The 54,790-nt window shown below is 63.2% G+C and carries 45 protein-coding genes; 28 read left to right on the top strand and 17 right to left on the bottom strand.

The window, feature by feature from the left end; genetic code table 11:
• Positions 1-280 precede the first annotated feature (280 nt).
• Positions 281-1,243, bottom strand: coding sequence for a type II secretion system minor pseudopilin GspK (gspK, locus tag BHC62_RS18030; protein ID WP_029300592.1), 963 nt, complete (start codon positions 1,241-1,243; stop codon positions 281-283).
• Positions 1,244-1,404: 161 nt separating this feature from the next.
• Here gspK and tatA point away from each other — a divergent pair, with 161 nt between their 5' ends.
• Genes tatA through tatC form a run of 3 tightly spaced genes read left to right on the top strand, consistent with a single transcriptional unit; the run spans position 1,405 to position 2,659 of the window.
• Positions 1,405-1,620, top strand: coding sequence for a twin-arginine translocase TatA/TatE family subunit (gene tatA / locus BHC62_RS18025; RefSeq protein WP_070995708.1), 216 nt, complete (start codon positions 1,405-1,407; stop codon positions 1,618-1,620).
• A complete protein-coding gene (gene tatB, locus BHC62_RS18020) occupies positions 1,620-1,916 on the top strand; it encodes a Sec-independent protein translocase protein TatB (RefSeq protein ID WP_029300588.1) in 297 nt (98 codons plus the stop codon). Before tatA ends, tatB begins: the two co-directional genes overlap by 1 nt.
• Positions 1,913-2,659 (top strand): twin-arginine translocase subunit TatC, encoded by a 747-nt coding sequence (gene tatC, locus BHC62_RS18015; protein ID WP_029300586.1) that lies wholly within the window; start codon positions 1,913-1,915, stop codon positions 2,657-2,659. Before tatB ends, tatC begins: the two co-directional genes overlap by 4 nt.
• A 5-nt stretch (positions 2,660-2,664) precedes the next feature.
• On the opposite strand, the gene BHC62_RS18010 is transcribed toward tatC, so the two are convergent.
• Positions 2,665-3,648 carry a helix-turn-helix transcriptional regulator gene (locus BHC62_RS18010; protein ID WP_070995707.1) on the bottom strand — a complete coding sequence of 328 codons (984 nt, stop codon included), beginning with the start codon at positions 3,646-3,648 and terminating at the stop codon, positions 2,665-2,667.
• A gap of 280 nt (positions 3,649-3,928) precedes the next feature.
• On the opposite strand from BHC62_RS18010, the gene BHC62_RS18005 reads away from it, so the two are divergent.
• Entirely contained in the window at positions 3,929-5,932 is a 2,004-nt protein-coding gene (locus tag BHC62_RS18005) for a TonB-dependent receptor (RefSeq protein ID WP_256324380.1), read from the top strand.
• 210 nt (positions 5,933-6,142) lie between these two features.
• Here BHC62_RS18005 and BHC62_RS18000 read toward each other — a convergent pair whose 3' ends face one another.
• The 3 genes from BHC62_RS18000 to BHC62_RS17990 are packed head-to-tail and all read right to left on the bottom strand — an operon-like array spanning position 6,143 to position 12,303.
• Entirely contained in the window at positions 6,143-8,284 is a 2,142-nt protein-coding gene (locus BHC62_RS18000; protein WP_070995706.1) for a TonB-dependent receptor, read from the bottom strand.
• Positions 8,285-8,317: 33 nt separating this feature from the next.
• The gene (locus BHC62_RS17995; protein WP_070995705.1) at positions 8,318-11,422 is read right to left on the bottom strand and encodes a hypothetical protein; all 3,105 of its coding nucleotides are present in this window, start codon (positions 11,420-11,422) and stop codon (positions 8,318-8,320) included.
• A complete protein-coding gene (locus BHC62_RS17990) occupies positions 11,419-12,303 on the bottom strand; it encodes an ABC transporter ATP-binding protein (protein WP_070995704.1) in 885 nt (294 codons plus the stop codon). Before BHC62_RS17990 ends, BHC62_RS17995 begins: the two co-directional genes overlap by 4 nt.
• 313 nt (positions 12,304-12,616) lie before the next feature.
• Here BHC62_RS17990 and BHC62_RS17985 point away from each other — a divergent pair, with 313 nt between their 5' ends.
• The 11 genes from BHC62_RS17985 to BHC62_RS17935 all read left to right on the top strand — a co-directional run bounded on the left by BHC62_RS17985 (position 12,617) and on the right by BHC62_RS17935 (position 26,215).
• Positions 12,617-14,338 (top strand): ABC transporter ATP-binding protein, encoded by a 1,722-nt coding sequence (locus BHC62_RS17985; RefSeq protein WP_070995703.1) that lies wholly within the window; start codon positions 12,617-12,619, stop codon positions 14,336-14,338.
• Positions 14,335-16,080 (top strand): ABC transporter ATP-binding protein, encoded by a 1,746-nt coding sequence (locus BHC62_RS17980; RefSeq protein WP_070995702.1) that lies wholly within the window; start codon positions 14,335-14,337, stop codon positions 16,078-16,080. Before BHC62_RS17985 ends, BHC62_RS17980 begins: the two co-directional genes overlap by 4 nt.
• 119 nt (positions 16,081-16,199) lie before the next feature.
• Positions 16,200-16,712 carry a MarR family winged helix-turn-helix transcriptional regulator gene (locus tag BHC62_RS17975; RefSeq protein ID WP_070995701.1) on the top strand — a complete coding sequence of 171 codons (513 nt, stop codon included), beginning with the start codon at positions 16,200-16,202 and terminating at the stop codon, positions 16,710-16,712.
• Between the two features lie 50 nt (positions 16,713-16,762).
• Positions 16,763-17,692: a GNAT family N-acetyltransferase gene (locus BHC62_RS17970; RefSeq protein WP_070995700.1), complete on the top strand. Its 930-nt coding sequence runs from the start codon at positions 16,763-16,765 to the stop codon at positions 17,690-17,692.
• 34 nt (positions 17,693-17,726) lie between these two features.
• Positions 17,727-18,593, top strand: coding sequence for a class I SAM-dependent methyltransferase (locus tag BHC62_RS17965; RefSeq protein ID WP_070995699.1), 867 nt, complete (start codon positions 17,727-17,729; stop codon positions 18,591-18,593).
• Positions 18,583-20,220, top strand: coding sequence for an FAD-binding oxidoreductase (locus BHC62_RS17960; RefSeq protein WP_070995698.1), 1,638 nt, complete (start codon positions 18,583-18,585; stop codon positions 20,218-20,220). Before BHC62_RS17965 ends, BHC62_RS17960 begins: the two co-directional genes overlap by 11 nt.
• The gene (locus BHC62_RS17955; protein ID WP_070995697.1) at positions 20,217-20,981 is read left to right on the top strand and encodes a hypothetical protein; all 765 of its coding nucleotides are present in this window, start codon (positions 20,217-20,219) and stop codon (positions 20,979-20,981) included. Before BHC62_RS17960 ends, BHC62_RS17955 begins: the two co-directional genes overlap by 4 nt.
• A gap of 19 nt (positions 20,982-21,000) precedes the next feature.
• Positions 21,001-21,642: a peroxiredoxin-like family protein gene (locus BHC62_RS17950; RefSeq protein WP_070995696.1), complete on the top strand. Its 642-nt coding sequence runs from the start codon at positions 21,001-21,003 to the stop codon at positions 21,640-21,642.
• A 63-nt stretch (positions 21,643-21,705) separates the two neighbouring features.
• Positions 21,706-23,376, top strand: coding sequence for an NAD(P)/FAD-dependent oxidoreductase (locus BHC62_RS17945; RefSeq protein WP_029300563.1), 1,671 nt, complete (start codon positions 21,706-21,708; stop codon positions 23,374-23,376).
• Positions 23,373-24,854 (top strand): amidase, encoded by a 1,482-nt coding sequence (locus tag BHC62_RS17940; RefSeq protein ID WP_143007552.1) that lies wholly within the window; start codon positions 23,373-23,375, stop codon positions 24,852-24,854. The genes BHC62_RS17945 and BHC62_RS17940 overlap by 4 nt, the downstream gene beginning before the upstream one ends.
• Positions 24,855-24,877: 23 nt before the next feature.
• Complete coding sequence (locus BHC62_RS17935) at positions 24,878-26,215, top strand: cation:proton antiporter (RefSeq protein ID WP_070995695.1); 1,338 nt, start codon at positions 24,878-24,880, stop codon at positions 26,213-26,215.
• A gap of 306 nt (positions 26,216-26,521) precedes the next feature.
• Here BHC62_RS17935 and ycaC read toward each other — a convergent pair whose 3' ends face one another.
• A complete protein-coding gene (ycaC, locus tag BHC62_RS17930; RefSeq protein ID WP_029300559.1) occupies positions 26,522-27,148 on the bottom strand; it encodes an isochorismate family cysteine hydrolase YcaC in 627 nt (208 codons plus the stop codon).
• A 63-nt stretch (positions 27,149-27,211) separates the two neighbouring features.
• Positions 27,212-27,901, bottom strand: a complete 690-nt coding sequence (locus tag BHC62_RS17925; protein WP_070995694.1) for an isochorismatase family protein — start codon at positions 27,899-27,901, stop codon at positions 27,212-27,214.
• Positions 27,902-28,206: 305 nt separating this feature from the next.
• Here BHC62_RS17925 and BHC62_RS17920 point away from each other — a divergent pair, with 305 nt between their 5' ends.
• Complete coding sequence (locus BHC62_RS17920) at positions 28,207-29,196, top strand: LysR substrate-binding domain-containing protein (RefSeq protein WP_083335454.1); 990 nt, start codon at positions 28,207-28,209, stop codon at positions 29,194-29,196.
• Positions 29,197-29,253: 57 nt separating this feature from the next.
• On the top strand, positions 29,254-29,775 hold the full coding sequence (locus BHC62_RS17915; protein ID WP_029300556.1) for a ClbS/DfsB family four-helix bundle protein: 522 nt from the start codon (positions 29,254-29,256) through the stop codon (positions 29,773-29,775).
• A gap of 79 nt (positions 29,776-29,854) precedes the next feature.
• On the opposite strand, the gene BHC62_RS17910 is transcribed toward BHC62_RS17915, so the two are convergent.
• Positions 29,855-30,655, bottom strand: coding sequence for an AraC family transcriptional regulator (locus BHC62_RS17910; RefSeq protein WP_224791092.1), 801 nt, complete (start codon positions 30,653-30,655; stop codon positions 29,855-29,857).
• Positions 30,656-31,139: 484 nt separating this feature from the next.
• Here BHC62_RS17910 and BHC62_RS17900 point away from each other — a divergent pair, with 484 nt between their 5' ends.
• Positions 31,140-32,396, top strand: a complete 1,257-nt coding sequence (locus BHC62_RS17900) for an MFS transporter (RefSeq protein WP_029300551.1) — start codon at positions 31,140-31,142, stop codon at positions 32,394-32,396.
• 41 nt (positions 32,397-32,437) lie between these two features.
• Here the strand turns inward: BHC62_RS17900 and BHC62_RS17895 are convergent, their stop codons facing one another.
• From BHC62_RS17895 to BHC62_RS17870, 6 genes are read right to left on the bottom strand one after another with little or no spacing between them, the layout of a single operon-like run.
• The gene (locus BHC62_RS17895; RefSeq protein WP_070995693.1) at positions 32,438-33,781 is read right to left on the bottom strand and encodes an MFS transporter; all 1,344 of its coding nucleotides are present in this window, start codon (positions 33,779-33,781) and stop codon (positions 32,438-32,440) included.
• Positions 33,782-33,797: 16 nt separating this feature from the next.
• Positions 33,798-35,012 (bottom strand): MFS transporter, encoded by a 1,215-nt coding sequence (locus BHC62_RS17890; RefSeq protein ID WP_070995692.1) that lies wholly within the window; start codon positions 35,010-35,012, stop codon positions 33,798-33,800.
• A gap of 60 nt (positions 35,013-35,072) precedes the next feature.
• On the bottom strand, positions 35,073-37,790 hold the full coding sequence (locus BHC62_RS17885; protein WP_070995691.1) for an AMP-binding protein: 2,718 nt from the start codon (positions 37,788-37,790) through the stop codon (positions 35,073-35,075).
• The gene (locus tag BHC62_RS17880; RefSeq protein ID WP_070995690.1) at positions 37,787-39,589 is read right to left on the bottom strand and encodes a CoA transferase; all 1,803 of its coding nucleotides are present in this window, start codon (positions 39,587-39,589) and stop codon (positions 37,787-37,789) included. The genes BHC62_RS17885 and BHC62_RS17880 overlap by 4 nt, the downstream gene beginning before the upstream one ends.
• Positions 39,586-40,623, bottom strand: a complete 1,038-nt coding sequence (locus tag BHC62_RS17875) for a methyltransferase (RefSeq protein WP_029293811.1) — start codon at positions 40,621-40,623, stop codon at positions 39,586-39,588. Before BHC62_RS17875 ends, BHC62_RS17880 begins: the two co-directional genes overlap by 4 nt.
• A gap of 17 nt (positions 40,624-40,640) precedes the next feature.
• Positions 40,641-42,650, bottom strand: a complete 2,010-nt coding sequence (locus BHC62_RS17870; protein ID WP_029293809.1) for a TonB-dependent receptor — start codon at positions 42,648-42,650, stop codon at positions 40,641-40,643.
• Positions 42,651-42,976: 326 nt separating this feature from the next.
• On the opposite strand from BHC62_RS17870, the gene BHC62_RS17865 reads away from it, so the two are divergent.
• The 8 genes from BHC62_RS17865 to kynB all read left to right on the top strand — a co-directional run bounded on the left by BHC62_RS17865 (position 42,977) and on the right by kynB (position 49,873).
• The gene (locus tag BHC62_RS17865; RefSeq protein WP_224791099.1) at positions 42,977-43,795 is read left to right on the top strand and encodes an AraC family transcriptional regulator; all 819 of its coding nucleotides are present in this window, start codon (positions 42,977-42,979) and stop codon (positions 43,793-43,795) included.
• 33 nt (positions 43,796-43,828) lie between these two features.
• Positions 43,829-44,920, top strand: coding sequence for an aminotransferase class I/II-fold pyridoxal phosphate-dependent enzyme (locus BHC62_RS17860; RefSeq protein WP_050492808.1), 1,092 nt, complete (start codon positions 43,829-43,831; stop codon positions 44,918-44,920).
• A 106-nt stretch (positions 44,921-45,026) separates the two neighbouring features.
• Positions 45,027-46,190 (top strand): molybdopterin-synthase adenylyltransferase MoeB, encoded by a 1,164-nt coding sequence (gene moeB, locus BHC62_RS17855; RefSeq protein ID WP_070995689.1) that lies wholly within the window; start codon positions 45,027-45,029, stop codon positions 46,188-46,190.
• Positions 46,191-46,200: 10 nt separating this feature from the next.
• Positions 46,201-46,614: a M67 family metallopeptidase gene (locus BHC62_RS17850; RefSeq protein ID WP_029293800.1), complete on the top strand. Its 414-nt coding sequence runs from the start codon at positions 46,201-46,203 to the stop codon at positions 46,612-46,614.
• Between the two features lie 21 nt (positions 46,615-46,635).
• The gene (locus BHC62_RS17845; RefSeq protein ID WP_029293797.1) at positions 46,636-46,908 is read left to right on the top strand and encodes a MoaD/ThiS family protein; all 273 of its coding nucleotides are present in this window, start codon (positions 46,636-46,638) and stop codon (positions 46,906-46,908) included.
• Between the two features lie 24 nt (positions 46,909-46,932).
• Positions 46,933-47,787: a tryptophan 2,3-dioxygenase gene (locus tag BHC62_RS17840; RefSeq protein ID WP_029293795.1), complete on the top strand. Its 855-nt coding sequence runs from the start codon at positions 46,933-46,935 to the stop codon at positions 47,785-47,787.
• Between the two features lie 23 nt (positions 47,788-47,810).
• Entirely contained in the window at positions 47,811-49,196 is a 1,386-nt protein-coding gene (locus BHC62_RS17835) for an NAD(P)/FAD-dependent oxidoreductase (RefSeq protein ID WP_029293793.1), read from the top strand.
• 20 nt (positions 49,197-49,216) lie between these two features.
• Positions 49,217-49,873 carry an arylformamidase gene (gene kynB, locus BHC62_RS17830; protein WP_070995688.1) on the top strand — a complete coding sequence of 219 codons (657 nt, stop codon included), beginning with the start codon at positions 49,217-49,219 and terminating at the stop codon, positions 49,871-49,873.
• Between the two features lie 52 nt (positions 49,874-49,925).
• Here the strand turns inward: kynB and BHC62_RS17825 are convergent, their stop codons facing one another.
• Both BHC62_RS17825 and BHC62_RS17820 read right to left on the bottom strand, forming a co-directional pair.
• On the bottom strand, positions 49,926-50,444 hold the full coding sequence (locus tag BHC62_RS17825) for an isochorismatase family protein (protein WP_070995687.1): 519 nt from the start codon (positions 50,442-50,444) through the stop codon (positions 49,926-49,928).
• Between the two features lie 162 nt (positions 50,445-50,606).
• On the bottom strand, positions 50,607-52,055 hold the full coding sequence (locus BHC62_RS17820; protein WP_070995686.1) for a PLP-dependent aminotransferase family protein: 1,449 nt from the start codon (positions 52,053-52,055) through the stop codon (positions 50,607-50,609).
• An 85-nt stretch (positions 52,056-52,140) separates the two neighbouring features.
• Between BHC62_RS17820 and BHC62_RS17815 the strand changes: the two genes are divergently transcribed.
• Both BHC62_RS17815 and BHC62_RS17810 read left to right on the top strand, forming a co-directional pair.
• Positions 52,141-52,587: a GNAT family N-acetyltransferase gene (locus tag BHC62_RS17815; RefSeq protein WP_070995685.1), complete on the top strand. Its 447-nt coding sequence runs from the start codon at positions 52,141-52,143 to the stop codon at positions 52,585-52,587.
• On the top strand, positions 52,584-53,255 hold the full coding sequence (locus BHC62_RS17810; RefSeq protein WP_070995684.1) for an FMN-dependent NADH-azoreductase: 672 nt from the start codon (positions 52,584-52,586) through the stop codon (positions 53,253-53,255). The genes BHC62_RS17815 and BHC62_RS17810 overlap by 4 nt, the downstream gene beginning before the upstream one ends.
• On the opposite strand, the gene BHC62_RS17805 is transcribed toward BHC62_RS17810, so the two are convergent.
• Entirely contained in the window at positions 53,194-54,546 is a 1,353-nt protein-coding gene (locus BHC62_RS17805; protein ID WP_070995683.1) for an SLC13 family permease, read from the bottom strand. The two genes, BHC62_RS17810 and BHC62_RS17805, sit on opposite strands and share 62 nt — an antisense overlap.
• Positions 54,547-54,790: the final 244 nt, after the last annotated feature.

Genomic DNA, 54,790 nt, shown 5'->3' with positions numbered 1-54,790 from the left:
CGCGTATACCTGTGGGAGCTGGCTTGCCTGCGATAGCGGTCGATCAGTCAATATATTTATCGGCTGATACACCGCTATCGCAGGCAAGCCAGCTCCCACGGGGGAATGCAGCTCCGCGCTCTGGCTTTGTTGTTGCTGTTGCTCTGCTTTTGATCTTGGGCGCCCCGTTAAACCACGATGGCCGCAGCAACGGATATGTACACAACCCCAAAAACCATCAAAGAGTTCTATGGAATCTAGCCACCGCCATCGCGGGCAAGCCCGCCCACATTGTTTACCGCTACGGCAACGGCTCCCGCGAGCGCAACAGCATGCCCTGCGCCGGCACTCGCGCATGCCACTTCACCACACCCTGGGCTTCGACACGGTACTGACTGCGAAAGCGCTGGCCATCCAGATCAACCTCCAGTTGCAACAGGAAGTGGTCACCGTTGAGCTGCAACCCTTCACTCAGCCGCTCGAACATCGCGTCATCCATCGCCCCCAGGGCCTGACGCAGTTCGCCCGCATCACGATAGCCCCCTGCCGGGCGCGCGCTGATCAGCCGGGTCAGCACCGAACGCGAGACCTCGCCCTCGTACAACGCATCCAGCAGCGGCAGCATCTCCAGATTCAGCGCATTGGCGTTCAGCCGCCAGCCTGCGGTCTCGTCGAGGCTGCACAATTGCGGATAGCGCACAGCCCGGAGCGCGTCGGGCACCGCCAACAGGTTCAGCTCGCTGATATCGCGCATGCGTTGATTGGCCGCCAGGCGTGGGGGGGATTGGCGCAGGTATTCGTTGCTTTCGGCGCCTTGCAGGCGGGTCTGCTGGTCGGCGTCAAGCCAGTCGGCCAGGGTCTGGGCCAGGCGCTCGGCGGCCATGTCGGCTCCCAGCAGATGCACCAGTTGGCGCTGGGCGCGCTCGGCTTCGGGGCCGATCAGCGCGTTGACGTTGAAGCAGGTGTGCAGGTCGCGAATCTGGATGCTCGCCTTGCCACCCTTGAAGTCATAAGCCAACGGTTGCCCGCGCATGGCCTGCCAGAACAACGGGCTGGCGCGCCACAACGGGTCTTGCAGGGCCTGCTCGGTAAAGGCCAGTGCCGCCCGCTCGATCGCCCGCGCCTGTACTCGCTGCTGCACCAGCCGCACGCTATCGACCTGTTGGCGCCCCTGCTCGACCATCCAGGCCATGCCGCCCGCGAGCATGGCCAGGGCCACCAGCACCATCAACAACGCCGCGCCCTGCTGCCGCTTCCTGTCCATTGCCACGCCACCTTTTATGGAGAACCTGGCGACAGTCAACACACCGGATGTTTCAACCAGGTGGCAGGCTCACACAATTCCCGCAAAAACGTCACCGCAGCGTCATAAAGCCTCGGCAAACTGCGCCTTCATATTTCAAATCAATGGCTTGGAGTGTCGATATGGGTGGTATAGGGATTTGGCAACTGGTCATCGTGCTGCTGATCGTGATGATGCTGTTCGGCACTCGGCGCCTCAAGGGCCTGGGCAGTGATGTGGGTGAAGCGATCAAGGGCTTTCGCTCCTCCATGGGCAGCGAACCCGGTGCCCAAGCGGCGCAAAAGACCAGCCTTGAGGCGCAAACCGAACCTCAGCCACCTGCCGACAGTAAGCACTGATGTTCGATATCGGTTTTAGCGAACTGTTGCTGGTGGGCCTGGTGGCGCTGCTGGTACTGGGGCCCGAGCGCCTGCCGATTGCCGCGCGCAATGCCGGGCTGTGGCTGGGCCGGGCCAAGCGGGCGATGAATACGCTCAAGGCCCAGGTCACCCAGGAACTGGACCACGAACACCTGTTGCAGGGCATCGATCAGCAACCCTTGCGGCAACTGGAACAGCAACTGCGCGACGGCATCCGCCTGGACGCTAAACCGCTGCCAGAACCCACCACTGCCCCAGGACAACCTGCCCCATGAGCGACCTGCCCTTGCCTGCCCCGCGCCTGTCGGTGACCGGCCACCTGACCCGGTTGCGCTCGCGCCTGGTGCGCTGCGTCCTAGCGATCCTCCTGGTGTTTTGCGCCCTCTTCCCTTTTGCCCAGCAGCTGTACAGCTTTGTCTCGCAACCGTTGCGCGACTTCCTGCCCAGCGGCGCAACCATGATCGCCACCGGGGTGACCTCACCGTTTCTGGCGCCGCTCAAATTGACCATGATGATCGCCCTGTTCATCAGCATGCCGCTGTTGCTGCACCAGGCCTGGGGCATGATTGCGCCGGCGGTGTACCGCCAGGAACGCCGCACCGCCGCCTGGTTGCTGGCCGCCAGTGTGGTGCTGTTTTACGCGGGCATGGCGTTCGCGTTTTTCCTGGTGTTCCCGATGATGTTCGGTTTCTTTACCAGCGTGACTCCGGACGGCGTGGCGATGATGACCGATATCGCCCTGTACCTGGATTTCATCCTCGCGCTATTGCTGGCGTTCGGCCTGGCATTTGAAATCCCGGTGGCCACCTTCCTGGTGATCTGGGCCGGGATCACGGACGTGCAGACCCTGCAAAAAAGCCGGCCGTATGTGATCGTCGGCTGCTTTGTGGTGGGCATGCTGCTGACCCCGCCGGATGTGTTTTCGCAAACCATGCTGGCGGTGCCGATGTGGATTCTGTTTGAGCTGGGGCTGTTGGCCAGCCGGTCCGTGAACAAGCCGCGTACCGAGGCGCCGTAGGCCGCTTACGACTCAGGGGAAGGCCGCAGCAACGAGGCGCTGCGCCCGCCTTGCTTGAGCAGGGATGGATTGATCCCGAATTGCTTGCGAAATGCCGTGGCAAAGTGGCTGGCGTTGGCATAGCCCAGGTCTGAGGCCACGCGCATCACCGACTCGTCACCTTCCAGCAAGCGACTGCGGGCCTGGGTCATGCGGGCTTGCTGGAACACCCCATACACACTGTTGAGGAACAGCTGGCGGAACCCGCGTGTCAACTTGGGCTGGCTCATTCCGGATTCGCGGGCCAGTTCAGACAGGCTGGGCGCTTTGCCCAGGTCAAGCAGCAAGCGCTCGCGGGCGCGCAGCAGGCGTTGACGATCAAGGGCGCTCAGGCGACAGGCGCAGTCCACGCTGCGCCGCGCTTCCAGAAACAGGCTGACCAGCGTCACGCTCTGGCCATACAGCCACAAGCGGCTGCGAGGCTGGCCAGGCGCGTACGCCAGGGCATTGGATAACTGGTGGGCAGTGGCAGTCATTTCGCCGCTACGGTGGCCGTCAAGAAAGCAATGGTCACAGGCAAGCGCGCTGTACAGGCTCGGATCGATCTCCAGGTCCCACTGGGTCAACAGGTCGGGATGAATCATCACCGTGATGTTGTCGATTTCGCCCTGCTGCTGATAGAGGCCGTCGCGGCAACGCCCGTAACTGATGCTGCCGCAACCCTGGTCAATGACATAGCGGCGCTGGCGCCTGCCATCGCGGAAGCTGCAGGAAGCCTTGCCCTTGAGCAGGTTGGTAAAACTGAAGTGGATGCGCTCGCTATCGTCGTGCAGGGGCATTTCTACCGGGTGCTCGAAGGTGCTTTGCCAGCGCACGATATCCAGCCCGCCCTGCAAGGTCACGCGGGTGACCCGGCACTGGTTGCCGGGCCCGAAATCGCCCCCGTAACCGTCGGCAATAATCCGCGAGACAGGCATGAACGCCCGCGCCTCTTCCTCAGTGGCTGACATCTTGGATCTCCTTGCTGACCGGATACGGCTCGAATCAGACCACATCGGGGTAGAGGCGCGCAATTGATAATCACTAGCATCTGACGCGCTGCAGTTGCTCCCTTAGCCGCCGTCGCCCGCCGCGACGCGCATTGCCCGAAACCTCAGTCAAGGCCCCATCATGTCTGCACCCAGCCCATCGACGACCAGCCGTGGATCACCGTACATTCGTTATACTATAACAACTCTTATCGGTTGCACACTCACTCATTCAGCCTTGGCCGACACGGTCAGCCAAACCGTGCAGTTGCCGGCTTCGACCGTCACCGCGCGCATGGAGCAAGAGGACCCCAAGGAAGTACCGATCAGCCTCAGCGTAATCAGCGGCGAACAGTTGCGCACCCAGCGCCTTGATACCCTGGAGAGCGCCCTGCGCAACACGTCCGGGGTCAGCGTCAACTCCTCCGGCGGGCCCAATGATTTCAATGTGCTGATCCGTGGCGTGGGCTCGCTGTACCAGATGTCAATGGATGACAGCTCGGTGGCGTTCAATATCGATGGTGTGCCGGTTTCATCACGCAGCCTGGGTTTTGAAACCCTGGATGTGGACCGCATCGAAGTCCTCAAGGGGCCCCAGGGCACCTTGTCCGGAGCGATTGGCCAAGCCGGCGCGGTGAATATCACCACACGCCAGCCGACTCGCGAATTGGAAGGTTATGTGCGCGGCGAAGTCGGCCAGCAAGGCCAGTTCCTCACCGAAGGCGCAGTGGGCGGGCCGCTTACCGACAACCTCAGCGGCCGCCTGGCGGTGCGCCGGGCCGGGTACGACAGTTGGATCGACAACGACCAGACCCATCACCCCCAGACCAAACCCCGCAACGAAGCGTACCGGGGCAGCCTGCTGTGGGATATCAACGACGACACCCGCGCGCTGTTCAGCGCCGAGCGCCAGAAGACCACCCGCGCCACCAATTCCCTGGTGCTGCGCCCATACGGCAGCGACCCGAGCCTGGACCTCACTCCCGGCCTGTTCGACGACAACTACAAGACCACCGAACGTTATGCGATCAAGGTCGAACATGACTTCGCCAACAGCCGCCTGACCTCAACCAGCGCCACCTCCACCGCCGACTTCGAAGGGCTGATCGCCTATGACAGCAAGCTGATGGGCGCTCTCTATGGCACCCCCAGCGAGTTCTGGGTGGTGGACAAATCCTTTGAGCGCTCCTGGAGCCAGGACGTGCACCTGAGCTCCCTGCCGGGCGCCGAGGTGTTCTGGGTCACAGGGCTGGCCGCCGCGCGCAACGAGCGCACCTACGACACCCCGCGCAATACCTACGGCACCTCGGGCGCCAAGTTTCGCGACTTCACCACGACCACCTATGCCGGCTACGGCGAAGTCACTTTCCCCTTGACCGAGCAGTTGAAACTGACCACCGGCTATCGTCACTCCTGGGACCGCAAGACCTATGACGGCGAGTATTTCTCTGCAAATGCTTCAGTCAATGACTCACGCAAACTCACGGACAACTACGGCACCGGTCGCGCCGCCCTGAGCTATGCGCTTACCCCACAAACCAACGTGTATGTGCAATTGGCGCGAGGCTATAAATCCGGCGGTTTCAATGATTACGCGTCACAGGTCAGCGACAGCGAACCCTACAAGGCGGCTGTCAGCAAGGCAGCCGAACTGGGCTTCAAAAGTCAAACCGATGACCATCGTGGCAGCCTCAACGGCGCGTTGTTCTTCACTCGCGTACACGACGACCATCTGCTGGGGTACGACGCCGCAACCTTCGCCACCAACGCCTTCAATGCCGACACCCGTAGCCGTGGCGCCGAACTGGAAGGCAGCTGGCGCTTCGACTACGGCTTGACCGTGGCCGCCAGTGCCACCTACCTCGACGCGAAAATCACCAGTGCTGTGAATGGCATCCAGGCCGGTGACGTCGCCGCCGGCAACCGGACCCCGGATGTACCCCGCTGGAGTGGCAACTTCAACGTCGCCTGGGAACACCCATTGGGCGATTTCGCCGGCCTGGGTGACACCACCCTCACCACCAGCCTCAACTACCACCTGGTGGGCGAACGGGCGGCCGATCCGCAGAACCATTTCAACCTGGATAACTACGAGAAACTCGACCTGCGCGCCGGCCTGCAAAGCAAGTTCGGCGAGGTGTATGCCTATGCCGACAATCTGCTGAACCAGACCTACGACACCTATGGTTTCTACAGCGACCCAGTGGCCTACGGCGCACCCGCGCGCCGTCGTACCCTGGGCGTCGGCTACACCTATCAGTTCTGATCAATCCCCTTGTAGGAGCTGGCTTGCCTGCGAAGGCGGCAGGTCAGCCAACATCCTTGACAGCGCCGACGCCATCGCAGCATGAGTATCTACACAACTCTCTCTTCTGGGGATATGTACCCAACCCCAAGAACCATCAAAGAGTTGTGTAGATACTCATGGCCATCGCGGGCAAGCCAGCTCCTACAAGGTTTGTTGGCTAAGCCTCTGTCAGAACGAATAGCTGTAACCCACGCCCGCCGACCGTCCCCTGGCCGGCATCCCGGTCAGTACTTGGTCGGTGGAGTACGAACCGTACAAGTCATAGCGCGCATCCAGCAGGTTGTCGCCCCACAGGTAGACTTCCGAGCCGCCGCTTTCCAGGCCCAGGTGCAGGTCCAGCTTGGCATAGCCCTTGAGGTCATAGTGGTTCTGCGGGTCTGCCGGGCGGTTTTTCTGCAGGCGGTAATTGAGCAATGTATTGAGCCGCGGTGCCGGCAGGCCCAGGAGGTTGGGCAGATCCTTGTGCCAGGCCACGCTGAAGTTGCCACTCCACAACGGCACGTCCGGCACTCGGCTGCCTGCCACCACGTCGCCGCCAGAAACACCCGGCGCATCGGAGGTCACCAGCGCGTTGGTGTAGCTCACGGCACTGCCCAGGGTCAGTTGATCAGTAACGTGCCAGGTGCTCGACAGCTCGGCACCCTTGCTGCGAGTGTCGGCATTCACCGCACTGACGGCCACGGTCTTGAAGTCATACCCCAACAAATGGTCATCGCGTACCCGGGTGAAGAACAACGCGCCCTCCAGGCTCAACGCACCGCCCTCGCTTTCATGCTTGAACCCCACTTCGGCCGCACTCACCTTGGCCGCCTTGTACGGCTCACTGTCCGCGACCGAGGTCGCGTAATCATTGAAGCCGGCAGACTTGTAGCCACGGGAAAGCACCGCATAGAGATTGGTCTGCGGCGTCAACGCATAGGCCAGCGCCACGCGCCCGGTGCTGTAGTTGTCTTGCAGTTGGCGGCTGTCGCTGGCCTGATTGCCTGCACTCGTATATTCACCGCCGTAGGTCTTGCGATCCCAGGTGTGGCGCAGGCCGGTGGTGAGTTTCCAGTCCTCGGCAATCGGGAAGGTGATCTCGCCATACGCCGCGTAGCTGTTGGTACTGAACTCACGTTGCTGAAGCGCGCCGTTGGTGAAGTTGCTCGAGTCGAAATTGCGCTCGGAACGGGACAGATTGACCCCACCCACCCAGAACACTTCGGCCTCTGGCAGAGAGCCCAGGCGCAGGTCCTGGCTCCAGACCCGTTCGTGGGCCGAGTCCTCAATGAGGTATTCAAAGGGTGAGCCGTACAGTGCACGGGTGATGTTGCGGTCATAACCCTTGACGGCCTTGAAGTCGGTGCTGGTGTAGGCCGTGATCGAGGTGATCCGCGCTCGCGCCAGATCGTGGTTGAGCTCAAAGGAATAGCGCTCATTGGTCTTCTGGTTGCCGTCAAATACGCCGGGGGTGTAGTCCAGGCATGGGCTGTTGCCAAAGGGCCGCAACATTTCCAGGCCAGCGTAGTGCTCGGCGCGCTGGCGTTCGGCAACCAGCAGCCCCGTGGTGCCGGCGTCGTTGTCCCACAGCAGGCTGCCACGCAAGGCCAGGTCACGAGGCGTGGTCATCGGGTCGCCATCCTGCTGGTTGTCGACCCAGTTATCGAAGCCACTGCGACGCACCGCAATGCGCCCGGCCAGGGTCTCGGTCAAGGGGCCGCCCACCGCGCCTTCGCTCATGAACTGGCCTTGCTGGCCGACTTCACCCCGCACGTAGCCTTCTACCTCACGGGTGGGTTTGCGGGTGGTGACGTTGATCGCCCCGGCCTCGCTGTTGCGCCCCAGCAAGGTGCCCTGGGGCCCCTTGAGCACTTCGACCTGTTGCACATCGAGGGTGGCCATGGCTGCGTTGCGCACCGACATCGGAACGCCATCGACGTTCAGCACCACCGAGCCGTCATCCATGCTCATCTGGTTCAGCGAGCCCACGCCACGAATCCGCACATTGGCGTCATTCGCTCCACCCCAGGAATTGACATCCACACCCGGGGTGCCGCGCAACGCGTCCTCCAGGGTGCGCAGGCGCCGGGTTTGCAGGGTGTGCTCGTCAAGCACCGAAAGGCCAAAGGGAATATCCCTGGCACTTTCCTGGTTCAACCGCGCACTGACGGTCACCGGCGCCAGCTCCAGGGCCTGCGCGGGGGGCTGGTAGTCGGCCGCAAACGCGCTGCACGCCTGGCTGGACAAGGCCAGCGCCAGGGCTTGGGTGAGGACGTTGGCGCGCCAACCCTGCGGGTGGTGTAACGGTTTGAGTAGCCACTGATCAAGCATGCAAAGCTCCAGGCAGATAAGAGAGGGATAGGTTCATTGCGGCGTGCCCCAACGCTGGCGCGCCTGGGCGATCACCTGATCCGAGGGCGCACCCAGCAGCCCTTGAATCAAGGGGGGCCATCCCTGGCCTGTACGGATTTGTGCAGTCATGTCCAGAAGTTGGGCAGCGCTCTGGCTGGCAGCCCAGTCGAGGCTGGCCAGGGCCGCATAAGGCGCGGCCCAGCCCTGCTGCCGGGCGTTGGCCAGGGTGCCGATCGGCTCGCCGTCACTGCCCAGCAAGCGGGTCAGGTCATCGGCCTTGAGCCCGATCAGTGCGGCACGGGCCTGGGGACCGTCGACTTCGCCGACACACAGCAAACCCAGCGCTCCGGCAACCCCCTGACTCAGCCATACATGACCCGGTTGTTCGCGCAGGTCGCTGGCGCTGAGCAGTCGCTGGCGGGCCAACAGTTCGGCGATGTGGGCGCGTCGTGCCCAGCGCCCGACGCCGGCTGGCGCCACGTCCCAGTCCGGGGTCTGGGCCAGCAGCAGGTGGTCGTTGCTCAGGCGACTGTCCCCCATGCCGCTGGGCCATTGGCTCACCTCGCTGACCGGTGGACTGGCGCCCAGATGCTGCGCGACACAGGCAGACATGGCGGCGAGGTCCTCGCGCACCTCGCGGGCGGTGGTCTGGCGACTGGCATCGGCCAGCACTCGTACACCGTCCAGTTCATGGGTCACGGTCGCCGAGGTCAGGGCATAGGCGAAATCCAGCGGCTGTTCACTGCGACCACTGAGGGACTGCCCCTGGGCGTCGATGGTCCAGTGCCAGGCCCCGGCCGGTGCAACCGCTTGCGCGGCCACCGCCGCCCCCTCGGGCAGCACGGGTGCCACAGCAGGCAAGCCGGCGGCCAGACGCTGTACTGGCGCACGCAAGCCACGTTCCGGGTCCAGGCCCAGGCGCGGCACCACCTGCCGCGCTTGCAGCCATACCGCCCGAGGGCTCAGCCAGATCCCCTCGCCCTCGCTCGACCAACCGCTGGCACTCAGGGTCCAGTGCAAGGTCACCTGGCAACCGCTCGACGCACAGGCACCCAGGGCCAGCCGCAGATGATCATGGGCTTGCTCAACCACCACCGGCTGGCCCATCACCCTGGCGTCCGTCACCTGCAGCCCCACTGGTAACTCGGCATCCAGGTGACCGTTGGCGGCGATCACGCCCTCCAGGGTCCATTGCCCCTGCACGTGGCGTTGGGCACTGTCGATCTGCAACTGCAATTGCCCGCCGGCCACCTGGAAGGCACCCGCGCCACCCAGCCAGCGCTGCTCCCAGGCGGCGCTGTCGGCACGGGCCTGGGCAGCGGTCTGGTAATCGCCCTGTACCACCAATTGGCGGTGCAACACGCTACCGCTGCCGAACATCACCAGCACACCCACTGCCAGCAACACACCGGGCACGCCCCGTAGCCGCGCACCCAAGTCGGCAAGACGCCGCCGCTCCGGTCCATGGGGCACTGCCAGCGCCGCCAGTGCGACCAGCACCAGGCACAGCGCAAGCTTCCAACTGGCCAGCGTGCCGAGATAGGCCAGCCATGGGGCCCAGCCGGTCAACGCCGACAACGCCACGTGGCCCGGGATCGCCATTTCATAGGCCGGGTAACTTACCAGTCCCAGTTCGTGATTGAGCACCAGGAAAAACGTCAGCAACATCGACGTGGCGTATGCCAGGCCGGACCGCCGGATCAGCGCATGCACCAGCACCGTCAGCATCGCCAACTCCAACAATGGCGGGGCGAACACCAACAGCGAGTAGATCAGCGCAAACCCTGGGGCCAGGCTGGCTGGCGCAACCACCGCGCTGATCACCAGGCTGGCGATGCCAGGCACCAAGGCCAGCGCCAGCGTGGCGAGCACCACACACAGCACCTGACCGAAGGTACGCAACCACACGGGCGCCGGCGTGGCGTGCAGCATTGCCCCCAGCCCCTCAACATCATCACGCCGGCAGATCAGGCCCACCAGCGCCGCCACCATAAAGGCAATCACCAGGAACAACGCGCTGGCCAGCAGCGGCAACGTCAAGTCGGCGCGCGGTACCATCGGCCCATGGGCATGCCACACCCCATGCACAAGGCCGCTGAGCACGCCCATCACCACCAGCAGGCCGAGGGCCAGCCACCAGACCTTGCGTGCAAATACCTGGCGGGTCTGCCAACAGGTTTCGCGCCATAGCGCCCGCGACCAGTGGCTGGTCAACACCGGGCCAGGCAAGCACACATCCAGGGCCAGTTGCATCGGTGGCTCTGCCAGTACCGCACCGCTGCGCCGGCCCATCAAGCCCTGGCGCGTCGCGCGGGCCAGGGACCAGGCCAACAGCAGCAGCGGCAGCACACACCACAGGCCCCGGTTGAGCCAGAACCCCGGCGTGAGGTCCAGCAGTGCCTGGGATTTTTGCGCTGCGGTCCAGGTTTCAACCTGGGCCTGGGCGAAAGTAAACAGCGACGGATCGAGGCTGGCCGCCAGCATCGGGTTGATATGCCCACCCTTGAGCACCACCACCGCGAACATCCACAGCAACATCAACACCGTCGCCAGGGCAAACGGCGCGGCCAGGCCCCGGCTGCGCAGCGCCAGCCAGTAATACAGAGCGCCCACACCGGTACTGACCGGCAACAGCAACGCCACCCAGGCAAAGCCCAGCGCCAACCAGGCCGGCGCGCCGATACTCGCCGCCGGCACCCAACCCAGCCAGGCGAGGACCGGACTCAACAAGAAACCGACAATCAGCGAACTGGCCAGCAGCCCACCGACCACCGCGGCGCCGATGAAACGCCCCCATAACAACGCCGGCAACGACACCGGCAGTGCCAGCAACACCTCCTCCAATTGCGCCTTGCGGTCCCGCAGGGCGGGCTGGGCGAACACCCAGGCCCAGGCAAAAAACAGGAAAAACATACAGCCGCAGGCCATCAAGTAGATCAGGCTCGGGGCATTGCGCGGGATGTCGCTGGCGCCCATTTTCTGCACGTAATCGGCATTGGTCAGGGACATCAACAGGTAGCCGGCCAGGCCCAGAAACACCAGCAAGGGAATACCACTGCGCAGCCCGGCGCGCACTTCCACCCAGGCTTCACGCATCATCAGGGCGAAGGTGCTCATGCGTCGACCGCCTCGCCGGCCTGGGCCAGCGCCAGGTAATAAATATCTTCCAGGCGCGGTGCGTGGGGCATGAAGCGTGGGTCGGCCGGCCGTTCACCCTGCACAATCACCCGACTGCCCTCGGGGCTGGCCGCCACGTGCAAGGCCGCCGGCAAGGTTTCGCCGCGCCCAAACGACGCCGTCCACAGGCGCCCCTGCTCCGCGCCCAGCAACGCCTGAGGGCTGCCCTCCACCAGGATCTGCCCGCCAGCCAACACCGCGAGGCGGCTGCACAGGTTCTCGACGTCTTCGACAATATGGGTCGACAACAACACAATCGACTCAGCGGCAACGTCCGCCAACACCCGGTGAAACCGGTTGCGCTCCGCCGGATCAAGGCCCGCCGTCGGCTCATCGACAATCAGCAGGCGCGGCGAACCCACCAGCGCCATGGCGATGCCAAAGCGGCGCAGCATGCCTCCCGAATAAGTGGCCAGCGCACGGTGCGCAGCATCCTGCAGATTGACCTTGGCCAACAGGCCTTCGATTTCTGCGCGGCGTTGGCGACTATCGGTACGGCCCTTGAGCCAGGCGAAGCGGTCCAGCAAGTCGCGTGCGCTGACGCCCGGATATGCCCCCAGTGGTTGCGGCAGGTAGCCAAGGCGGCGACGCAGGTGGTTGGAGTCGGCCAGCACATCCACGCCATCCAGATGGATGCTGCCCGCGTCGGGCTGCTGCAAGGTCGCCAAGGTGCGCATCAGGCTACTTTTGCCGGCGCCATTGGGGCCGAGCAACCCGTACATACCGGGGCCGACGCTCAGGTCCACGCCGCGCAGCGCTTGTACGCCGTTGTTGTAGCGCTTGCGCAGGCCGCGCACCTGCAAACCCGAATCGACTGACATCTGCAACTCCATGGGCAGCGCGCCGATACCGGCTCCCGATCCAGGGACAGCGGGCCTGCCGGGCGGCACTTGTTTGGGAATGATTGCCCTTAAGAGGGACAGCCCGGGACGGTAGCCACGCACGCGGGTGCGCTCTACCCGATTCAAGTCAATTTCCAACCGTATCGTGCAGTCACCAGCGCCTTGGCCCACAGCAGCGCTGCTCAAGCCCGACACCGGCATGCGGATGGGAGGGGCAAACGACTCGATACGGGTAGCGGCCAACATGACAGCGATTAGCATCGTTGCCCGTGTAAACGCCAACGGAAATCCCATGACTAGCGCCCTAGACACCCTGCAACGCCCGGTCAACCACCTGATTCGCCTTGGCGTGGCGCTCGCCGCCGTCGGGGCCTTGGTGAACCTGGTGCCCTATGTTGCCTTGACCGAACTGGCGCGCCTGCTCCTGGCCGGCACTGCCGAACCGCAAGCCCTGTGGCTGTGCGCCGGCTGGGTGGTGATTGCCCTGAGTGTCGGCTGGATGGCCTGCGGCGCCGCCCTGTGGCTGACACACCTGGCCGACCATCGCTTGCAAGCCAGCCTGCGCGAAGCGCTGGTTGGCAAGCTCGCACGCGTGCCGCTGGGCTGGTACACCGAGTCGAGTTCCGGCGCCGTGCGCAAGGTAGTCCAGGACGATCTTGAAGACCTGCATCACCTGATCGCCCACCACGCCGTGGAACGTACCGCCGCCATCGTCACACCCCTGGCAGGGCTGGTGTGGCTGGCCAGCCTGAACTGGCGACTGGCGCTGCTGGCAGTGCTGACCCTGCCGCTCTATAGCCTGGCCTATGCCCTGATGATGCGCGGCTTCGGCAGCAAGATGCAGTTGCTGGACCAGAGCATGACCCGTATCAGCGCAGCCATTGTCGAGTTCGTCCACGGGATTGCCGTAGTCAAGGCATTCGGTCGCGTCGGCCAGGCCCATCGCGGCTATCAACAGGCCGTCAACCAGTTCAGCCAGCAGTACGCCGGCTGGGTGCGGCCCTTGCTGCGCCTGGAGGCCATTTCGTCCATGGCCCTGAGCGTGCCGGTGATTCTGCTGGTGAGCCTGGGGGTGGGCAGCCTATGGTTGAGTCGCGGCTGGATCACCCCACTGCAATTGTTTGCCGAAACGCTGGTGGCGGTGGTCATTCCACAGTCCCTGCTGGTGATCAACCAGAGCCTGGCCGCCCAGCGCACTGCCCAGGCCGCCGCCGGGCGGATCGAAGCCCTGTTGAACGTAGAAGAACTGCCCACGCCGGACCGCTGCCGCGAACCGGTGGGGCACGATGTGAGGTTCGAACAGGTCGAGTTTGGCTACGACGCCGCGCACCCGATCCTCAAGGGCATCGACCTGTATTGCCCGGCCGGTACGATCACCGCTTTAGTGGGCAGCTCCGGTGCCGGTAAATCGACCCTGGCCAAGTTGGTGCCGCGTTTTCATGACGTCAACGCTGGCCGGGTGCTGGTGGGCGGTGTCGATGTGCGGCAGATCGACCCGGGGCAGTTGTACCGGCACATCGGTTTTGTTTTGCAGGATGCGCAACTGGTGCATGGCAGCGTGGCCGATAACCTGCGCCTGGGCTGCCCCGGTGCCAGCGATGAGCAATTGCAGGCGGCCGCCCGCGCGGCGCAGATTGATCAGCGCATCCTGGCCCTGCCCCGGGGTTATCAGTCCGTGATTGGCGAAGACGCGATTCTTTCCGGCGGCGAGGCCCAGCGCCTGTCAATCGCCCGTACGCTGCTGGCGGACACCCCGGTGCTAGTCCTCGACGAAGCCACCTCCCACGCCGACCCGCAATCCGAGGCGCTGATCCAGGATGCGCTATCTGCGCTGGCGCGCGGGCGCACGGTCCTGGTGATTGCCCATCGCCTGGCGAGTATTCGCGATGTGGACCAAATCGTCGTGCTCGATGAGGGTCGCGTTGTGGAATGTGGTCGCCATCAGCAACTGCTGCAGGCCAACGGCGCCTACTCTCGGTTATGGCACGCCAGCGCGCTGGAGGCCTCGTTATGATCCGCAGCCTGTCGACCTTGTTAGGCCCGGCCCACGCCACCCGCCTGTATCGCTACCTCGCCTGGCTGGTGGCCAGTGCCATGCTGCAAGGCTTGGCGGTGGCGTTACTGGTGCCGATCCTCCACGCGCTGTTTGCCGGCGACCTGCCGACGGCCATGACCTGGCTCGCCGGCCTCGCGGCGATGGTGGTGCTGACCTGCATTGCCCACTACCAGCAGGCGATGCAGGGGTTCGCCCTGGCGCTGCTGGTGCTTACCACTTTGCATGAGCGCCTTGGCCAGCACCTGATGCGCCTGCCCCTGGGCTGGTTCGACAGCGAGAAGGTCGGCCAACTGTCGCGTAGCGCCACCAGCGGCACGCTGATGGTCACCGGGTTGTTTGCCCATTATCTGGGTCCGGTGGTGTCCGGCGTGGTGGTACCTGCCACCGTGGCGCTGACCCTGTTTGTGTTTGACTGGCGACTGGGGCTGACGGCGGTGCTGTGCGCGCCGCTGATTTATTTCACCCATCATTGGTCGGCCAATGCCATTGGCGCCAATGACGCGCGGGTCGAAGCTGCCGCCAGCGAAGCCGGCAACCGCGTGGTGGAATTTGCCCGCTATCAGCAAGTGCTGCGCGCCTTTGGCCAGGCCCAGGGCGGCTATCGGCCGTTGCAGGCGGCCAACCACGCACAACAACAGGCCGGGGGCTCGATGCTGGCGCAGACCTTTCCCAAGTTGCTGGCCGGAGGCCTGAGCGTGCAATTGGCGTTCGCCCTGCTGGTTGGCGTAGGCATTGCCCTGGCCGTGACCCAACAGATCGACGCCATTGAGTTGGTGGCCTTGCTGGCCCTGGCCGCACGGTTCGTCGGGCCCCTGGCGGAGGCCGCCGCGCGCAGTGGTTTGTTGCGTATGGCCGGCAACGACCTGGAGCAACTGGTGAGCATCCTGCGCCAACCACCGCTGACGGAACCGACGCACAGCCAACCCATGACCGCCCCCGGCAGCCTCGAATTTGAACACGTGGGCTTTGCCTACCCCAGTGGCCCGCCGGTGCTCAAGAACCTGAGTTTCAGCGCCCAGCCCAACACGATGACCGCGATTGTCGGCGCGTCGGGCTCGGGCAAGACCACTGTCACCCGCCTGCTGATGCGCTTCTTCGATGCCAGCTCGGGCTGCGTCAAGGTGGGCGGCGTGGATGTGCGCGCGCTGTCCAGCGAAGCCCTGATGGGGCAGCTGTCTTTGGTGATGCAGGAAGTGTATCTGTTCGACGACAGCCTGGAGGCCAACATCCGCGTCGGCAACCCGGATGCCAGCCCTCGGCAGTTGGCGCAAGCGGCAACATTGGCTGGCGTCGATGAGATCGTCGCGCGCCTGCCACAAGGCTGGGGCACCCCGGTCGGTGAAGGGGGTGCCAGCCTGTCCGGCGGTGAACGCCAACGCGTGTCCCTGGCGCGTGCCCTGCTCAAGCGCGCGCCGATTGTGCTGCTGGATGAAGCCACGGCGGCACTCGATCCGCAGAATGAGGCTTACGTGCAAGCCGCCATTGGCACGCTGATCCAGCGCGCCACCGTGCTGGTGATCGCCCATCGCTTGCCGACCATCATGGCTGCCGATCAGATCCTGGTGCTCGATGAAGGTCGCCTCGTGGAGTCGGGTACCCACCATCAGTTGCTCACCCACAACGGGCGCTACGCCGGTTTTTGGCACGAGCGTCAACGGGCCGGCGGCTGGCGACTGAAACAGGAGCGGCCCTCGTTGTAGAAGCCGGCTTGCCGGCGATGGCGCCCTATAAAGCGACACGCATCCCGATGACGAAGGCGCCCAGCATCGACATTAAACAAAATGTTGACTTAGTAAGGCACCAAGATAAACTGCGCCTTATGAATATTTTAGAGAACAAACACCACATCATGCTGCGCGAGCTTGATGGGGTGCCAGCCGAGGTCAGGGACAGTGTCAAGCTGTGCTTCGAGCTGCTGTCGGCCGCGGCCGCGATCAATCGTGTGTGTGCCATCCGCCTGGCGCGCTACAACCTGTCGGAGGGCCGCTTCGTCATCATGCTCACCCTCAAGAGTGCCGGCGGCAAGCTGTCGCCGCTGGAGTTGGCGACGCGCCTGTCGATTACCACCGGCACCGTCACTGGCTTGCTCGATGGCTTGCAGGGCGACGGGTTTATCAAGCGCAAGACCGACCCCACCGACCGGCGCAAGCTGATCATCAGCCTGACCGCCGACGGTAAACGCGTGGTCGATGAGGTGTTTGCCGAACACACCGATTGGATCAGCGGCATCATCCAGGGCTTGAGCATTGAGCAGCGCCAGGCATTGTCCGAGTCGATCTATTGCATTTCGGCCAGCCACGCACTGTCCCAGCAACTGCCGGATGAGCATTAGGCCCGGGTTTCAATTGCTTCAATCGCGGTAGTCACACAAGGAGGTGTTTGATGCTGCACAGTCAACGAGTGATGACCAATTTCGGCAGGAAGCCACGGATCCACAGTGGCGTCGATGTCATCCGCCACAGCATGGTTTCCCTGGAACGCTATATCCCTCCCACGCTTTACCGGCGCTTGTTTATCAAGCGTATCGCCCGTCATCCCCTGGCCATCGAAGGCTTTGAGTTTCGCCCGGTGCAAAGCCTGTTCGAACTGGAAGAGGCGTTGCGCCTGGTCAACGACAGCTATGCACGGCGCGGTATCTCCACGGTGTGCCGGGCCGGAATGCGCTTTTCGGCGTTCCACCTGTTGCCGGGCACCACCACCTTTGTAGCGATCAAGGATCAACAGATCGTCGGCACCGTCTCCTTGATCGAGGACTCCATGCTCGGTTTGCCCCTGGAAGAAGTGCATGGCAACGAGGTCGTCATGCAGCGCCTGGCCGGCGGCCGGCTGGCAGAGGTCGGCACCCTGGCGGTGGCTGCAGGTTACCGGGGCAAAGGGGTGCCCTTGATGCTCTACAACGCGATGTTTCGCTGGGCCATGCATTTTCGCGGGGTACAGCGCTTGCTGATCGCCGTGCATCCGCGGGCGGGGGCGTTTTATCGCAATGTATTGTTCTTTTCGCCCATGGGCCGGGTGCAGCCCTACACCAAGCTAAACAATGCCCTGTCGCTGCCCTTGTGTCTGGATCTGGGCAACGCGCCGGCAATTTTCCAGCAGGCCTATGAGCGCCCTGCCCTGGGGTTTGCCGTCGAAGGCCAGCGCACGCATTTCTTCGATTTTTTCTGCCGCAGCGACTACGCCCATATCCGCCTGCCCGCTACCGGCAGCGTACGCCGCTGGGACGCACAAGAAGTGCTGACCCATATGGCGCGCTGTGGCGTGCACGGCCGAAACCTGTCGCCACGGGTCCAGCGAGCACTGGCCCTGGCGTAAGCACGTTCAAACGTCATTTCATGGAGGAAGCAGTATGGACAGCGGATTGCTGCGCGCGATATTCAGGGAAATAACGATCAAGCAACCGTTCGAGCGCATACCCGAACCGGCCCTGGTCATGGAAGAACAACAGAGTGTGGCGTCTTATGCCGACAGTGCCGCCCAGGGCCAGGCCTTGTCCGGCACCCACCTTTATCACTGTGCGCAGATGTGCGCGCTGATCAAGCCCGGCGACGTGGTGCTGGACATCGGCTGCGGTCCGGCGGCGCTGTTGCTGCAAGTCGCACGGCTCAACCCACGGGCCGAGTTCATTGGCATGGACCTGTCGCAGTCGATGCTGGAAGTGGCGCGCGAAGCGTGTCATCAGCAAGGCATCGACAACGTGCAACTGGTTGAAGATGACATGACCCGGCTCAGCATGATCGCTGACCGCAGCGTGGATGTAGTGATCTCGTCAATGGCCCTGCATCACCTGGAAAACCTTGGCCAGTTGGAAAGTACTTTTCGCAATATCTCCCGGGTACTGCGCAATGACCGGGCGATTTACCTGAATGACTTCGGGCGCCTGAAGACCATCGAGTCCGTCGACTATTTTGTCCAGCGTGCCAGCGACGGTGCGGACGCGGAAACCTTGCTGGACTATCGCAATTCACTGCTCGCGGCGTTCTCGCTGGAAGAGTTCCAGACCCTGGCCGCCAGTTACCTGGGCCCGTGTGCCAAGGTCTACAGCACCGCGTTCAGCCCGTTGATGATGGTGATTCGCACGCCCAAGCGGCGCTGCGTGAAGGTGATGAAACCCGAGTTCCGCCGCCGCTACACTGCGCTGCCCGCCAGTCGCCAGGCGGATGTGAACCAGTTGCGCCTGTTCCTGCGTTTGGGAGGCCTGGCCAGTGCCTTTTGAACCCGCCCACCTGACACTTGCCCAGCAGCAATGGCGCGAGGTACTCGGTGACGCGGGTGTGCGCGTCGACCCGGAAAGCATCGAGCGTTTCGCGCAAGACACCATGTGCTCCCCTGCGTATGCCAGGGTGGTGATTGCGCCACGCTCAACCGAGCACGTCTCGGCGTGCATGGTGATCGCGCGGCGTTATGGGGTTGCCGTGCATCCGATCAGCACCGGGCACAACTGGGGTTATGGCAGCGCCTCGACCAGCGACGCCCGCTGTGTGCTGATGGATTTGTCCGGGATGAACCGGATTCTGGGGTTCGATGAGGAGCTGTCGGTGGTGACCCTGGAGCCTGGGGTGACCCAGGGCGATCTGGCCCGTTATCTACAAGAGCACAACTTGCCCTGGCTGACACCCGTGACCGGTGCCGGCCCGACCTGCAGCGTGCTGGGCAATGCACTGGAGCGCGGTTTTGGCATCACCCCCCACACCGACCACTTTCAGGCGGTACTCGGCATCGAAGCGGTGCTGGCCGACGGTACGCTGTACCGCTCGCCCATGGCTCTGGGGGTCACCGCGCCCTGCTTCAAATGGGGTGTGGGCCCGTACCTGGACGGGCTGTTCAGCCAGAGCGGGCTGGGGGTGGTGACGCAGATGTCGATTGCCCTGGTGCGCAAGCCCGAGGTTATCCAGCCGTTTTATTTCTGGGTGGATGAAGAGCAAGGGCTGGAAGCCGCGTTGGCAGGTATCAAGCGCATGCTGGACCTGGCCCCTGGGCAGATTGGTGGTATCAACCTGATGAACCGTACGCGGCTGTTGACCATGGCCAGCGAAGACACTCAGGTGGTGGGCATGAATGAAGAGCAGCAACGGGCCGCCGCCGATGCCCTGGGCCTGCCCGCGTGGATGGGTGTCGGTTCGATCTATTGCCAGAAAGCCCAGCACGCTCCGCTCAAACACATGATCAGCCGGGAACTTGAGGCTTTCGCCAGCAAATCGATGTTCAAGACCCGTGGTCAGCTGACCGCCGCCCGACGCTTGCTGGGCCATCTGCCCGGCGGCTGGTCCCAGCGCTGGCAACGGACCCTGGGCAAGATGCTGCAAGGCATCGACCTGATGGAAGGCCAACCCAGCGAAGTGGCCCTGCCGTTGGCCTACACCGCCGGCGCCAAGCCGCTGCCCGATGCGCCCCTGAACCCGGCGCGGGATAACTGCGGGCTGATCTGGTACGCGCCGATCCTGCCGCTGAAAATCCAGGAAGTCGCCGATTTTGTGCGCGCCATGGAGCGTCGGTGCCGCCAGCAGCAAATGCCTTGCCCGGTGACGCTGACCAGCCTGTCGAGCCGTGCCATCGATTGCACCGTGCCGCTGCTGTTCGACCGTACGGATGCCCTGGCGTCGAACCGGGCCCATGAGTGCTATCGCCAGCTGTTCGCCCACGGCAAGGCACAGGGCGTATTGCCGTATCGCGTGCCCGCCAGTTTCATGCACCTGCTGACCGACGCCCAGGGGCCTGCCTGGCAGCTCGGGGCGCGGATCAAGGCAGCATTGGATCCGGACAACCTGCTTTCACCCGGGCGCTACTGCGCCACAAACCCAACGCCTGACCAGGCCATGACCGCGTCGGTGGTATCGAGATGAGTGAAGATCGCAAGGACCTGATTGACCAGGGCCGCCTGCCCACCCGCAATCTGGGCGAATGCCTGGCCGTTGACCAGGTAGCACTGGCAACGGCCGTTGGCGCGCAGTTGGAGCCGTCCCTGGCGCAAACACTTTACCGCGCAGCCCAGGCCGGCCAGGCCCTGGGCATTTCCAAGAAAGTCGCCGCCCTGGGCCTTGCACTGGGGCAATGGCTGGAAAGCGCCGCCCTGCCCCTACGCGAGCACACCTGGGGCCTGCTGCTGGAGCATCCGTCGGACACCGTGCGCAGTTGGGCGGCCTTTGCCAATGCCTATTGCCAACGCAACAGCGAACTGGAACAGGCGTTGCTGAGCCAGTTCCAGTTCGCCACCGACCCACATTTTGGGGTGCGCGAATGGGCCTGGATAGCCTTGCGACCGCTGCTGGCCCAGGACCTGACGGGCGCGCTGGAATTGCTACGCCGCCATGCCCGCAGCGATGACCCGCTGATCCGCCGTTTCTGCGTTGAAATCCTGCGCCCGCGTGGGGTCTGGTGTGAACACATCGCCTCGCTCAAAACCGAACCGCAGATGGCCGAACCCTTGCTGATTGCCATGCTCGATGAATCCGACAAATACGCCCAGGACTCGGTGGCCAACTGGATCAACGACGCCAGCAAGACCCGGCCGGACTGGGTGCAGCATTTGTTCGAGCGCCACCCACCCAGCGGCAAAGCCGCCACCAGGATTTTTACCCGGGCTACCCGCAGCCTTTCTCAATAGATGTGAACAGGAGTCACAAATGTCGCTCAAGGAAAAGCTACAAACCGTCAAGGACCAGATGGCCCAGTTGCCTGCAGAAGTCCTGCACAAGTTCCAGGCATCGCTACAGACGCTGCTCGACAGCCACTTGGGCGACAAGGCCCTGAAGGCCAACGACAAGGCGCCCCTGGCGGTGCTCAAGGATGCTGACGAGCAGGATGTGGACCTGCGTCAGTTGCTGGATAAGGGCCCATTGGTGCTGGTGTTCTACCGAGGCCTTTGGTGCCCCTTTTGCGGCCAGGCGTTGACCGCCTACCAGCAGATGGTCGCGGACCTGGCCGCCTCGGGCGCCACCCTGGTGGCGGTGTCGGCACAGACCCCGGAGTTTTCGCGCAAGACCCGCGAGGCCCTCGGCATCAAATACCTGCTGCTCAGCGATGCCGATAACCAGCTGGCGCGCCAGTACGGCATCGTGTTCAAGCTCGAAGACGAGCTGGATGAGGTCTACCGCTCCCTGGGTGCCGACCTCAAGCTATTCAACGGCTCCGACGCCCTGACCTTGCCCATGGCCAGCGCCTTTGTGATCGGCCAGGACGGGCTGATCCGCGCTGCCTTCGTCAACGTGGACTACTCGCAACGGGTAGAGCCACAGCAATTGATCACGGCCGCCAGCCGCGCATAACCGGCAATTCTCGCCGAAGGCGCCCACGCCTTTGGCGAACCCACTTGTTCAGGGACTGACGACATGAAACGAATCGCAATCATGGGGGCCGGCGTAGCCGGTCACCTGGCCGCGCTGTACTTCAAAAAAAGGTTACCGGGTGTCGAAGTCATCCTGATCGGGCGCCCGGACCGCAAGCGCCCGATCGTCGGCGAGTCCACGGTCGAGTTGACCACCCACTTCTTCAAGGGCCTGGGGCTGGGGCGCCTGTTGGAAGAAAAGCATTACCACAAGTACGGCCTGACCTATTACCTGAAGCTGCGCAACAACCCCGAGTGCCGCAACTACGTGGTGCACGAGGCACCGGGCGTGATCCGCATGCCGGCCTACAACCTCAACCGCTTCAGCTTCGACAAGGACCTGCGCAAGATTGTCGGTGATCACCAGGTCCACATGATTGAGGCCGATGTGAGCGCCGTCGACCTCAATGCCGGTGAGCACGCCACCCACCTGCTGACCCTGCGCAGCGCCGCCGATGAGCAACAGCAACTGACCGCCGATTGGGTAGTGGACGCCACCGGCCGCAATCGCTTCATGGCGAAAAAGCTCAAGCTGCACAAAGAGGCGACGTACCAGCGCAGTACCTTCTGGCTCAGGCTCAAGGACTTCGACCGCAGCATCTTGTCCAGCATCACCGCGCACAAGGACAAGCATCACTGCTACGACCCGTACTACGTGACCCATCATTTTTATGGCAAGGGCTACTGGATCTGGATGATCCCGATGCGCAGCGATGATGGCAACGAGATGATCAGCATCGGCATCACCTACCGGCCGGACATGATCGAGCAGAAAATCAGCACCCTGGAGGCCTTCAAGGAAAAGGTCATGGCCGACCATCCGGTGATTACCGAGTTGATCGAGTCGGGCCAACTGGTCGATACCCAGGCCATGCACAACTACATGTACGAGGCGCGGCAATATTACTCGACCGAGGGTTGGTTCCTGCTGGGCGACGCGGCCTTTACCTTCGACCCGGCCAACAGCGCCGGGCTGGCCTATGTGGCGCAGCAGATCCCGCAAGTCGCGGCGATGATCGAGAAGGATATCCACGGCAGCCTGACCCCCGCCTACGTCAACTGCCTGGAATCGCACATCCAGGCGCAACTGGCCCTACAGGACACCTGGAGCAAGTGGTACGAGGTGATGGACGACCCGTTCATGATGGGCTGGACCCTGCTGTTCGCCAACATGGCGTACTTCCATGTGGTGTTGCCGATGTACATGACCGGGGATTTTCTCGATGGTCATCAGGCCCAGCAATTTGCCGACCTGCTGCCGCGCTACACCCGCGAGATGCAACCCTCGCCCCTGCCGTTTGCCTGCCTGCTGCAAGAGATCCGCCGCTCCAACCCGGGCTTGAGCCCGACGATGATGCCCAACCTCTATTCGCGCACCATCAACTTCGACCTGTACAAGGCCGACAACCGCGCACGGCCGATTTACGCGTCCAACTATTACCTGCGCTCGGCCTTGCTCCGGGTGCGGCTGATGAAAATGGTCAAGTGGTCGCTGTCTACGCGCCACCTCAGGTTGTTGCTGCGCCATGGCTGTGGCGCCGTGCAGGACCTGGCGCGGGCTGCGGTCCTGCGCCTGCGCCCTTCGCTGTTCTACAAATATGGCGAGTCGCCGGAGTTGCTCAAGTCGCCGTTTGGCAAGGACGGTGGCTTCCTCGACCTGGTACGTCGCGCATGAACGGCATGGCGCAGGTCCGCACAGACCTGCTGGAACTGAGTGCCGTGCAACTGGCGTGGTTGATTCGCGGCAAGCAGATCTCCCCGGTGGAGCTGATCGAGCAATGCATTGCGCGCCTGGAGCAGGTCCAGCCGTTATGCAATGCCATGGCAGTCGACCTGTTCGACGACGCCCGCGCCGCAGCACGCCGGGCCGAAGAGGATGTGCTCAAAGGGCGGCCATTGGGACGCCTGCATGGCGTGCCCTTCTCCATGAAAGAAGGCCTGGGCCTTGCGGGGTACCCCAAGACCTGCGGCTCACGCCTGCGCAGCAACAGCCGCGCCCGCAGCACCGCCACGGTCGCCACGCGGCTGCTGGCGGCCGGCGCCATCCCCCTGGCCCTGGGCAATCAGGCCGAGATGGCGTTGTGGCCCGAGACGGACAACCTGGTGTATGGCCGCACGCTCAACCCCTACGACCCCTTACGCACCGCCGGTGGCAGCAGCGGTGGCGACTCTGTAATGGTCGCCAGCGGTTGCGTGCCCTTTGCCCTGGGCACCGACGGCGGCGGCTCGATCCGCATCCCGGCGGCGTTCAATGGGATCTTTGGCTTGAAGCCGTCGCGGGGGCTGGTGCCGCTGAGCGGGCATCTGCCACTGGATGAGCAGCGTGTGTCACTGCCGGTGTCCCAAGCCGTTGCCAGCCACTTTGCAGCGGGCCCCCTGTGCCGGTACGCAGAGGACCTGGGCGCAGTGCTGGAGGTCATCGCCGGCAGCGACGGCATCGACCGCAATATCCATTCGAGCTACCAACAACCGGCCCAGGCGACACCGCTCAAGCGTGTATTCGTCTGCCTGCCGGCCCCTCTCAAATGGGGCACGCCACTCTCGGCCGCCGTGACTGGCGGGGTGATCGAGACCGGCCAGCGTTATGCAGACCAGGGGGTGGAGGTGCAAGCCTGGAATGAAGGCTGTTTGACCAACGCCTTTTTTATCTGGCTGGCCGTCCTCAAGTGCGAGACCCGCATTCACCTGGCCGATTACCTCGGGGATGGGCAGCCACTGAATTATCCACGGGCGTTGTATGCAGCCCTGGCTGGCAGGCCGCAGTTCTCCCGGGGGCCACTGCTTGCCAGCTTGATGGACAGCTGCGGCGATCGGCTGGGCAACCCGGGGCTCGCGCGGTTCCTCAAGCAGCGCGATCACTTGCAGCAGGCCCTGGCCGGGCTGTTCGACGGCCAGAGCATTCTGGTGTTGCCGGCCACCCCGAGCGTGGCGCCGGCCCATGGCAGCGCCCTGCATCGCCCGTTCGATATCGGCTATTGCGCGCTGTTCAATGTTCTCGGTTTTCCGGCCCTGTGCGTGCCCATCGGGCGCCTCGACCACGGCTGCCCGGTGGCCGTGCAACTGGTGGCCGGGCTGGGCCAGGACGCGTTGTTACTGGAAGCCGCGCGCTTTCTGGAAATGGAATTGGGCGGTTGGCGCAAGCCTGCGCTCTAACACTTCAAGCACTAGGACACCCCATGCAAACCAACACCAGCGCTATCACGCTCCAACCCCCTGCGCCTGCGGGCGGACAATCGGCCGTGGGTTCCCAGGCCGAGCACTTGACCCTATTGTTCCTGATCCAACTGATCGTGATTTTCAGCGCCAGCCGCCTGATCTCCTGGCTCAGCACCCGCTGCCTGGGACAAACCCCGGTGGCTGGGGAGATTCTCGCCGGGCTGGTCCTGGGCCCGAGCCTGCTGGGGTATTTTTTCCCGGAACTGCTGAGCAGCATCTTTGTGCCGCAAACCTCCACGGCCTTTGTCGCCACCGCTCAGGTCGGCCTGATTCTACTGATGTTCCAGGTGGGCCTGGAATTTGAATTCGGTGCCCACCTCAAGGGGCGTAAGCGCTCGATCATGGCCATCAGCTTGGGTGGCCTGCTGGTGCCGTTTGTCAGTGGCTTCCTGGTGGCCGAGTATTTCTGGCAACAGATCGTCGGCGACAAGCCGCCACTGCTGGCCTTCCAACTGTTTTTTGCCACGGCGTTGTCGATCACTGCCCTGCCGATCCTCGGGCGGATCTTCATGGAACTGGGGCTGTCCCGCTCCCGCGTGGCCACCCTGACGATTGGCGCGGCGGCCATCGATGATGTGTGCGGCTGGCTGATCCTCGGTGGGGTAACGTCGATCATCGCATCCAACTTCAGCGTGTGGGCGTCACTGGGCAGGATCCTCGCGCTGGCGGTGTTTATCGTGTTGGTGCTGTGGGTGGTGCGGCCCTTGGTGCTGCGCTGGATCATCGGCGACCTGGAGCGCAAACCGCTGTCGGCCCAGGGCATATCCCTGATGCTGATCGTGCTGTTTGGCAGTGCGGTGATTACCAACCTGATCGGCGTGTTTTCGATCATTGGTGGTTTTATCATCGGCGTCGCCCTGCACACCCACCGGCCCTTTGTCACACAGTGGAATGCCAAGGTCAGTGGCTTGGTCAATGCGTTTTTCCTACCGGTGTTCTTTGCCTACACCGGCCTGCGCACCGACATCGGTTCGCTCAACGGCGACACGGCGCTGCTCAATTGCTTTTTGGTGTGCCTGGTGGCGTTCGCCAGCAAATTTTTCGGGGCCTATGGCGCCAGCCGCTGGCTGGGCGAAACACCGCGCAACAGCGCGCTGATCGGCGTGTGCATGAACACCCGAGCGCTGATGGAATTGGTGGTGCTTAACGTGGGCTATGACCTGGGTGTTTTGCCCAAGGAGTACTTCACCATGCTGGTGATCATGGCCATTATCAGCACCTTTATCGCCTCGCCGCTGATCCGCCTGCTGACGAGTGAGGAGCGACGGGTGCCGGTGGGCCAGCCTGCGGTGAAATAATTTGGGCCAGGGCGATACCGGGTGAATACCGGCAGGCGTTCCAACCCCGCCCATTGTAGGAGCGAGCTTGCTCGCGAAAAGCCTGAGGGCAACGCGGGGAGTCAGGTTGCCCGCGTTATCGTTGACGACCTTCGCGAGCAAGCTCGCTCCTACAAGGGGCTTTGGGCGGTGAATACCGGCAGGCGCCACTGTAGAAGCGAGCTTGCTCGCGAAAAGCCCGAGGGCAACGCAGGGAGTCAGGTTCCCCGCGTTATCGTTGACGACTTTCGACAGCAAGCCGGCGCCTACAGGCGGTGGGGGCTGGGGCTATTTGCCCTCGGTCAGCGCGTTGTAGCTGGTGAACAGGTTGCGATAGTCAGGAATGTGGTTGGAGAACAAGGTCCCCAAACCTTCGATATCGTTGCGCCAGTCGCGGTGCAGTTCACAGGCCAGGCCAAACCAGGTCATCAACTGCGCACCATTGGCCGACATACGGTTCCAGGCCGATTGCTGGGTCAGCTCGTTGAAGGTACCGGAGGCATCGGTCACCACAAACACTTCATACCCTTCCGCCAGGGCCGACAGTGCCGGGAACGCTACGCACACCTCGGTTACCACGCCAGCGATGATCAGTTGCTTCTTGCCAGTGGCCTTGATGGCCTTGACGAAGTCTTCGTTGTCCCAGGCGTTGATCTGACCAGGGCGGGCAATGTACGGCGCGTCCGGGAACAGGGCCTTGAGCTCGGGCACCAGCGGGCCGTTGGGGCCGGTTTCGAAGCTGGTGGTGAGGATGGTCGGCAGCTTGAAGTATTTGGCCAGGTCAGCCAGGGCCAGGACGTTGTTCTTGAACTTGTCGGGTTCGATATCGCGGACCAGTGACAGCAAGCCAGCCTGATGGTCAACCAGCAGGACAGCTGCGTTGTCTTTGTCCAAGCGAACGTAGGGTTTAGACATCTTGATGCTCCTGGTAAAAAGGCGCGTCCCGAAATGGGCCGCACCGGGGAAGGTCAGCGGTATTTACTTGCGCTGGGAGTCTAGCTCTTCGTGGTTATTTGCCACTTCCTGCGCCTTGACGTAGCTCTCGATCAGCAATTGATAGTGCGGCATCGCCTGGGTATAGACGTTCGCCCACTCCTGGGCATCCGGACGGTTCCACGAGCCTTGCAGCTCCGACAGCGTGCCCATGATGTCGATTGGCACCACGCCGGCCTGGGCCAGGCGGGCGACAGTCAGGTCGGTGGCCAGTTTCGAGTGGTTGCCCGAGGCGTCGACCACGGCGAATACCTTGTAGCCTTCATGCACTGCGGCAATGGACGGGAACGCCAGGCACACGCTGGTCAGGGTGCCGGCAATCACCAGGGTCTTCTTGCCGGTGGCTTTGACGGCGGCATGGAATTCAGGGTTGTCCCAGGCGTTGATCTCGCCACGGCGGGCAACGTACTGGGCGTGGGGCGCCGATTCATGGATTTCCGGGATCAGCGGGCCATTCGGTCCCTGAGGCACCGAAGCGGTGGTGATCACCGGGATTTTCAACAGCGTCGCCGCCTTGGCCAAGGCAATGGCGTTGGCGCGCAGTTGAGGAACATCAATGTCCTTGACGATCTGGAACAGGCCACTCTGGTGGTCGATCAGCAACATGGCGGTGTCGGTGGGATCAATCGTCGGCTTCTGACCATTAAAGTTTGCAGCGTTACCTGAAGCGCTCATTTGCATATCCTCTTGCGTGGATGAACCTCCCTGGTGTCATTGCCTGCCAAATTCCCGGCAAGCTCTGCACGTCCTGTGCAGATACGAATTGGGGTGTGACTCGACAGATCAGTTCGCTACCGGGCCTCTGGCTTCACAGCGCCTGACCACAGCTGACAATTCCAACAATGGAACGCCCCCGCCCGCTGCCGTCTTCACCGCACATCGGCAGCCGGGAAGAAACAGCCGCTCCACCTTAGTCATCACGCTAGGTATCCGGTAGTGGTTGAATTAAACTTCAGAATCTCAAAAATGGAACGATCCCCATGTTCGACCTCAATGAACTCTTCCTCTACGCCAAGGTGGTTGAGCATGGTGGTTTCGCGGCGGCCGGGCGGGCGCTAAACATGCCCAAGTCGACCTTGAGCCGCCGGGTCAGCCAGCTAGAAGCACGGCTGGGGGCACGCTTGATCCAGCGCTCTACCCGTCAGTTCCAAGTGACCGACATTGGCCTGGCCTACTACCGACACTGCGTGGCGATGACCGCCGAAGCCGAGTCCGCCGAAGACCTGATTGCCTTCAACAAAGCAGAGCCGCGTGGGGTGATTCGCCTGAGCTGCACCACCGCACTGCTCAATTACTGGGTGGCGCCGATGCTGGCCCAGTTCATGGCCCAGTGCCCCAGCGTCGAACTCAACGTGAAGAGCTTCAACCGTAAGGTGGATGTGATCAGCGAGGGCTATGACATTGCGCTGAACCTGTGCTTTCCCCCCCTGGAAAGCAGTGACTTGGTGATGAAGTTGCTCGCCAGGAGTTCCCAGGTACTGGTGGCAAGCCCAGGTTTTTTGCAGGAGCACCCACTGCCGCAACACCCCACTGACTTATCAGGACTGCCGACCATCAGTTGGGGCAACCCGATGCTGCAGTACGTGTGGGCGCTGACCGGCCCAGAAGGTGTGACGGCTGAGATCAGCCACGTGCCCAGGCTGATCAGCGATGACATGCCCACCCTGAAAAGCGCGGTGCTGCTGGGCGTCGGGATCGCCAACCTGCCGTTGGCGGTGGTCGAGGATGAGTTAAAAGAAGGCCGCCTGGTCCGCGTGCTCGCGCAATGGCAACCCACCGAAGGCGTGATCAGCGCCGTCTTCCCTTCACGGCGGGGGCTGCTGCCTTCAGTGCGGACCTTGATCGACTTCCTGGCCCAGGCGTTTGAGGCACAACAACAAAGCCAGGCGCACGAACGAACACTAGCAGCAGTCACGCCTCTGAATCGCCCGCCCGCCGATCCCCCTGGGAAGAACGCCCCGAATGGCTGATACCCGTGCTGGACACACGTGTGGCGAATAGGATTTTTTTTGCAAGACAGGTGATATATGGCAGTCCCTCAGAACAAACAAGAACTGCTTGATGCCATCAACACCCAGTACGAAAAACTGCTCACTGCCATCAAGCAGGTGCCGACTCAACGGGTCAACGAATGCAGCCTGGAGGGGCATGCCAAGGGGACGCAGATGAGCGTTGCCAATCTGCTCGCGTACCTGGTGGGCTGGAACGAATTGGTGCTCAAGTGGCTGGACGCAGACGCCGCAGGTAACGCCATAGACTTCCCGGAAACCGGCTTCAAGTGGAACCAGTTGGGCCAGCTTGCGCAGAAGTTTTACCGCGACTACGAGGGCATCGCTTTTGAGTCACTGCTCGATCGACTCGACACAGCAAAGCAGCGCATCGTCTCCATCATCCAGAGCCGCGACAATACCGAGCTTTATGAATGCCCGTGGTATGAGCACTGGACGATGGGGCGGATGATCCAGTTCAACACCGCGTCCCCTTATGAGAATGCACGCGGGCGCTTGCGAAAATGGCTTAAAACGCAAGGCACGCTGAACCTATCCTAAGCGCCGAAACGCTCCCGTTGTTCAAGGAGTAGGCGCTCAGCCTGCAACTGCGTAGCAGCCTTAGGCAGCGGCCCGCTATTCAAACGACGCGGTTGCCACATACCGACTTGGGCGTGTGGCCAAAGTGACGGGTAAACGCCGCCGTCAGGTTATTAGGATGCTGGTAACCCACTTTGTATGCCACCTCGGACACCCGGTAGCCGGCGGCCAACAACTCCCGTGCGCGGGTCATGCGCAGTTCCAGCAAATAGCGTCCCGGGCTGATGCCGTGGACCTGGCGGAAGTATTCCTTGAGCCGGTATTCGCTCACGCCCATGGCCGTGCACAAGTAGGCGTTGTTCAGTGGCTTGTCCAGATTGGACTGCATGAAGAGGTCAATGCGGTCCAGGGTGTCGAGGTCCCTGGCCGTCAATTTGGCTTGTCGGCTCGACGTCACTTCGAGGGCTTGCAGTTGCTCCGACAGCAGGCTCAAGGCGTGAATGCGCTGGGTCAGGCCGTCTTCTTGGTGAATGCTCGGGCTTTTCAGGCGCCGCAGGTGTTCGCTGGGGTTGATGTCGCAGCAGGCCACCTGACGAAAACTTTCATGCGGGCCCAGGGCACTGCCGAGCAGGCCTTGGCAACGCTGCGGGCCAATAAAGCGCGCCAGGGCCGATTCGGTAACCACCAGGCGCAGTTGCTGGATCGGCGTATCGGCGGCATACACCCGCTGGCCCTGGCCCTCGCGAAAAATCGATACGGTGGCCTGGTTGGGCTGGAATTTCATTTCCCGGCCCTTCGGGCAACGGAACTCCGATTGCCCGGACAAGGCGAAGGCAATCACCAGCATGCGCTCTGCGCCCTCGTGCTGGCACAGTTCGGCGCAGATCTTATGGGCAGTCATCTGTGACTTGATCACCGTGAATCCCGCTTCGCAGTCCAACCGTTCAACCTGAAATGTGCCCGTCCCCGCCGCCCCTTCAAACTGGGTCCAATTGGAAGACTCCGACGTTTCCTGGCTTGCCCGGGCCGGGCTCGATAACTCTCGCATATCCATCCCCCTTAAATGCGCGCGCCTGGCTCGACCGGCCGCGCTTGCCTACCTTCCTTGCGGTGCCATGACCAAGCAGGCACCGGTCTTATGGCTGCGGATCAGACTACAGGGCGCGGCAAATGCCTGGGCACCTGCCGTTTTCCATATGTAATTCACCGCCGCGCACACACAATGCTAATCATTCTCATCTCCGATTGCACTAACATCCCTTCCTGGCCGGCCATATCCGCCTGCGCCACTGCGCCCTGGGTTGCCAGGGCACCGCTGCCACAGCCTGCAGCCCGATCCGGGAGGTGGGCCTGCGCCTGATCGGGCGCCAATAAGGAATGCCGCAATGCCGACCCCTGCTCTACGCACTTCATGGTGGCCCCAGCAACTGTTGCTGGGCTGGCTCAACCTGGCGCTCACCGCGCCGCTGATCTACCTCTATATCGGCCTGCCCCTGGTCATGCGCCAGAACGGCTGGAGTGGCACGCAGATCGGCCTGATGCAATTGGCCGGCCTGCCCGCCATGCTCAAGTTCCTGTTTGCCACCCCAGTGGATCGTTACCGGCTGGGCCAGGCCAGCTACCGCAACTGGACCCTGTTGCTGATGCTCTGCTACGCCGCCGCCCTGGGCCTGCTCGCCGCCCATGACCTGGGTAACACGCCAGCGAGCCGGATGTTCCTGCTGGCGATGCTGGTCAGCGTACTCGGCACCTGGGCCGACGTGCCGTTGAACGCTCTGGCGATCCAGATCCTGCCGGAGTCGGAACGGGTACGTGCCGGCGCCATCCGTTCTGCAGCCATGTCCCTGGGCGCGATAGTCGGCGGTGGTGTGATGTTGCTGCTGCACACCCGCGCCGGCTGGGCCTGGCCCTTCTACGTGCTGGCGCTGGGTTTGCTGTCGGGGGTCTTGCTGCTGCCCTGGCTCAAGCCCCAGGCCACGCCATGCCAGAGCCTGCCCGCCCCACTCGCGCCCCTGGCCGGCTGGCGCCAGTGGCCCGGTTACTTCGCCATTGCCGAACATCGCACCTGGGCCTTGCTGGTGCTGGTGTATTACCCGTTCCTGGGCGCGGTGTGGCTGTACCTCAAGCCATTGATGCTCGACCAGGGCTTTGCGGCGGACCGCATTGCCTTGATTGTCGGGATCGTCGGCGGCCTGGCCGGCGCCCTCTCCAGCATGCTCGCCGGGCGCTTGACCCGGCGGATCGGCGCCAGTATCAGCCTGCCGCTGCTGGCCCTGGGCAATCTCGTGGCTATCGGCTTTCTGACACTGGTGATAATCGCGGGCCTGGGGCACAACGCGCTGATTGCCGCCGCCCTGCTAGTGGCCCTGGCTATGGGAGCCTCAGCCGGCCTGATGTTTGGTTTGATGATGTACCACACCCGTCCTGGGCTCGCAGCCGTGGACTACGGCATCCAATCGAGCCTGTTTGTCGCCGCGCGCACCCTGGTGCCCATACTCGCCGGGGTGTTGCTCGACCGTCTTGGCTACCCCGGCATGCTCGGCTGCCTGCTGGTGGGGCTGGTCCTGGTGCTGCTGCTGGCCTGGCATAGCCGCAGGCGGATCTTCAGCCTTGACCGCCCCGCTCAACTGCAAGGCGTATAAGGCTTCTACTGCAGGAGCGGGCTCGCCCGCCCCTACAGCCGTCACCCCAGCACCTGGCCCCGGGTTTCCCGGGCCTGTAAAGCGATGGCGCTGGCCAGCAGCAACAGCCCGCCAAGCAAGATAAAAATCGCCGTCGCGCCCCAATGCAGAGCCAGCACCCAGCCCATGCCCACCGCCCCCAACAAAGCCCCGCTGCGGTTGCACAGCGCGCCCCAGGCCGCCCCCTTGCCCCGCAACAACGTGGGATACAACTCGGGCGTGTACAGGTGCAGGCTCATGTTCGCCGCGTAAAGAAAAAATGAACAACTGGCGGCCAGCAACGCTACCAGCAGCACTTGCTGCCAGGCCACAGTCAAGGCGATCAGCAGCAGGCTCAGGCCGGCTCCCAGGTAGCCGCCAAACAACAAGCGCACACGCCCGATCCGGTCCACGCACCAGGCTGCGGCCATGCAGCCGCCGAGGCCGGCGATGTTGCTCCACAGCGTAAAGTTCAGGGCTTGTGCCAGGGAAGTGGAAAACACCTCCACATAAAGGCTCGGTAGCCAGATCAACAAGGCGAAATTCACCAGATAGCCGAGGAACCACAGCAACCCGACACTGCCCGAGGCATGACGCAGCACCGGGTCGTACAGCTGCCGCCAACGCCCGCTGTCCCGAGGCCGTGCTACAGGGGCTTCGGTCAACAGCGGCGTGGCCACCGCATGGCCGCTGGCGCGCTCCATATACGCCATGCACGCCTGCGCCCGGCGCAGTTGCCCCCGCGCCGCCAGCCAGCGCGCCGACTCGGGCACATAGAGGTAGACCGCCACCGCCAACACCATCGGCACGCTGCCCAGCCAGTACAGTGGTCGCCAGCCCATCACCGGCAATGCCCAGGTGCAAGCCACCCCAGCGAACATCAAGCCACAGGGGAAGGACAGCTCATACAGCAGTACAAAGCGCCCGCGTACCTTGGAGGTGATGATTTCGCTGAGGTACAGCGCGGCAATCGGCACCTCGGCGCCAATCCCCAGCCCTTGCAGCAGGCGCCCCACCAGCAGCCCTTGCCAATCACTGGCACAGGCAATCAATGCACTGAACAACCCGGTCAGGAGCATCGCCGCCAGTAATACCGGCTTGCGCCCTACCCGGTCTGCCAGCGCCCCGGCGCACAATGCGCCCAGCAACATGCCAAAGGTGCCACTGCCAACGATCAGGCCGACCTGGGTTGGGTCCAGTTGCCATTGCTGCTTGAGCAACGGCAGGGTGAACGAAATCAACAGCAGGTCAAAGGCTTCAAAAAAGGTGATCACCCCCAGCAACAACCGCACCCGGGCCTGCCAGCCAACCACCGGCAGGCCTTCGATGCGTGCGTTGATCTGGGCACTCAATGCAGTTTGCGACATGACGGCTCTCCTGTGCTCAATCAGCCAGGGTGCCGGGCTTGCCGGCGCGCAACGAGACGCACAACTCGCACAGCAAGATGACAATCAACGCCTGCAACGGCAGGTCCCAGCCACCTGAGTACTGATGCAACAAGCCCATGCCCAGGGGGCCCAGCACCGCAATCATAAATCCAAAGCCCTGGGCCATCGCCGACAGCTGGGTCGTGACCTGCTGATCGGGGCTGCGCAGCACAAACAGCAAGGCACTCAGCGCCGGTCCCGCCCCCTGGCCGATCCCCAGTACCAGCATCGCCAGCCAAGCCAGGGACAATGGCCCGTACAGCAAGCCCAGGCACCCGGCAAGGCACAAGCCTACGGTCGCGGCAATATAGCCACGCTGGTCCTTGACCCGGGCTGCCAGCACCGGCGCGAAGTAGCCGCCCAGTACCAGGCCTACCTGAGACACTGCCAAGTACAGCGCCGCCTCGGCAACCGTGGCACCGCGCTCGATATAGATGCTCGGCAACCAGGCCAGCAAGGCGTAGAGGTTCAAGGCCTGGAAGCCGAAGAACAGGGTGATCGACCAAGCCGTACGGTTTCCCAGGACTCGCGGGCGGGCCGCGCTCAATGCGGTGGGCGCAGCGGCAAGCGGTTGGCCATGCCCCAGTTGGGGGATCCAGAACACCAGGGCGACCACCGCAGGAATGGCCCAGGCGCCCAAGGTCAGGTAGGCCGCATCGACATTCGCGCCCAGGCCCTGGTAGATCGGCACGGTCAAGCCAGCCGTCAACACTGCGCCGCCGCCGAGCATCAGCGAAAACACCCCCATCATGTGGCCGATCTGCCTGGGCTGGAAGCGCTTGCGCACCAGGGCCGGTACCACCACGTTCATCACCGCGATCCCCACCCCGGCCAGCAAGGTCCCGGCAAACAGGCCACCCACCCCCAGGGCACGCACCCCACAGCCCACGGCCAATACCAGCAACGCGGCAAACAGCGTACGTTCCTCGCCGAAGCGCTGGCGCAGGCGCACGCCGACCAGGGCAAACAGGCTCAGGCAGATCGGCGGCAGCGAGGCGACCAGGGTGGCCTGGATCGTACTCAGGTGCAGCTCGCCGAGGATCGGTCCGACCCCGGCAAAAGCGATGCGCAGGTTCAGCGTTACCACAATAAAACCCAGGAGCAGCCACAGCTCGCCGCCTGCCGCAGCACGTGGCCGCAGCCCGCTGGTGGCGGATTGTTCAATGCTCATGTAAACCTCCAGACAATAAAAAGCCCTACCCATGGCGGTCCATGGGCAAGGTTGAACAGATCAGGTCGGGGAGCTGGCCAGCAGGCAGTGGATCGGCAGGCCTTTGAGGGGCTGGGCCGTGACCTCGGTAAAGCCCTGCTCCAACAGCAACGACTGGATAAAGCTCACGGCGTAGGTGTCGCCACAGTCGGTCAGGCCGAGCATCTGCGCAGCGAACAAACGGGGCAGCGGATCGAGGGCCGGGTCGAGGCCGGTGGTCATGAAATCGCTGATCAGCAGCTTGCCACCGGGCGCCAGCACCCCACGGGCGCGGGCGATCAACTGGCGGCAACGTTCTGGGTCGAAGTGGTGGAGAATCTGGCTCATGATCACCAGTTCGTACTGGCCGGGGATCTGCAGCGAAAAGATATCGCCACCGATCACTCGCGCCCGCTCGGCCACACCGAACTGCCTGGCAAAACCCTCGGTGACACTGGCCACCGACGGCCAATCGAGGCCAGTGACCTGAGCCTGAGGGTACTGCTGGGCGAAGGTAAAGCCATAGATGCCATTGCCACACGCCACATCAAGAATCCGCAGGGGCGTCTGCCGTGCCGTCCAGTCATCCAACAGCTTCACCAGCCGCCGCGCCGTGGTGCGGCTGGTACTCTCGATCCCGGCGGCAAACTCCTGCCAGTAAGGATGGTCATCGGCCTCGATGTTCTGCGCCAGGGTACTTTTGCCGGCGATTACCGCACTTTTGAAATCGCGGAAGGTTTCCCACATCAGGTCGGCGCTGTAGACATGGGCCAGGCCTCCCACATACTGCTGGCTCTGGCTCAGCAAGTAGCGACGCGACAGGTCGTTGAGGCCGTAGCACCCGTTATCGCCAATGTGCAGCAGGCCCAACCCGGCCAGGGCCGAGAGCAGGATGCGCATGCCGCGCTCGCTGGTGCCCAGCTGCCGGGCCAGGGTCGCGGCGCTGGCGGGGTGTTCGGCAAGGCCATCGAAGACCTTCAGTTCAATGGCGGCGCGCAGCACCCCGGCCCGTTCGACCCCGGTCAGGAGGTCGAGAATCGGCGCGGCACTGAGGGTTACGCAAGAAGCAGATACGTTCATGTTAGTGCTCGAGAGTTCGTCACGTAGGGTGGCTTTGTCGACTTTCCCCGAAGGCGCCAGGGGAAATGCCCGGTGCACGCTGATAGCGTCCGGCCATTTGAAGCGTTCCAGGCCAATCTGGTGTTGCAGGAAATGATTGACGGCCTCCAGGCTCAAGCCCTCGCGGGGATCACGCAGCACCACACAGGCTTGCACCCAACCCTCGCCGCTTGCCTGGGGTACGGCGACCACCGCGACATCCAGTACCTGTGGATGTTCGTGCAAGAGCATTTCCAACTCACCGGCATTGACCTTGACCCCCTTGCGCAGGATCACGTCGGACTTGCGCCCCACCACTTGCAGGCGGCCCTCGGCATCGAGTCGGCCTTTGTCACCGGTCTTGACCCAACCACCGGCTGCCCGTGCGCTCTGGTTCAGCTCTGGGGCGCCGTAATAGCACAGCGGGGTCATGGGGCCGAGGGCCCAGATTTCACCGACTTCGCCCAGCGCCAGCGCTTGCTGCTGCTCGTCCATGATCCGCACGCTGACCACGCGTGGGTCCGGCTTGCCCACACTGCTCACCAGCACCGACGCAGGGTCGTCGAGGGCGGTATGGCAGGCCACGCCATCCGCCGAGCCGTAAGACTGGATCAGGCTGCAACCCAACAGGCGCTTCACGCCACGGGCGGTCTCGGCACTGAGGGCCGACCCGCCGCTAATGATGGCCTCAAGCGCCAGCGCGCCCTTGGACCAGGGTTTTTGCTGCAACAACGGGCTGGCCAGCAACAGGTCGACCATATTCGGCCCCGCATACAGGTGGGTGACCTGGTACCTGACCACCGCGCGCAGCACTTCATCGGGGTCAAAGCGCGGCAGGGTAACCAGCGCCCCGCCCTGGGCGGCCATCACACAGGAGGTGGCCAGTGAGCCGAATGGCGAGGCCAGGGGCACGCAAAACAGCGCCCGCACCGGTGCGCCGCTCTGGCTCAGGCTATCGAGATAAGCCGCCTGGCCACCGAGCAAACCATTGTGGGAATAGGCCACCAGCTTTGGCTCCGATTCCGAACCCGAGGACGCAATCAGCCGCGCCGGGCCATCGGCATCAATCCACCCCGCTTCATAGGCCAACTGCGGTCCATCCCACAGTTGCTCCAGATCGAGCCAGCCCTCCAGGCACGGCCCCTGCAGAATGCGGATGCGCAAGGCCGGCAACTGCGCGCCCAGCTCATCGATCATCGCCCCATAGTCGCTTTCGCCGACCCAGCGCGCGCAGACCAGCGCCTTGGCCCCGGAGCGCTGCAACAGCGAACGGCTTTCATGCTTCTTGCGACCAATGGGAAACGGCAGCACTACCGCCCCCAGCGCCGCCACGGCCAGGTCCAGGGCACAGGCCTGCCAACCATTGGCCAGGTTCACCGCCACCACATCACCGGCGACCACGCCCTGTTGCTGCAAGACCTTGGCCAGGCTCAAGGCGCGCGCCAGCAACTGTTGGTAATTCAGGCAGTAGTGGGCATCCGCCACTGCCAGCGCCTGGGGTTGTTGCATGGCCAGGCGATAAAACGAGGAGAACAGATCCAGGCCCTGATACAACCCCTGTTCACGCCACTGCTGTCGCAGGGCGCGGGGCACCAGGTCAATAAATTCGGGGTGGCCTGGGTGGCTGTCGACAGCCGCCCGGGCCAATAAGGCGCCATTCATAAGTTGGAAATCTCCCAGGGGTTGTTCACATGTAGGTAGGCCGATTGGCGCAAGGCGCCCGCCAGCAGAGGTAGATCGGGCAATTGGCGCAGGTCGGCAGTGACGGCCACGGCCATCACGCCCATAGCCTGCAACGCGCGGCAGCAGGCATGGGTGTCTTGCTCGGCGCACCAGGGCGCCAGGCCCGGGTCGGCTTGGAGACGGGCCAGGCCATCGCGCCCTCGGGCGCTCTGCGCGCGGTCGAGCATCAACCAACCGTCGCGACAGGCGAAGGCCTCGGCCGGTTCCGGTGCCTGCCCATCGGGTTGCCCGGCCAGCAGCAGCGCGGCGGCGCCGGCCATACAGGAATCGAGGTAGCGCCCGCGGCCATCGCGTTGCCGGGCGTAGAGCGCGGCGACAATACCTTCGGCCGCCGCCACTGCGCCGAGTACGTCGACCAGGGTAATCAGCGCTCCGCCAGCAGCGCCGTGGGGCTGGCGAATCCGCTCGGCCAGACCGCTGTAGGCCTGGATCATAAAGTCGGTACCGAGGGGCTGGTCCGATGTCGGTGCGGGCCCGGTGCCCGAGGCCGAGACATAGATCAACCGCGGCAGCAGGCGTGCAAGGGTGTGCGGCTGCAAGGCCAATTGTTCGTCCCGCCCCGGAGCCCAGTTATGCAGAAACACGTCGGCGTGAGCCAGCAGAGCCAGCAGTTCGGCGCGCCCGGTGGGGGCTTTCAAATCGATCTGTACAGTCTGTTTGCTCCGATTGATCGCGTCGAAATGCGCCGAGATTTCACCGGCCATTGGCGGCATGCCGCGCATCGGATCGCCTCCCGGCGGTTCGACCTTGATCACCGTTGCGCCCAACAGCCGCAGCACATGCCCGGCCAATGGTCCCTGGATCAAGCGACAGCACTCCACCACGGTGATCCCTTGCAACGGCAGACCGGCATGCTGTGGTGGCTGCTGCTCGTCGGGCCCGTTCACGCCTGGCCCTGGGGCGAATTCGGTGCAGCGCCAGCCACCGCTCTGAATCCATGGTTGGAACACCGGTTGGTTACGGCAATCCTGCCAACGCTGCAAGGCGCACAGTGCAGTGCCCGCCTCCTTCGCCATGGCTTGCAACTGGGCAAAATCATGTTCACTGGCGGCGCGCATCAGTGCGGCCGGCAACCAAGCCGTGGCTCGGGTGTAGCGTTGCATAAAGGGACGCCAGCCCTTGCCAGCCACGGCAATATCGACCCCGGCCTGCTGCCAGAATCGCAGCCAGGCATCCGGGTTCAGGGCTTCGAGTTCGAACACCACGCCATCGGCACTGGTAAAGGGAGGCCGCACCGCATCCGCCGGGGGAGCGGGCTCGGGTGGGTAGCCGCCGTCGGCGCTGTCCATGGCCAGATATTGGCCGATCGCCAACAGCGCCGCACCGCCATGGCTCATGGCAAGCCGCGCCGCAGGCAGACCACGCGCCTGCCCCAGCAGGCTGGCCAGTGCGGCAGTCAACAACAGCGAGGCCGTGAACGTCGCGCAGTAATCCACGCCCAGGGGTAAAGGCTCGCCGCTGGAGCGTTGGTGCAAGGCGGTCAGGCCGACCACCGCCTCCACCAGCGCAGCGCTAGCGGCCACGGTCGAGGGCGCGGGCCATGGCCGCAGGTGCAATTGGACCTGATGCCCTGCGTCATCGCACAAGGTTTGGCCACCTGTCGCCACTTGCCCACCCTGAGCCTTCAAGCGGCGGGCCAGGGCCTCGGCCACGGGGGCCAGTTCTGCCGACCAGGCCGACGCCGAGAGGTGCAAGGTCAGGTGCTTGAGCAGGCTCATCGCACACCCTTGCGGGCCAGCCGTACGGTCAGCGGCGCCATCGGGAAGTCGCACTCACCGGCATGCTCTACCGTGGCGAAGCCGGCCTGGGTCAGCAGCCCGACCAATTCCCCGGCACGCGGGACGAAGCGCCCGGCCATGAGCATCGGTAGGTAGTAAGGCATGACTCGGGCATTCATCGCCGGTTGTTCGGAACGCTCGGCGTGGGCGCAGACAAACACCCCGCCGGGGCGCAGGGCGCCATGCACGCGACGCAGCAGGCCAAGGCAATCGGGCACGAAATGCAGCACCGAAGAGCACCAGATCACGTCATAGCCTTCACCGAATCCGTCCTTGGCCAGATCGCCACCGATGATTGCGACCCGCTCCTGCAAACCCGCTTCGGCCGCCAGTTGCCCGGCCACCGCCGCCGTCGGTGGCCAGTCGAAGACTGTCGCGTGCAGGCCGGGGTAGCGCTGCGCCAGAGCCTGGGCCACCAACCCCGGCCCGCCGCCAAGATCCAGCACCCGCTCGGCGTGCTGCACCTCGGGCAGCATCTGCAACAACCCCAACACTGCGGGCACACTGATCGCCCGCTGCTCCTGGGCAATATGGGTGGCTGCCGCCGCGGCCCAATCCTGACCACCGCTGACGGGTTTGGCGGGCGCCGTGACCGGTTCGCCAAACACCCGCTGGCGCAGGCCGGCACCTGCCTGGCGCAGGGCCTTGACCCGATAATGCCAGGCGTCGACGCAGCCCTGCGGCCCCGGCAGCCAATAGCGCCGGGAGGTTTCGCTGAGGCCATAGCGGCTGCCGTTCGGGCCGTCGATGCGCTGCAACAGCGCCATGCTCCACAGCAGTTCAAGCCAATGCCCGGTGTTACCCGGCGCCAGTTGCAGGCGCGCAGCCACGGTCGGCACGTCGAGGGGCTGCGCCAGCACACTGAACAGGTCCAGCTCCAGGGCCAGCGTCAGGGCTTCGGCCTGGACCGCAGCGCCGGCCAGTTGCCAATAGGCCTGCAGCGGATGGCTGTGGTTGAAATCAATAATATTCACGGTCTGGATTCCCTTGTTTACATGTCGAACGTCAGGCGCAATCCCAACTCCCGAGGGGGGCTGTACACGTCCACGAAACCATTCTGGTAGCCCACGGCGTCGTAGCGTTTGTTGGCCAGGTTGTTGACGTAGGCGCTGACTTCAAAACGCTCGAAGCTGCGCCCCACGTCGAGGTCGATCAGGCCGTAGCCGGCGCGGCGGTTGCTGTTGGCCGCGTCCAGGTAGGTGCGGCTGACGGCGCTCAGGTTGAGCTGGGTGTACCAGCGGTTCTCGGCGTCGTAGCGCAGGCCCAGGTTGCCGGTCAGGTCCGGGGCGAAGGGGTTGTGATTGCCGGAATAGTCATTGGCAGCATCGGTAAACGTGTCGAAGCGGGTGCGGTTGAGGGCCACGGCACCCTGGAGCTTCCAGCCCTCGCCCAACAGGTAGTCGGCTTGTAATTCCAGGCCACTGGAGCGCGCGGACGCGGCATTGGCGATGTACACCACGCCGGGGGTGAGCATCTGCTGGACCTGCATATCATCGATATCCATGGTGTACAGGGCCACCGAGTACAGCAGGCGACGGTCAAGGGCACCGCCCTTGAGGCCGATCTCCCAGGAGCGGACTTTTTCCGGGGCGTAGGCCGGGTAGTTGGCGGCCGGGCTGAAGGTATTGAAACTGCCGGCGCGGAAACCATCGGCAACGCTGGCATAGACGAAGGCGTCGTCCATCCATTCGTATTGCAACGCAACCTTGGGCGAGAAGCGCTTCCAGGACGCATCGCGGGAGTCGCCGCCCTGCGGGGTAAAGCGTACGAAGTCACGTTCGGCGCGACCGCCCAGGGTCAGGGTCCAGCGCTCGGCCACAGGGATCATCCAGTGGCTGAACAGCGCGGCGCTGTGCCCTTGCAGTTTGGCGCTGTAGGGCAGCAGGCGCATCGGGGTCTTTTGCTCGCCGCCCAGGTCGTGGCGGTCGCGGTCGAAGTACACCCCGGTAACCCATTGGCTGTCGCCCAGAGTGCCCTCCACGGTGAACTGCTGGGACAAGGTATTGAAGTGGTTATCACGCCCGATATGCAGGGCGTCGGCGGGGCGAAAGTCGGTGTCCTGCAGGACCCGGTCATAGAAGTCGCTGTTGCCGGTCACCGAGCGAAACTTCAAGCCCGAAGCCAGTTCGGTGCTCAGGTCCAGGGACACGCTGCGCGCGCTGGAATGATCCCAGCCACGCACACCAGAACTGACCCGCGTGCGCCGGGTACCGGATGCCCCCCATTGAGCTGCGCCGTCGTCATAGTCCTGGCGCGAGTAACGCAGGATGGCCTCGGAGGTGTCATTCGGTGTCCAGCGCAAGGCCATGCGGCCGCCGTGCTTCTTGCGGTCGTCGGCCTGGCCGCCGTGGTAGCGGTCATCGATAAAGCCATCCTGCTCGCTCCAGTTACCGGTGACCCCAAGGAACAAGCGGTCCTCGACCAGCGGACCACTGAGATCGGCGCGCGCTACGCGCTTGTTGCGGCTGCCCAACTCGGTGGAGAGCCGGGCGTGGGGGGTGTTATCCGGGGCGCGGGTATAAATGTTCACAACCCCGGCTTCGGCGTTGCGTCCGTACAGCGCCGATTGCGGCCCACGCAGCACCTCGACGCGTTCGATGCCGAGCATGTCATGGTCAAAACCCTGTGCCATGAACGTCGGAACGCCATCGACCATCATCAGCGCCGATGAAGAATAAGATGCAAAGTTGGAGCTGATACCGCGTACCACCGGTGGCTGAATCGCCGATTGGCCGAAGGGCTGAAAGCCAAAACCCGGCACCCGCCGCAACACGCTCGGCAGGTCCTGCACATGTTCACGCTCCAGGGTCTGGCCATCGAACACACTCATCGCCGCCGGCACCGACTCGGCACTCTGGGACAAGGCATTGGCGGTCACGGTGATCGCCGGCAACTCTTCCTGCGCGTTGGCCGGCGGGGCCGTAACGACCAACAAGGCGGCCCATAGCGATGTACTTTTTCCCCAGGCGTAACGACCGGCCCCAGGCTGATTGACGTTCATTTGATGCGCTCCCAAACGTGCTCATTGGTTCAATGGCAAAAATGGTATCAGTCGCGCAAAATGATAATGATTCTTGTTTGTATGCCATTCAACGAATTTCGTATGGGTTCCGGCGCGACCTATTCCACCCTTTTGGGAATAGCTCTAACGTGTGGTCAATCCCGACGAGACAACTCGAGATAACAGTGATGCTAGAAAGGATATCGGCTAGACAGGCTTACCCGACCACGCGGTGCCAGACCCAGGACTGGGTGGCTTATCGGCTGCCCTCACAGGTGGGTGAATGCCACTTCGAACGGCACCTGTTGGAACCAGGTTTGAGCCTGGTGCGCTCACGCTACATGCCCCATGCCGACCTGGTGGAAACCAGCCATCAGGAAACCGAACAACGCACCCTGGTGATCACCTTCGGTTTACGCGGCGAGTCCGAATATTGCGACCAGCACGGCAACCGAGTGACCTTCAAGGCCGGCCAGACTTCAATCAACAGCTTTCGCGATGGCCGTGGCGAGCGACGTTTCAGCGCTCGCCAGGATGTGCAACAGCTACGCCTGATCGTCAGTGAAAACACCCTGGCCGACTACATAGGCGAGGAGCGCTGCGCACAGTTGCTGTGCGAGCCCCACGCCCCCAACAGTGGCTTGCGGCAATTGACCTTCCATGCCAACACCAGCAGCAGCCGTGCGCATATCCAGGCCTTGACCCAACTGAAAGAAATCAACAACCCGGACAAACTGGGCCTGCGCATCCATGCCCTGAGCCTGCTATCGGAGCAGTTGCAGATACTCACACCAGCCACCGCCACCCAGCGCCGCCTGAGCGATCCTGAGCAGGACAAGCTTGAGCAGGCGCGCCAGATCATCTTCACGCAGATGGCCCAACCCCTGACCAACCATTACCTGTGCAGCTGTGTGGGGCTTAGCGAATCGCGCTTGAAGGACGGTTTTCGCCGGTACTTCGGCGTGACGCCGCGACGCTGCCTGTTGGAAGCGCGCATGCACAAAGCCTGGCAATTGCTCGAAGCCGGCCGGCAAGTCGCCGAGGCGGCCTATAGCGTCGGCTATTCGCACCCCAGCAACTTCAGCACCGCGTTCAGCCAGTTTTTCGGGCGCACACCCAAGTCGGTGTCGGGCACACGTAATTGAGCACGCTCCCTTATTTCAGGACGTACAACCCAGATGAAATTCTCCAACTTCTTTAGAAACAGCCAGCTCTTCTCGCCCCAGAGCGCCAGCGTCGGCAGTGGCAGCCAGGGGGCAAGCCGCGTGGTCTACCTGAACTTCAACGAGTCACCCTTCGGCCCCCTGCCCCCGGCCCTGGACGCTGCGCGCGACAGCCTGCCGGGCTGCGGGCGCTATGGCTTCGGGGCGATCGACCAACTGCACCAGGCACTGGCGCTGGAGCTGGCGGTGCCGGCGGATCACCTGACCCTATACCCAGGCTCCAACCGTGCCCTGCACTATGCGGCGGCGACCTTTACCGGGCCCGGCCGCTCCCTGGTCGTGGCCACCCCGGGCTACCCGATCTGCGAATTGGCGGCCCGACGCGCAGGGGCAGACGTCCATAAAGTGCCACTGCGCAAGGACGGTGCCCACGACCTGGCTCGCATGTGCGCCGTCGAAGACGCCGGCCTGATCTACCTCTGCAACCCCAATAACCCCACGGGCACCATTACCCCGCACAACGCCATCCTCCAGGCCTTGGCGCAGAAGCCCGGGGACGCGGTCTTGCTGGTGGACGAGGCCTACCTGCAGTTCTGCGATGAACCCTCGATGTTGCCCTGGATCGAGCAACGCGCGGACCTGATCGTGCTCCGCACCTTCTCCAAGATCTATGGCCTGGCGGGCCTGCGGATCGGCATGGCGATGGCCCAACCGCAGACCTTGCAGCGCATCACCACCCTGCCGGCAGATGACGTCTCGATCACCGCCGCCCAGGCTGCGCTGGCCAGCCTCGGCCATGGCCACCAGGTAGCGCAGCGCAAGCAGGCGATTATCCGGGCGCGCAACGAAACCATCGACTGGCTGCAATCACGGGACATTCCATGCACGCGCTCGCAGTCGAGCTGTTTCATGATGAAAGTCGGCGAACAGGCCCCGCAGATTATTCAAACCCTGGCGGACAACGGCGTGCATATCGGCCGTACGTGGCCCGAAGCCCCGGAGTGGGTGCGCGTCACCGTGGGCAGCCTGGAGGAAATGGAGGTATTCAAGTCGGTGATGAGCCTCACCGTTTGCGCGCACCATCACGGGCTCTTCTACCCGATCTGAACATTCGTTAATCAGTAGAACTTTTTTAACTGCAAACGCCTGCGCCACTCGCTGATCAAGGTGCGGACTTTTCTCATCCAAAATTTCATTCAAGACAGGAACAGTCATGCAACTTCCACCCTTGGTAGAAGCCGGCGCCACATTAAGTGCCAGTGAAATAAGCCGTTATAGCCGGCATCTGTTATTACCGGAAATCGGCCTTGAGGGACAACAACGCTTAAAACACAGCCGAGTCCTGGTAATTGGTGCCGGCGGCCTCGGCTCGCCGACGTTGTTGTACTTGGCGGCGGCCGGCGTTGGCACCCTGGGCATCATCGACTTCGATGTCGTGGACGACTCCAACTTGCAACGACAAGTAATTCATCGACTTGCAGAAATCGGCCAACTCAAGACGCAAAGTGCCAAGCGTACTTTGCAAGCGCTCAATCCACACATCCAGATCAACTTGCATAACGAACGGCTGGACAACGACAACGCCGTGGCGCTGTTTTCCAACTATGACTTGATGCTCGACGGCACCGATAACTTCGCCACCCGCTACCTGGTCAACGACGCCTGCGTGCTGGCGCGCAAGCCGTATGTCTGGGGCTCGATCTATCGCTTCGAGGGCCAGGCTTCGGTGTTCTGGGAACAGGCCCCCAGCGGGGGGATCAACTACCGCGACCTGTACCCCGAGCCGCCCCCCGCCCATCTGGCGCCGTCGTGCTCGGAAGGTGGTGTGTTGGGAGTGCTCTGCGCGTCCATCGGGGCGATCATGGCTACCGAGGCGATCAAGCTGATCACCGGCATCGGCAACTCCCTACTCGGACGCCTGGCGGTGTACGACGCCCTGGAGATGAGCTATCGCTTCCTGCCCTTGCGCCCGGCCCCCCAGCGCCAGCCCATCACCGCGCTACTGGACTACCAGCACCTGTGCGGCCTGGGCAGCACAGCGCCCCCCGCCAGCGTGCCCAGCCTGGATGCCCATGCCCTGCAGGCCCTGCGACTGAGCAAGCAGCCCCTGCAATTGATCGATGTGCGCGAAAAAAACGAGTGGGACATCCTGCATATCCCCCAGGCGCAACTGATCCCGATGCAGCAGATGCTCAGCGGTGCGCACACCGCCCAGCTCTCGCCAGACGCCGAGATCGTCGTGTATTGCAAGGCCGGCAGCCGCTCCCGGACGGTGGTCCAGGCCTTGGCCGAGCAAGGTTTGCGTAACGTGCGCAGCCTCGAAGGCGGAGTGCTGGCCTGGGCCGCGGCCTATGCGCCGACACTGCCGGCCTACTGAGGACCCGCTTATGTTGCTGCTCAGCCAAGACATCATCACTGCGATCTTTGACCAGGCCCGCCAGGCGCACCCACTCGAGTGCTGCGGCATCATCGCCGCGGCCATCGACAGTGAGCGCGCCACACGCTTGATCCCGATGACCAACAGTGCCTGCTCCCCGGTGTACTTCGCCTTCGACCCACGGCAACAACTCCAGGTCTGGCGCGAGATGGATGCCCGCGATGAAGAGCCACGGGTGTTCTATCACTCCCATACCGCATCGCGGGCCTACCCCAGCGCTACCGATATCGAGTTCGCCACCGACGCCAACGCCCATTACCTGATTGTGACTACTGCGGACTACGACCCGCCGCTGCGCAGCTTCCGGATTGCCCAAGGCTGCGTCAGCGAAGAAGAAGTACGTGTCGAAACACCGCCCTATTAACCCTCCACGGAGTTCCATCCCATGAAGATCACTGTCCCCACCCTGATGCGTAACTTGACCGCCAACCAGAAAACCGTCGAGGCCCAAGGGCAAACGGTCAGGCAAGTTATCGACGCACTTGAGCAGCAGTATCCCGGCATCGCGGCGCGCCTGGTCGAGGGTAATAAAGTGCATAAGTTCATCAATATTTATATCAACGATGACGATATCCGCTTCTTGCAAAGTCTCGACAGCGCCGTCGCCCAACATGACCAAATCACCATCTTGCCTGCCGTCGCCGGCGGATGTTTTTAATTCCCCCCGGGGAGGAATAATTCCATGTGCCCTTGCCCCTACATGCACCAAGCCAAACCCCAACAGTGGCATGACGCCAAACTGGACTTCGCCGAAAGCATGAGTTACGGCGATTACCTGGGACTGGATAAAGTGCTGGACGCACAAGTTCCACGCTCCCAACAACATAACGAAATGCTCTTTATCATCCAGCACCAGGCCTCGGAACTGTGGATGAAGTTACTGTTGCATGAACTGCGGCACGCCCGCCAGTTGATCGATCAGGGCCAATTGGCGGGCAGTCACCGGGTGCTGGCCAGGGTGTTGCGGATCATGGAGCAGATGGTCAGCTCATGGGCGATCCTCGCGACCCTCAGCCCCATGGAGTTCATCAGTTTTCGCTCGGACCTGGGCAATGCCTCTGGCTTCCAGTCCTATCAGTACCGTGAGATCGAGTTCATTTTCGGCAATAAAAACCGCGCCATGCTTCTTCCACACCAGCACACCCCGCAGATCGCCAAAAACCTTGAACAGTGCCTGCACACCCCGTCGTTATACGACGCGATCATCCAGCAGATGACCCGCCAGGACCTGCCCATCTGCGCACTGCGGCTGGACGCCGACCCCAGCGAGCCGACCCGCAGCGATGCTTCGGTGGAGGCCGCATGGGTCCAGGTCTACCGCCAACCGGAGCGCTACTGGGACCTGTACCAGTTGGGCGAAAAGCTGATGGATATCGAAGACGCCTTTCGCCAATGGCGCTTTCGCCACGTCACGGTGGTCGAGCGGGTCATCGGTTTCAAGAAAGGCACCGGCGGCACCGAAGGCGTCGAGTACCTGCGCAAGATGCTCGGCACCGTGCTGTTCCCTGAACTCTGGAGCCTGCGCTCAAGCCTCTGACCCCTCCCCCACGAGAATTCGCCATGACTGCTACAGACAACGCTCGTCAAGTCACCATTATCGGCGCAGGGCTCGCCGGAACCCTGGTCGCGCGCCTGCTGGCCCGCAACGGCTGGCAGGTCAACCTGTTCGAGCGACGCCCCGACCCGCGCATCGAAACCGGCGCCCGGGGGCGCTCCATCAACCTGGCGCTGGCCGAACGAGGCGCCCATGCCTTGCGTTTGGCCGGGCTAGAGCGCGAAGTACTGGCAGAAGCGGTGATGATGCGCGGGCGCATGGTGCATGTGCCCGGCACGCCCCCCAACCTGCAGCCATACGGGCGTGATGACAGCGAGGTGATCTGGTCGATCAATCGGGATCGCTTGAACCGCATTTTGCTCGACGGCGCCGAAGCGGCCGGCGCGAGTATCCACTTCAACCTGGGGCTCGACAGCGTGGACTTTGCGCGCCAACGCCTGACCCTCAGCAACGTGTCGGGGGAGCGCCTGGAGAAACGCTTCCATCTGCTGATCGGCGCCGATGGCTGCAACTCGGCGGTGCGCCAGGCCATGGCCAGCGTCGTCGACCTGGGCGAGCACCTGGAAACCCAGCCCCATGGCTACAAGGAACTGCAGATCACTCCCGAGGCCAGCGCGCAATTCAACCTGGAGCCCAACGCCCTGCATATCTGGCCCCATGGCGACTACATGTGCATCGCCCTGCCGAACCTGGACCGCAGCTTCACGGTGACGTTGTTCCTGCATCACCAGAGCCCGGCGGCACAACCCGCCAGCCCGTGTTTTGCGCAACTGGTGGATGGGCATGCCGCGCGAAGGTTTTTCCAGCGCCAGTTCCCCGACCTGTCACCGATGCTCGACAGCCTGGAGCAAGACTTCGAGCACCACCCCACCGGCAAGCTCGCAACCCTGCGCCTGACCACCTGGCATGTCGGCGGCCAGGCCGTGCTGCTGGGCGATGCGGCCCATCCCATGGTGCCGTTCCATGGCCAGGGCATGAACTGTGCACTGGAAGACGCCGTAGCCCTCGCCGAACACCTGCAATCGGCCGCCGACAACGCCAGCGCACTCGCGGCGTTCACCGCCCAGCGCCAACCCGATGCGTTGGCGATCCAGGCCATGGCCCTGGAAAACTACGTGGAGATGAGCAGTAAAGTGGCCAGCCCCACCTACTTGCTGGAGCGCGAACTGGGCCAAATCATGGCCCAGCGCCAACCGACGCGTTTTATCCCGCGTTACAGCATGGTCACCTTCAGCCGCCTGCCCTACGCCCAGGCAATGGCTCGCGGGCAGATCCAGGAGCAACTGCTGAAATTCGCAGTGGCCAACCACAGCGACCTGACCTCGATCAACCTCGACGCCGTGGAGCACGAAGTGACCCGCTGCCTGCCACCCTTGAGCCACCTGTGCTGAGCCTTCCAGGAGCGCCGTCAGTGCCTACGCGCAAACTCTTCGATATCAGCCCGCCGATCACCACGGCCATCGCCACCTGGCCCGGCGACACCGACTACCAGCAGGAGCCCGTGTGGGTGCTGGATCATCAATGCCCGGTAAACGTCGGCAAGATCACCCTTTCCGCCCACACCGGGGCCCACGCCGATGCGCCACTGCACTACAGCAACAGCGGCGCCGCCATTGGCTCGGTGCCGTTGGAGCCTTACCTGGGGACCTGCCGGGTGATTCATTGTTTCGATAGCGACGGCCTAGTCCGGCCGGCCCAGCTTTTGCCACACCTGGCCCAGGCGCCCGAACGCATCCTGTTGCGCACCTATCGCCACAGTGACCCCTGCATTTGGGATCAACACTCCACGGCGATTGCCGTGGCTGCCATCGAACTCCTGGCCCGCCACGGAGTAAAACTGGTGGGCATCGACACCCCCTCGGTGGATCCGCAGCACTCCAAGACGCTGGATGCGCATCACGCGATCCAGCGCCATGGCATGGCCATTCTCGAAGGGTTGGTATTGGATGAGGTGCCGGCCGGCGACTATGAGCTGATCGCCCTGCCCCTCAAGTTCATGGCGCTGGACGCGAGCCCGGTGCGGGCGGTGTTGCGCAGCTTGCCAACGCAGGCGCCGCGCAGCGGTTAAATCACCCGCGCTGCTGGAACCACGCTGCGCGGTACCCAGCTCTTGGCGGCGCCTAGAACCACCACTCCTCAGCCCGGACCACCCGGCAGAACGGCCCGTCGAGCGTGGCATTGTGATGCGCGACGATGTCCTGGGCGTTGATCTCTGGCGTGTCTGAACAGCTATGGCCGTCGGCGATGAGTACGGCGTCAAAACCAAGATCGCGTGCTGCTCGGCAGGTGCTGTCGACGCAGTATTGAGTTTTCAGCCCAGTGACCACCACGCCCGTAGCACCGCAGGCGCGCAACTTGTCCGCCAGTCCCGTCAATGCAAAGGCGTTGGGGCGCTGTTTATCGAACACCGTTTCATCACCCAGCAGCTTCAATTCCTGCACGACTTCGGTCAGCGGGCTACCGGGTTCGATGGCTGAACCCACCGGCCCGGTGTGGCGAGCGAGAAAAACCGGCGCGCCTGCGTTGCGCGCCTTGTCCATCAAGACGTTCACCGTGTCCAGCAGCGCTTCGCAGCGCCATGGCTTTTGCGGGCCGTGGACCAGTGCGACTTGCATATCGAGTACTAAAAGGGCGTACATAGGTGCATCTCCTTGCGTTTGAACCAGCGACACAAGGGCATGAAAAAGGCCCTGTCCATCGCTGGCGGGCCTTTGAAGTTCGTTGGCTATTGGCTCACGACACCTCGCACGCTCCGCTTTGAGCGGTGGTGGTGGTAGTGGTCGAGGTCAGGCAATAGTCGGTCATGGGTCGACACTAGCACAGATCTTCTCGGGATCGTGTGCACAAACCGGGATCACTTGAGCCAATCGAAGCGCCACCGTCGCCGCCTGCTCGGCAGTGGCGATGTTGGTAAAGCCCAGTACCAACCCGTGCCTGGGCTTGGCCTCCAGGTACCACTGTGACAGTGGCTCGACGGCGATACCAATGGCCCGAGCACGTTGGGCCAGTTCAACATCATCGCCGTCGCGCAGGCCTGCGATCAGGTGCATGCCGCCGGCCTGGGGGTTGATCGAAAGGCGTTCGCCAAACTGGTGCTGCAGCGCCGCGACCAGCCACTGGCGGCGGCGGGCGTAGAGGGTGCGCATTTTTTTCAGGTGCCGTGCAAAGTGCCCCTCGTAGAGGAACGCGCTGACGGTCGCCTGGAGGAGCTGCGGGCAGTGGTTATGCAAACGATCCGCCTGACGGGCAAAGGCCTCGCTCTGTGCCTGCGGCACCACCAGATAGGCCAGGCGCAGGCCTGGAAACAATACCTTGCTGAAGGTCCCGGTGTAGAGCACGCGGCCCTGCTGGTCAAGGCTCTTGAGCGCAGGCAAGGGCTTGCCCTGATAGCGGTACTCACTGTCGTAATCATCCTCGATGATCCAACTGCCCTGGCGATTGGCCCAGTCCAACAGCGCCAACCGACGCGGCAGTGACAGCGACACACCCAGCGGGCTCTGGTGGGTCGGCGTGACCACAGCAAAGCGCGCATCCGGGCAGCGTGCAATGCCTTGGGCGACGTCCAGCCCCTGGTCATCCACGGCCACCGGCACCAACTGTGCGCCGGCTTCGAGTAACGCGTTGCGCGCCATGAAATAGCCGGGCTCTTCCAGCCAGCAGCGATCACCTGGGTGCATCAGCGTGTGGCTGATCAGGTCCAGGCAGGCGCGATAGCCCGCGCACACGAACACCTGCTCCGGGCGGCAGGTAATGCCCCGGGAAATCCCCAGGTAGCTGGCAATGGCCGCGCGCAAGGGTGCATGGCCGCGCGGGTCCGGGTACACCAGCCCCTCGAGGCCAGCCTGGCGCAGTTGACGGCCTGCCAGCCGGGTCCAGAGCTTACGGGGAAAGGCATCGAGTGCGGGCAGGCCCATCTGCAGCGCGAGCGGCAGCGCCCCGCAATGATTGGGCAGGTACTGCGCCGCAACAACCGGCGCAGGAACGATGGACGACGAAACCGCCGCCAACTGCGGGCTGACGATCGTCCCGGCGGCCCCCCGAGCAATCAGGTAACCCTCCCCGATCAGCAGTTGGTAAGCCGCTTCTACCGTACCGCGCGCCAGGTTCAACTGCGCCGCCAAGGCGCGAACAGCCGGCACACGATCCCCAGGGCGCAGGCGGCCATCGGCAATGGCCTCGCGAAATCGCTGGTAAAGCTGGCGATAGATCGGCGCGCTCTGGCTTCGGTCGAGCGGGAAGGAAGGAATCATGGCCTAGTCGTTTATGCACTTTTCGGCCCTGTAGCTTAAGTCATCGTGGCTTTAAGGTCAGCCATCACTCTACGGCGCACAACATATGGCTTATACACTCCGACATCTCACCGACCAACAGGCCTTCGAGGCCAGCTTCGACCTTATGCGCATACTGCGGCCCCATATCGCCGACCCGGCCAACTATGTGGCGCAACTGCTGCGCCAAACCGCACAAGGCTACCGTTTATTGGCCGCGTGGAACGCTGGGCAGGTGGTCGGCCTGGCGGGTTACCGCGCCTTGGAAAACCTGCTCTACGGGCGTTTCATCTACGTCGATGATCTGGTGGTGCACCCAGACCTGCAGCGCAGCGGCCTGGGCGCACGGCTGCTGGACGCCGTTCGCGCAGAGGCCGTGCAGCACGATTGCGCCCATTTCGTGCTGGACACCGGGCTGCATATGCCGCTGGCCCAGCGTTTTTACTTTCGCCAAGGCCTGCTGGCCCACGGCATGCACTTCACCCAAAGTCTTCAGACAGAGAATCAGCCATGAACAGTGTTCTATTGATCAACGCCAGCCCCAATGGCCAGGTTTCCCATGCCAACCAATTGGCGTTGGAGTTGGTGGATGCCCTGCGCCAGCAGCACCCCAGGCTCGAACTGGTGGAGCGCGACCTGGGCACTCACCCGCTGCCGCCACTGGGCATGGACTACGCCCGTGGACTGGCGACGACCACGCCGTTCGATGCACCGGTATTCGAGGTTTCCGAAGCGCTGATCCGCGAACTGGAACGCTGCGACATCCTGCTCATTGCCACCCCGATGCACAACTTCACGCTGCCCGCTGCGCTCAAACTGTGGATCGACTACGTGCTGCGCATCCATCGCACGTTCAGTTCAGGGCCCGAGGGCAAGACCGGCCTGCTGAGCAACCGCCCAGTGTATGTACTGGTCGGCTCCGGCGGTTTTCACCAGGGCGAAAAGGCACGGCAACCGGACTTTCTGACGCCCTACCTGCGCCAGGTACTGGGCACGCTCGGGTTGCTCGACCTGCACTTCACCTACCTCCAGGGCCTGGTGTTCGGTGAAGAGAGGGTTCAGGCCTCAGTCCAGGACAGCCGTGCGCGACTGGCTCTGGAGCCGCTGTTCAACTCGCTCGTCAAAGCACTCCGGGCACCACCAGGGTCAACCACGCAACGCACGGCCCCACAAGGGCAATGACCGCGCTGTAGATCAACAGGCTGCGCAACACCTTTTCACGTTCCTGGGGCGGTGTATTGGCAACCACCAGTGCGCCATTGGTGGAGAACGGGCTGGTGTCGACGATGGTGGTGGAAATGGCGATGGCCGCGACCACGCCGACTGCACTGATATGGCCCTGGCTCAGAAATGGCACGGCCAGGGGAATGATCACTCCCAGCAATGCGGTGGACGAGGCGAAGGAGGAAATGATCGCGGCGGTAAAGCACAGCAGCAACGCCACCAGCAACGGCTCACCCAGGCCGGAGATGCCATGGGCGACATAGTCGATGGTGCCGATGGTCTGCATCACGCCGATGTAGGTGATGATCCCGGTGATCAGCAGCACCGTGGACCAACTGACTTTGTCGATGGCTGCTTTCTGCGCCGTGGGCGCGAACATGGCCAATACCACCGCGACCGTCATCGCCACCAGGCCGATATTGAACTTGAACACCAGGGCCGAAATCGCCAGGGCCAACAGCCCGATCAGTGTCGACAGCTTGGCCCCGTCCAGGCCGCTGACGGCCTGCAGCGGCGCGCCGGCGCCGGTCAGGTCCGTGCGGTGATAGGCCGGGGACGCCGGCGTGCCGCCATGCCCGAGAATCGCCAGAGAGGCGCCCGCCGTATGCAAGGTGGGGCCGAACGCGACCGGCGCCAGCGACAGGCGTGCGCTGCGCAAACCACCGAACACGACGAAGACCACCATGGCAATCCCCAGGTTGAACAGCAAGCTGGTGATGAACAACGTGAACGGCGCATAGGGCAGCCCGGAGGACGCCACGATCTGATTGGTAATGCCACCGAAAATACTCACTGGCGAGAAGCTGCCGCCCTGGGCGCCGTGAATCACCATCAACCCCATCAGCACCGGATTGATGCGGTACTGCACGGCAAAGTTCAGCGCAATCGGCGCAAGAATCGCCGCCACCGCCGGGCTCAGTGCACCGAAACCGGTGAGCAATGCCGCCACCACGAACATCACCCAGGGGATCCAGGCAACGTGTCCACGCACCATCAACACGGCGCGCTCGATCAGCCAGTCGATGGTGCCGTTGTTCTGCGCGATGCCGAACAGGTAAGTGACCCCGACCAGGGTGAGGAACAGGTCACTGGGAAAACCGGCAAAGATCGTCGCCGGGGTCATTTCCAGGATCACCGAACCGACCACAAAGGCCGCCGCAAAGGCCAGCGCGCCCATATTGATGGGCAACACGCTGGCGATGCCGAAGATAACCACCAGCACTATAATCGACAGAATTTCATTGTTCATTGCAATCTGACTCCCCGCAGTCGGACGGTCCCGCAGGTACCGTCCTTGTTATTGTTTTTTCGGGATGTGGCGCGGGGGGCTTGTCCCCGGCTGGGCTGCATAGCAGCCCCAAAACCTTGTGCCTCGGCCTACTCGTTAGCCCTTATTGGGGCTGCTGCGCAGCCCAGCGGGGGTGTAGAACCGTAGACATCCTTTACATCTGAAACCGGGGACATCGTTTACACATTTGAAGCTTGGATGCGGC

Origin of the sequence: Pseudomonas sp. 06C 126 (assembly GCF_001855215.1) — a bacterium.
GTDB lineage: Bacteria > Pseudomonadota > Gammaproteobacteria > Pseudomonadales > Pseudomonadaceae > Aquipseudomonas > Aquipseudomonas proteolytica.
This window is presented reverse-complemented; position numbering and strand designations above follow the sequence as displayed.

What these genes read in the sequence shown, in the direction of transcription:
- BHC62_RS17940 (WP_143007552.1), top strand. Translation starts at nt 23,373, where the DNA reads ATGAACGGCATGGCGCAGGTCCGCACAGACCTGCTGGAACTGAGTGCC.
- BHC62_RS17885 (WP_070995691.1), bottom strand. Translation starts at nt 37,790, where the DNA reads ATGAATGGCGCCTTATTGGCCCGGGCGGCTGTCGACAGCCACCCAGGC.
- moeB (WP_070995689.1), top strand. Translation starts at nt 45,027, where the DNA reads ATGCAACTTCCACCCTTGGTAGAAGCCGGCGCCACATTAAGTGCCAGT.
- BHC62_RS17925 (WP_070995694.1), bottom strand. Translation starts at nt 27,901, where the DNA reads ATGAGCGCTTCAGGTAACGCTGCAAACTTTAATGGTCAGAAGCCGACG.
- BHC62_RS17915 (WP_029300556.1), top strand. Translation starts at nt 29,254, where the DNA reads ATGGCAGTCCCTCAGAACAAACAAGAACTGCTTGATGCCATCAACACC.
- BHC62_RS17910 (WP_224791092.1), bottom strand. Translation starts at nt 30,655, where the DNA reads ATGACTGCCCATAAGATCTGCGCCGAACTGTGCCAGCACGAGGGCGCA.
- BHC62_RS17955 (WP_070995697.1), top strand. Translation starts at nt 20,217, where the DNA reads ATGAGTGAAGATCGCAAGGACCTGATTGACCAGGGCCGCCTGCCCACC.
- tatB (WP_029300588.1), top strand. Translation starts at nt 1,620, where the DNA reads ATGTTCGATATCGGTTTTAGCGAACTGTTGCTGGTGGGCCTGGTGGCG.
- BHC62_RS17870 (WP_029293809.1), bottom strand. Translation starts at nt 42,650, where the DNA reads ATGAACGTCAATCAGCCTGGGGCCGGTCGTTACGCCTGGGGAAAAAGT.
- BHC62_RS17950 (WP_070995696.1), top strand. Translation starts at nt 21,001, where the DNA reads ATGTCGCTCAAGGAAAAGCTACAAACCGTCAAGGACCAGATGGCCCAG.
- BHC62_RS17935 (WP_070995695.1), top strand. Translation starts at nt 24,878, where the DNA reads ATGCAAACCAACACCAGCGCTATCACGCTCCAACCCCCTGCGCCTGCG.
- BHC62_RS17970 (WP_070995700.1), top strand. Translation starts at nt 16,763, where the DNA reads ATGCTGCACAGTCAACGAGTGATGACCAATTTCGGCAGGAAGCCACGG.
- BHC62_RS17845 (WP_029293797.1), top strand. Translation starts at nt 46,636, where the DNA reads ATGAAGATCACTGTCCCCACCCTGATGCGTAACTTGACCGCCAACCAG.
- BHC62_RS17980 (WP_070995702.1), top strand. Translation starts at nt 14,335, where the DNA reads ATGATCCGCAGCCTGTCGACCTTGTTAGGCCCGGCCCACGCCACCCGC.
- BHC62_RS17920 (WP_083335454.1), top strand. Translation starts at nt 28,207, where the DNA reads ATGTTCGACCTCAATGAACTCTTCCTCTACGCCAAGGTGGTTGAGCAT.
- BHC62_RS17995 (WP_070995705.1), bottom strand. Translation starts at nt 11,422, where the DNA reads ATGAGCACCTTCGCCCTGATGATGCGTGAAGCCTGGGTGGAAGTGCGC.
- BHC62_RS17805 (WP_070995683.1), bottom strand. Translation starts at nt 54,546, where the DNA reads ATGAACAATGAAATTCTGTCGATTATAGTGCTGGTGGTTATCTTCGGC.
- tatA (WP_070995708.1), top strand. Translation starts at nt 1,405, where the DNA reads ATGGGTGGTATAGGGATTTGGCAACTGGTCATCGTGCTGCTGATCGTG.
- BHC62_RS17890 (WP_070995692.1), bottom strand. Translation starts at nt 35,012, where the DNA reads ATGAGCATTGAACAATCCGCCACCAGCGGGCTGCGGCCACGTGCTGCG.
- BHC62_RS17815 (WP_070995685.1), top strand. Translation starts at nt 52,141, where the DNA reads ATGGCTTATACACTCCGACATCTCACCGACCAACAGGCCTTCGAGGCC.
- BHC62_RS17835 (WP_029293793.1), top strand. Translation starts at nt 47,811, where the DNA reads ATGACTGCTACAGACAACGCTCGTCAAGTCACCATTATCGGCGCAGGG.
- BHC62_RS18000 (WP_070995706.1), bottom strand. Translation starts at nt 8,284, where the DNA reads ATGCTTGATCAGTGGCTACTCAAACCGTTACACCACCCGCAGGGTTGG.
- BHC62_RS17965 (WP_070995699.1), top strand. Translation starts at nt 17,727, where the DNA reads ATGGACAGCGGATTGCTGCGCGCGATATTCAGGGAAATAACGATCAAG.
- BHC62_RS18010 (WP_070995707.1), bottom strand. Translation starts at nt 3,648, where the DNA reads ATGTCAGCCACTGAGGAAGAGGCGCGGGCGTTCATGCCTGTCTCGCGG.
- BHC62_RS17990 (WP_070995704.1), bottom strand. Translation starts at nt 12,303, where the DNA reads ATGTCAGTCGATTCGGGTTTGCAGGTGCGCGGCCTGCGCAAGCGCTAC.
- BHC62_RS17860 (WP_050492808.1), top strand. Translation starts at nt 43,829, where the DNA reads ATGAAATTCTCCAACTTCTTTAGAAACAGCCAGCTCTTCTCGCCCCAG.
- BHC62_RS17900 (WP_029300551.1), top strand. Translation starts at nt 31,140, where the DNA reads ATGCCGACCCCTGCTCTACGCACTTCATGGTGGCCCCAGCAACTGTTG.
- ycaC (WP_029300559.1), bottom strand. Translation starts at nt 27,148, where the DNA reads ATGTCTAAACCCTACGTTCGCTTGGACAAAGACAACGCAGCTGTCCTG.
- BHC62_RS17985 (WP_070995703.1), top strand. Translation starts at nt 12,617, where the DNA reads ATGACTAGCGCCCTAGACACCCTGCAACGCCCGGTCAACCACCTGATT.
- BHC62_RS17820 (WP_070995686.1), bottom strand. Translation starts at nt 52,055, where the DNA reads ATGATTCCTTCCTTCCCGCTCGACCGAAGCCAGAGCGCGCCGATCTAT.
- gspK (WP_029300592.1), bottom strand. Translation starts at nt 1,243, where the DNA reads ATGGACAGGAAGCGGCAGCAGGGCGCGGCGTTGTTGATGGTGCTGGTG.
- BHC62_RS17825 (WP_070995687.1), bottom strand. Translation starts at nt 50,444, where the DNA reads ATGTACGCCCTTTTAGTACTCGATATGCAAGTCGCACTGGTCCACGGC.
- BHC62_RS17810 (WP_070995684.1), top strand. Translation starts at nt 52,584, where the DNA reads ATGAACAGTGTTCTATTGATCAACGCCAGCCCCAATGGCCAGGTTTCC.
- BHC62_RS17895 (WP_070995693.1), bottom strand. Translation starts at nt 33,781, where the DNA reads ATGTCGCAAACTGCATTGAGTGCCCAGATCAACGCACGCATCGAAGGC.
- BHC62_RS17880 (WP_070995690.1), bottom strand. Translation starts at nt 39,589, where the DNA reads ATGAGCCTGCTCAAGCACCTGACCTTGCACCTCTCGGCGTCGGCCTGG.
- BHC62_RS17840 (WP_029293795.1), top strand. Translation starts at nt 46,933, where the DNA reads ATGTGCCCTTGCCCCTACATGCACCAAGCCAAACCCCAACAGTGGCAT.
- BHC62_RS17975 (WP_070995701.1), top strand. Translation starts at nt 16,200, where the DNA reads ATGAATATTTTAGAGAACAAACACCACATCATGCTGCGCGAGCTTGAT.
- tatC (WP_029300586.1), top strand. Translation starts at nt 1,913, where the DNA reads ATGAGCGACCTGCCCTTGCCTGCCCCGCGCCTGTCGGTGACCGGCCAC.
- BHC62_RS17850 (WP_029293800.1), top strand. Translation starts at nt 46,201, where the DNA reads ATGTTGCTGCTCAGCCAAGACATCATCACTGCGATCTTTGACCAGGCC.
- BHC62_RS17945 (WP_029300563.1), top strand. Translation starts at nt 21,706, where the DNA reads ATGAAACGAATCGCAATCATGGGGGCCGGCGTAGCCGGTCACCTGGCC.